The sequence below is a fragment of the Helicobacter pylori genome, assembly GCF_030062585.1.
Lineage (GTDB): Bacteria > Campylobacterota > Campylobacteria > Campylobacterales > Helicobacteraceae > Helicobacter > Helicobacter pylori_CN.
On sequence record NZ_CP071935.1, the window covers coordinates 1036837 to 1091441 of the forward strand.

At 39.6% G+C, this 54605-nt stretch carries 68 protein-coding genes and 3 pseudogenes (1 of these 71 running past the window's edge); 50 read left to right on the top strand and 21 right to left on the bottom strand.

The genetic code is table 11. The features are described 5' to 3' along the window. Positions 1-84 (top strand): annotated as a pseudogene (locus J5F42_RS04865) (DNA methyltransferase); the annotation flags it as partial. Positions 85-381: 297 nt separating this feature from the next. Here the strand turns inward: J5F42_RS04865 and J5F42_RS04870 are convergent. Continuing rightward, positions 382-1839 (bottom strand): glycosyltransferase family 9 protein, encoded by a 1458-nt coding sequence (locus J5F42_RS04870; RefSeq protein WP_283491166.1) that lies wholly within the window; start codon positions 1837-1839, stop codon positions 382-384. 98 nt (positions 1840-1937) lie between these two features. After that, complete coding sequence (locus J5F42_RS04875; protein WP_000081404.1) at positions 1938-2123, bottom strand: hypothetical protein; 186 nt, start codon at positions 2121-2123, stop codon at positions 1938-1940. 223 nt (positions 2124-2346) lie between these two features. Here J5F42_RS04875 and J5F42_RS04880 point away from each other — a divergent pair, with 223 nt between their 5' ends. Further along, positions 2347-3609 carry a glycosyltransferase family 9 protein gene (locus J5F42_RS04880; protein WP_283491610.1) on the top strand — a complete coding sequence of 421 codons (1263 nt, stop codon included), beginning with the start codon at positions 2347-2349 and terminating at the stop codon, positions 3607-3609. Positions 3610-3914: 305 nt separating this feature from the next. On the opposite strand, the gene J5F42_RS04885 is transcribed toward J5F42_RS04880, so the two are convergent. Both J5F42_RS04885 and J5F42_RS04890 read right to left on the bottom strand, forming a co-directional pair. Continuing rightward, on the bottom strand, positions 3915-4157 hold the full coding sequence (locus tag J5F42_RS04885; RefSeq protein WP_258865955.1) for a type II restriction endonuclease: 243 nt from the start codon (positions 4155-4157) through the stop codon (positions 3915-3917). Between the two features lie 112 nt (positions 4158-4269). Continuing rightward, a pseudogene (locus J5F42_RS04890) lies at positions 4270-4418 on the bottom strand (DNA methyltransferase); the annotation flags it as partial. 63 nt (positions 4419-4481) lie between these two features. Here J5F42_RS04890 and J5F42_RS04895 point away from each other — a divergent pair. From J5F42_RS04895 to J5F42_RS04935, 9 genes are all read left to right on the top strand, one after another. Beyond that, positions 4482-4706, top strand: coding sequence for a DNA methyltransferase (locus J5F42_RS04895; protein ID WP_283491167.1), 225 nt, complete (start codon positions 4482-4484; stop codon positions 4704-4706). Positions 4707-4815: 109 nt separating this feature from the next. Then, on the top strand, positions 4816-6180 hold the full coding sequence (locus J5F42_RS04900; protein WP_198973019.1) for a S41 family peptidase: 1365 nt from the start codon (positions 4816-4818) through the stop codon (positions 6178-6180). A 6-nt stretch (positions 6181-6186) separates the two neighbouring features. After that, positions 6187-7350 carry an SH3 domain-containing protein gene (locus tag J5F42_RS04905; RefSeq protein ID WP_283491168.1) on the top strand — a complete coding sequence of 388 codons (1164 nt, stop codon included), beginning with the start codon at positions 6187-6189 and terminating at the stop codon, positions 7348-7350. Further along, positions 7337-8050, top strand: a complete 714-nt coding sequence (locus tag J5F42_RS04910; RefSeq protein ID WP_078259303.1) for a 1-acyl-sn-glycerol-3-phosphate acyltransferase — start codon at positions 7337-7339, stop codon at positions 8048-8050. Before J5F42_RS04905 ends, J5F42_RS04910 begins: the two co-directional genes overlap by 14 nt. Next, positions 8047-8748: a uracil-DNA glycosylase gene (gene ung, locus J5F42_RS04915; RefSeq protein ID WP_283491169.1), complete on the top strand. Its 702-nt coding sequence runs from the start codon at positions 8047-8049 to the stop codon at positions 8746-8748. The genes J5F42_RS04910 and ung overlap by 4 nt, the downstream gene beginning before the upstream one ends. Positions 8749-8836: 88 nt before the next feature. Further along, entirely contained in the window at positions 8837-9829 is a 993-nt protein-coding gene (gene gap / locus J5F42_RS04920; protein WP_283491170.1) for a type I glyceraldehyde-3-phosphate dehydrogenase, read from the top strand. Between the two features lie 14 nt (positions 9830-9843). Next, positions 9844-11052, top strand: a complete 1209-nt coding sequence (locus tag J5F42_RS04925; protein ID WP_283491171.1) for a phosphoglycerate kinase — start codon at positions 9844-9846, stop codon at positions 11050-11052. 15 nt (positions 11053-11067) lie between these two features. Further along, a complete protein-coding gene (gene corA / locus J5F42_RS04930) occupies positions 11068-12024 on the top strand; it encodes a magnesium/cobalt transporter CorA (RefSeq protein WP_283491172.1) in 957 nt (318 codons plus the stop codon). Between the two features lie 6 nt (positions 12025-12030). Beyond that, positions 12031-12759 (top strand): TerC family protein, encoded by a 729-nt coding sequence (locus J5F42_RS04935; protein WP_078247924.1) that lies wholly within the window; start codon positions 12031-12033, stop codon positions 12757-12759. A 116-nt stretch (positions 12760-12875) separates the two neighbouring features. On the opposite strand, the gene sabA is transcribed toward J5F42_RS04935, so the two are convergent. From sabA to exbB, 4 genes are all read right to left on the bottom strand, one after another. Next, positions 12876-14963, bottom strand: a complete 2088-nt coding sequence (gene sabA / locus J5F42_RS04940; RefSeq protein WP_283491173.1) for a Hop family adhesin SabA/HopD — start codon at positions 14961-14963, stop codon at positions 12876-12878. Positions 14964-15147: 184 nt separating this feature from the next. Next, the gene (locus J5F42_RS04945; protein ID WP_283491174.1) at positions 15148-16008 is read right to left on the bottom strand and encodes an energy transducer TonB family protein; all 861 of its coding nucleotides are present in this window, start codon (positions 16006-16008) and stop codon (positions 15148-15150) included. After that, positions 15974-16363 (bottom strand): TonB system transport protein ExbD, encoded by a 390-nt coding sequence (gene exbD / locus J5F42_RS04950; protein WP_000836372.1) that lies wholly within the window; start codon positions 16361-16363, stop codon positions 15974-15976. The genes J5F42_RS04945 and exbD overlap by 35 nt, the downstream gene beginning before the upstream one ends. Then, positions 16360-16797, bottom strand: coding sequence for a TonB-system energizer ExbB (exbB, locus tag J5F42_RS04955; RefSeq protein ID WP_000508566.1), 438 nt, complete (start codon positions 16795-16797; stop codon positions 16360-16362). Before exbB ends, exbD begins: the two co-directional genes overlap by 4 nt. Positions 16798-17123: 326 nt before the next feature. On the opposite strand from exbB, the gene nikR reads away from it, so the two are divergent. Beyond that, complete coding sequence (gene nikR, locus J5F42_RS04960; RefSeq protein ID WP_283491175.1) at positions 17124-17570, top strand: nickel-responsive transcriptional regulator NikR; 447 nt, start codon at positions 17124-17126, stop codon at positions 17568-17570. Next, on the top strand, positions 17563-18078 hold the full coding sequence (gene nadD, locus J5F42_RS04965) for a nicotinate (nicotinamide) nucleotide adenylyltransferase (RefSeq protein WP_283491611.1): 516 nt from the start codon (positions 17563-17565) through the stop codon (positions 18076-18078). The genes nikR and nadD overlap by 8 nt, the downstream gene beginning before the upstream one ends. Here the strand turns inward: nadD and J5F42_RS04970 are convergent. Beyond that, entirely contained in the window at positions 18075-18836 is a 762-nt protein-coding gene (locus J5F42_RS04970; protein ID WP_283491176.1) for a J domain-containing protein, read from the bottom strand. The genes nadD and J5F42_RS04970 overlap by 4 nt on opposite strands. A gap of 139 nt (positions 18837-18975) precedes the next feature. Here J5F42_RS04970 and mnmA point away from each other — a divergent pair, with 139 nt between their 5' ends. Further along, positions 18976-20004, top strand: a complete 1029-nt coding sequence (gene mnmA, locus J5F42_RS04975) for a tRNA 2-thiouridine(34) synthase MnmA (RefSeq protein WP_283491177.1) — start codon at positions 18976-18978, stop codon at positions 20002-20004. Positions 20005-20047: 43 nt separating this feature from the next. Here the strand turns inward: mnmA and J5F42_RS04980 are convergent, their stop codons facing one another. Beyond that, complete coding sequence (locus J5F42_RS04980; protein WP_283491612.1) at positions 20048-21127, bottom strand: hypothetical protein; 1080 nt, start codon at positions 21125-21127, stop codon at positions 20048-20050. A gap of 181 nt (positions 21128-21308) precedes the next feature. Between J5F42_RS04980 and dnaJ the strand changes: the two genes are divergently transcribed. The 3 genes from dnaJ to J5F42_RS04995 are packed head-to-tail and all read left to right on the top strand — an operon-like array spanning position 21309 to position 23456. Continuing rightward, the gene (gene dnaJ / locus J5F42_RS04985; RefSeq protein ID WP_283491178.1) at positions 21309-22418 is read left to right on the top strand and encodes a molecular chaperone DnaJ; all 1110 of its coding nucleotides are present in this window, start codon (positions 21309-21311) and stop codon (positions 22416-22418) included. 10 nt (positions 22419-22428) lie between these two features. After that, complete coding sequence (azlC, locus tag J5F42_RS04990) at positions 22429-23115, top strand: azaleucine resistance protein AzlC (RefSeq protein ID WP_283491179.1); 687 nt, start codon at positions 22429-22431, stop codon at positions 23113-23115. Beyond that, a complete protein-coding gene (locus J5F42_RS04995; RefSeq protein WP_283491180.1) occupies positions 23109-23456 on the top strand; it encodes a branched-chain amino acid transporter permease in 348 nt (115 codons plus the stop codon). Before azlC ends, J5F42_RS04995 begins: the two co-directional genes overlap by 7 nt. Here the strand turns inward: J5F42_RS04995 and J5F42_RS05000 are convergent. Genes J5F42_RS05000 through crdA form a run of 4 tightly spaced genes read right to left on the bottom strand, consistent with a single transcriptional unit; the run spans position 23453 to position 29209 of the window. Continuing rightward, positions 23453-26566 (bottom strand): efflux RND transporter permease subunit, encoded by a 3114-nt coding sequence (locus tag J5F42_RS05000; RefSeq protein ID WP_283491181.1) that lies wholly within the window; start codon positions 26564-26566, stop codon positions 23453-23455. The genes J5F42_RS04995 and J5F42_RS05000 overlap by 4 nt on opposite strands. Next, entirely contained in the window at positions 26567-27592 is a 1026-nt protein-coding gene (locus J5F42_RS05005; RefSeq protein ID WP_283491182.1) for an efflux RND transporter periplasmic adaptor subunit, read from the bottom strand. Next, entirely contained in the window at positions 27589-28827 is a 1239-nt protein-coding gene (crdB, locus tag J5F42_RS05010; RefSeq protein ID WP_283491183.1) for a copper resistance outer membrane protein CrdB, read from the bottom strand. The genes J5F42_RS05005 and crdB overlap by 4 nt, the downstream gene beginning before the upstream one ends. Positions 28828-28831: 4 nt before the next feature. After that, positions 28832-29209 carry a copper resistance determinant CrdA gene (gene crdA / locus J5F42_RS05015; RefSeq protein WP_000731626.1) on the bottom strand — a complete coding sequence of 126 codons (378 nt, stop codon included), beginning with the start codon at positions 29207-29209 and terminating at the stop codon, positions 28832-28834. A 174-nt stretch (positions 29210-29383) separates the two neighbouring features. On the opposite strand from crdA, the gene fumC reads away from it, so the two are divergent. The 3 genes and pseudogenes from fumC (at position 29384) to J5F42_RS05030 (ending at position 34029) form a co-directional block, all read left to right on the top strand. Then, on the top strand, positions 29384-30775 hold the full coding sequence (fumC, locus tag J5F42_RS05020; RefSeq protein ID WP_283491184.1) for a class II fumarate hydratase: 1392 nt from the start codon (positions 29384-29386) through the stop codon (positions 30773-30775). A 3-nt stretch (positions 30776-30778) separates the two neighbouring features. Then, a pseudogene (locus tag J5F42_RS05025) lies at positions 30779-33418 on the top strand (P-loop NTPase). Next, positions 33415-34029, top strand: coding sequence for a ribonuclease HII (locus tag J5F42_RS05030; protein WP_283491185.1), 615 nt, complete (start codon positions 33415-33417; stop codon positions 34027-34029). The pseudogene J5F42_RS05025 and the gene J5F42_RS05030 overlap by 4 nt, the downstream one beginning before the upstream one ends. Here J5F42_RS05030 and J5F42_RS05035 read toward each other — a convergent pair. Further along, positions 34003-34581: a hypothetical protein gene (locus tag J5F42_RS05035; protein ID WP_283491186.1), complete on the bottom strand. Its 579-nt coding sequence runs from the start codon at positions 34579-34581 to the stop codon at positions 34003-34005. The two genes, J5F42_RS05030 and J5F42_RS05035, sit on opposite strands and share 27 nt — an antisense overlap. 222 nt (positions 34582-34803) lie before the next feature. Continuing rightward, positions 34804-35892, bottom strand: coding sequence for an ATP-binding protein (locus J5F42_RS05040; RefSeq protein WP_283491187.1), 1089 nt, complete (start codon positions 35890-35892; stop codon positions 34804-34806). A 210-nt stretch (positions 35893-36102) separates the two neighbouring features. On the opposite strand from J5F42_RS05040, the gene rpsJ reads away from it, so the two are divergent. The 29 genes from rpsJ (at position 36103) to rplQ (ending at position 49945) form a co-directional block, all read left to right on the top strand. Beyond that, positions 36103-36417 carry a 30S ribosomal protein S10 gene (gene rpsJ / locus J5F42_RS05045; RefSeq protein ID WP_000411561.1) on the top strand — a complete coding sequence of 105 codons (315 nt, stop codon included), beginning with the start codon at positions 36103-36105 and terminating at the stop codon, positions 36415-36417. Positions 36418-36453: 36 nt separating this feature from the next. Further along, entirely contained in the window at positions 36454-37029 is a 576-nt protein-coding gene (gene rplC / locus J5F42_RS05050) for a 50S ribosomal protein L3 (RefSeq protein WP_000395323.1), read from the top strand. Between the two features lie 34 nt (positions 37030-37063). Next, positions 37064-37711 carry a 50S ribosomal protein L4 gene (rplD, locus tag J5F42_RS05055; RefSeq protein WP_097719507.1) on the top strand — a complete coding sequence of 216 codons (648 nt, stop codon included), beginning with the start codon at positions 37064-37066 and terminating at the stop codon, positions 37709-37711. 3 nt (positions 37712-37714) lie between these two features. After that, a complete protein-coding gene (locus tag J5F42_RS05060; protein ID WP_000763611.1) occupies positions 37715-37996 on the top strand; it encodes a 50S ribosomal protein L23 in 282 nt (93 codons plus the stop codon). Between the two features lie 15 nt (positions 37997-38011). Continuing rightward, entirely contained in the window at positions 38012-38842 is an 831-nt protein-coding gene (gene rplB, locus J5F42_RS05065; RefSeq protein ID WP_000985807.1) for a 50S ribosomal protein L2, read from the top strand. A gap of 10 nt (positions 38843-38852) precedes the next feature. After that, positions 38853-39134: a 30S ribosomal protein S19 gene (gene rpsS / locus J5F42_RS05070; protein ID WP_000091385.1), complete on the top strand. Its 282-nt coding sequence runs from the start codon at positions 38853-38855 to the stop codon at positions 39132-39134. Positions 39135-39143: 9 nt separating this feature from the next. After that, positions 39144-39512: a 50S ribosomal protein L22 gene (rplV, locus tag J5F42_RS05075; RefSeq protein WP_000030375.1), complete on the top strand. Its 369-nt coding sequence runs from the start codon at positions 39144-39146 to the stop codon at positions 39510-39512. Positions 39513-39515: 3 nt separating this feature from the next. Further along, positions 39516-40220 carry a 30S ribosomal protein S3 gene (rpsC, locus tag J5F42_RS05080; RefSeq protein WP_000529972.1) on the top strand — a complete coding sequence of 235 codons (705 nt, stop codon included), beginning with the start codon at positions 39516-39518 and terminating at the stop codon, positions 40218-40220. Positions 40221-40222: 2 nt separating this feature from the next. Then, complete coding sequence (gene rplP / locus J5F42_RS05085; RefSeq protein WP_000928961.1) at positions 40223-40648, top strand: 50S ribosomal protein L16; 426 nt, start codon at positions 40223-40225, stop codon at positions 40646-40648. Beyond that, the gene (rpmC, locus tag J5F42_RS05090; RefSeq protein ID WP_000877885.1) at positions 40635-40835 is read left to right on the top strand and encodes a 50S ribosomal protein L29; all 201 of its coding nucleotides are present in this window, start codon (positions 40635-40637) and stop codon (positions 40833-40835) included. The genes rplP and rpmC overlap by 14 nt, the downstream gene beginning before the upstream one ends. A gap of 14 nt (positions 40836-40849) precedes the next feature. Then, positions 40850-41110 (top strand): 30S ribosomal protein S17, encoded by a 261-nt coding sequence (gene rpsQ, locus J5F42_RS05095; RefSeq protein ID WP_001092746.1) that lies wholly within the window; start codon positions 40850-40852, stop codon positions 41108-41110. 2 nt (positions 41111-41112) lie between these two features. After that, the gene (rplN, locus tag J5F42_RS05100; RefSeq protein ID WP_047418363.1) at positions 41113-41481 is read left to right on the top strand and encodes a 50S ribosomal protein L14; all 369 of its coding nucleotides are present in this window, start codon (positions 41113-41115) and stop codon (positions 41479-41481) included. Then, positions 41481-41702 (top strand): 50S ribosomal protein L24, encoded by a 222-nt coding sequence (gene rplX, locus J5F42_RS05105; RefSeq protein ID WP_000834238.1) that lies wholly within the window; start codon positions 41481-41483, stop codon positions 41700-41702. Before rplN ends, rplX begins: the two co-directional genes overlap by 1 nt. 12 nt (positions 41703-41714) lie before the next feature. Next, a complete protein-coding gene (rplE, locus tag J5F42_RS05110; protein ID WP_000467365.1) occupies positions 41715-42260 on the top strand; it encodes a 50S ribosomal protein L5 in 546 nt (181 codons plus the stop codon). A 9-nt stretch (positions 42261-42269) separates the two neighbouring features. Beyond that, positions 42270-42455, top strand: coding sequence for a type Z 30S ribosomal protein S14 (locus tag J5F42_RS05115; RefSeq protein WP_001085694.1), 186 nt, complete (start codon positions 42270-42272; stop codon positions 42453-42455). A 9-nt stretch (positions 42456-42464) separates the two neighbouring features. Next, complete coding sequence (rpsH, locus tag J5F42_RS05120) at positions 42465-42860, top strand: 30S ribosomal protein S8 (protein WP_000245805.1); 396 nt, start codon at positions 42465-42467, stop codon at positions 42858-42860. A gap of 10 nt (positions 42861-42870) precedes the next feature. After that, positions 42871-43407, top strand: coding sequence for a 50S ribosomal protein L6 (gene rplF, locus J5F42_RS05125; protein ID WP_283491188.1), 537 nt, complete (start codon positions 42871-42873; stop codon positions 43405-43407). A 13-nt stretch (positions 43408-43420) separates the two neighbouring features. Then, positions 43421-43777, top strand: a complete 357-nt coding sequence (gene rplR / locus J5F42_RS05130) for a 50S ribosomal protein L18 (RefSeq protein WP_001092629.1) — start codon at positions 43421-43423, stop codon at positions 43775-43777. A 14-nt stretch (positions 43778-43791) separates the two neighbouring features. Further along, positions 43792-44235: a 30S ribosomal protein S5 gene (gene rpsE / locus J5F42_RS05135; RefSeq protein WP_001860543.1), complete on the top strand. Its 444-nt coding sequence runs from the start codon at positions 43792-43794 to the stop codon at positions 44233-44235. Between the two features lie 19 nt (positions 44236-44254). Then, positions 44255-44656: a 50S ribosomal protein L15 gene (rplO, locus tag J5F42_RS05140; RefSeq protein WP_000522159.1), complete on the top strand. Its 402-nt coding sequence runs from the start codon at positions 44255-44257 to the stop codon at positions 44654-44656. Positions 44657-44695: 39 nt separating this feature from the next. Beyond that, positions 44696-45958, top strand: coding sequence for a preprotein translocase subunit SecY (secY, locus tag J5F42_RS05145; protein ID WP_001030183.1), 1263 nt, complete (start codon positions 44696-44698; stop codon positions 45956-45958). After that, positions 45958-46719, top strand: coding sequence for a type I methionyl aminopeptidase (gene map, locus J5F42_RS05150; RefSeq protein WP_001018114.1), 762 nt, complete (start codon positions 45958-45960; stop codon positions 46717-46719). The genes secY and map overlap by 1 nt, the downstream gene beginning before the upstream one ends. Next, on the top strand, positions 46719-46937 hold the full coding sequence (gene infA / locus J5F42_RS05155) for a translation initiation factor IF-1 (RefSeq protein ID WP_000090248.1): 219 nt from the start codon (positions 46719-46721) through the stop codon (positions 46935-46937). The genes map and infA overlap by 1 nt, the downstream gene beginning before the upstream one ends. 78 nt (positions 46938-47015) lie before the next feature. Next, entirely contained in the window at positions 47016-47129 is a 114-nt protein-coding gene (rpmJ, locus tag J5F42_RS05160; protein WP_000868339.1) for a 50S ribosomal protein L36, read from the top strand. 3 nt (positions 47130-47132) lie between these two features. Then, the gene (gene rpsM, locus J5F42_RS05165; protein WP_000090809.1) at positions 47133-47495 is read left to right on the top strand and encodes a 30S ribosomal protein S13; all 363 of its coding nucleotides are present in this window, start codon (positions 47133-47135) and stop codon (positions 47493-47495) included. 22 nt (positions 47496-47517) lie between these two features. Beyond that, the gene (gene rpsK, locus J5F42_RS05170) at positions 47518-47913 is read left to right on the top strand and encodes a 30S ribosomal protein S11 (RefSeq protein WP_001129296.1); all 396 of its coding nucleotides are present in this window, start codon (positions 47518-47520) and stop codon (positions 47911-47913) included. 9 nt (positions 47914-47922) lie between these two features. Next, positions 47923-48549: a 30S ribosomal protein S4 gene (rpsD, locus tag J5F42_RS05175; RefSeq protein WP_000135247.1), complete on the top strand. Its 627-nt coding sequence runs from the start codon at positions 47923-47925 to the stop codon at positions 48547-48549. An 11-nt stretch (positions 48550-48560) separates the two neighbouring features. Further along, positions 48561-49595 carry a DNA-directed RNA polymerase subunit alpha gene (locus tag J5F42_RS05180; RefSeq protein ID WP_000864525.1) on the top strand — a complete coding sequence of 345 codons (1035 nt, stop codon included), beginning with the start codon at positions 48561-48563 and terminating at the stop codon, positions 49593-49595. Further along, positions 49595-49945 (top strand): 50S ribosomal protein L17, encoded by a 351-nt coding sequence (rplQ, locus tag J5F42_RS05185; RefSeq protein WP_097639109.1) that lies wholly within the window; start codon positions 49595-49597, stop codon positions 49943-49945. Before J5F42_RS05180 ends, rplQ begins: the two co-directional genes overlap by 1 nt. An 823-nt stretch (positions 49946-50768) precedes the next feature. Here the strand turns inward: rplQ and J5F42_RS05190 are convergent. From J5F42_RS05190 to J5F42_RS05205, 4 genes are all read right to left on the bottom strand, one after another. Continuing rightward, positions 50769-51383 (bottom strand): thiamine diphosphokinase, encoded by a 615-nt coding sequence (locus tag J5F42_RS05190; RefSeq protein WP_077386059.1) that lies wholly within the window; start codon positions 51381-51383, stop codon positions 50769-50771. After that, complete coding sequence (gene pnuC / locus J5F42_RS05195) at positions 51371-52033, bottom strand: nicotinamide riboside transporter PnuC (RefSeq protein WP_097699702.1); 663 nt, start codon at positions 52031-52033, stop codon at positions 51371-51373. The genes J5F42_RS05190 and pnuC overlap by 13 nt, the downstream gene beginning before the upstream one ends. A 188-nt stretch (positions 52034-52221) precedes the next feature. Next, entirely contained in the window at positions 52222-52707 is a 486-nt protein-coding gene (locus J5F42_RS05200) for a hypothetical protein (protein ID WP_097699703.1), read from the bottom strand. 17 nt (positions 52708-52724) lie between these two features. Next, positions 52725-53078, bottom strand: a complete 354-nt coding sequence (locus J5F42_RS05205; RefSeq protein ID WP_183004696.1) for a pantothenate kinase — start codon at positions 53076-53078, stop codon at positions 52725-52727. A 695-nt stretch (positions 53079-53773) separates the two neighbouring features. On the opposite strand from J5F42_RS05205, the gene tenA reads away from it, so the two are divergent. Then, positions 53774-54427, top strand: a complete 654-nt coding sequence (tenA, locus tag J5F42_RS05210) for a thiaminase II (protein ID WP_001198291.1) — start codon at positions 53774-53776, stop codon at positions 54425-54427. 63 nt (positions 54428-54490) lie between these two features. Here the strand turns inward: tenA and J5F42_RS05215 are convergent, their stop codons facing one another. Then, a protein-coding gene (locus J5F42_RS05215; RefSeq protein ID WP_033588096.1) for a YceI family protein crosses the window boundary here: on the bottom strand, positions 54491-54605 show its final stretch. 434 nt of this gene lie beyond the right edge of the window; only the last 115 of its 549 coding nucleotides appear in the window; its start codon lies off the right edge, out of view; it ends in the stop codon at positions 54491-54493.

Here is a 54605-nt window from a genome sequence, read left to right on the forward strand (position 1 = left end):
AATGTTTTTGTAACGGGCATGCTTTGCGATTTGCATGTGAACGGATCGGGGAGTTATGCGTTTTTGTTGTATCGTTTAACATAGCAAAAATCACTCATAAATCAACCATTTACTCCATTTAAAAGAGTGTGAGTTTAGGTATAAGGAAAACTTGTATCAGGTTTATGGGAATGGGTATTAGAAAGTGGTAGGGTTATGATTGTCCATATTTACCTGATTTATCTATTAAAGTCAAAAGTCCAAGCGTCTTCGTTGGAAAATAAAGCCTTTTTTAAGAGCTTGAATTTGAAAAGAGTTTATATAATCGCTCAGTCAAAAGCAGATTTTTATGTCTTTTACAATCTAAAACTGAAAGTTATTCTCTAAAAACTTGTAACGCAATCAAACTCGTTCAAAATAGGTTGTTTCTTTGGTATTAGATGGCGCATCTTCTTTCAAGAGATGAGGTGCAAAATGTTTAATGGCGCTAATAATATCTTGTGGGTTCACAGAATCCACTGGCGGGTGCGGCATAGTCATGGCTTTGAACATCCAGTTGCTAGACCTAGAAATTATTTTTTGAAAATCCCTTGGATAGATCATGTGGATATTAGGGCCAACTTTCTTTGGGTAGGGGTGGAATCTTGGGCTTGAGCGACCTGAAGAGACTATGAACGCATGAGGGATCTTCAAACAAGCGCTCAAATGCGTGATGGAAGACTCATTGCCCATCGCAAAACTAGCGTTCTTTAAAAGATAAAGGTATTCTATCAAACCGGTTTGATTGACTAAAGAAATGGCATTTTTGTGGCGTTTTAGAATGGAATTGGCAAGCTTTTCATCTTTTTTAGAGTTCCCGCAAAGAATGAGTTGGTAGTCAGGATTTAAAAAATAGATCATCTCATCAAAGCGCTTATACGCTCTAAAATCATCGCTAGCTCCGAGATTCAACACGCCATAAGGTGGTTTTAGAATATTCTTAAACTTTTCATATTCAAAAGCGATGGGGAGTTTTAATTCAAGTTCAACAAACCCTATATCCACGCCTTTAAAATGCTTAAAAAAAGACTGAAAAAAATCTTGATTGGAATCATAGAGGAATTGCGGCACTTCTTTAGGGTAGAACAAATGCGTGTAAAAACTTTTTCTAATTTCCCCTCTCTTTCTATAATCAGTCCTAAAGGAAGATTCTATTGGGTGGGTGCAAAAAACCCCCACTTTATTTTCGGCAATCAAGTGCTTTATAATAGCGTCTTCTTTGGTTGAAAAATAAAACATAGAACTATTAATGCATATCTCATAGCTTTCTTTTCTTAAATTAGAAACATCTTCGTAGCGTTTTCTCATGAACTTTGGGAGAAAAAATAACAATTCTTTTAATTTTGAAAGGCGTGAGCCATTAGCGCCAATCCGCAAGTATTTTTCCCAATAAATGTTATCTAAAAAGATAAACTTATCTATATATTGGGAATCGCAATGGGTTGCCATATCCTTGATAGTAGCGTTTCCAATAAAGGTGGTTTCATAATTTTCAAAATATTTTTTAAAAAGAGGTAAAAAATTGCGATAGAGTATATAATCTCCAATAATGTCCAAGCGGATAAAACATAAGGTTTTTTTACGAATGGGTGGAGAGATAGGCTTTGTAAGGGTGAGCAATCTGTCTAGTTGGTTTTGGATGCGAATAAGGCTATCTTTTTGAAAAGTATAACGACTTTTAAAGAACCTTCTAACAATTGGAATCTTTTGAATAAGAGGAATTTTTGCAATGGTTGCAACCATCAAAACGAAAGCTATATAAGGGTAATAATAAAGATAAGATAATTTTGATTTTAAAAACAAAGAGAGTAAAAATTTCAAAAATAGCTCCTATTTTTTAGCGTTCAATCATGTAAAATCCACGCAAAGGATTAAGAATAAATAAAGGTGTGATTATAACAAAAAGTCTCTTATCAAAGCTACATCTTGCGGTAATTGATAAAACCCACAATCTTTTCACCCTCTTTTTCAATGTCAATCAAACCCATATCGTTTGAGCCATTAGGCGGGGTGATGCCTAAAAAACGCTCATTGAAAGGCCGCCATCTGGCAATGGAGGCGCTGAGTTCGTTAGGGTAAAACCCAATAGAGGGGTTTTGACTCACTTAATGAAGCCACAGATAATTTTTTAGCCTTAGCTCTGTGCCTAAATCTGTGGTGCTGGTGTATCAAAGTTTTAAATTTGTGTTACACTACAAGATAAAATTTTTGTTTGGGATTAATATTTTGAAACTACTATTACCTATTGCAATACTACTATTACCTATTGTGCTGTTATACGCTTATTTTAACCGAAAGACTTCTGATTGGTCTTTAAGGCTCTTTGAAATGACGCAACGCCTGATTGATAAGCTGCTTTCTATCACCCCCATTAAACGCCAAAACGCCACAGAAAAAGCCTTGTGTATTGTGAGACTAGATGTGGTGGGGGATTATATTTTAACGCGCAATTTTTTTGCCCCCTTCAAAGAGCATTACAAAGATTATAAGATTGTTTTTATTGGCAATTCAATCATTAAAGATTTGAGTGTGGTTGCCGATAGCCCTTACGTTGATGAATTTATTTTCTTAGATCATTCCATTTGGAATCAATATAATGGATACATTCACAGCAGGCAGCATGCTTTTAGATTTCTGCGTTATTTGCTCAAATTTTTCATCAAGCGCTACAATGAATTGTTGATGCTTAAAAAAACGCATTACGAGATTGCCATTAACCCCATTTTGCCTTGGGGCGATATTTTAAGAGATGATATAGTGATGAAACACTTAGACGCTTCTTTTAAGGTTAGCGTAAGGCATGAACCTTTTGTGGATAGGGGCCATCATAGTGTCTATGTTAGCGATGGGAAAATCAGCCATTTTTACACCCATCTTTTCAATATCCCTAAGGTGAGCAAATTCTTATTTGAATTCCATCAAGACTTATTTTCTGCTTTTTTCAAAACTTTTAAAGGAGTGGATTTAGCTCCTGTATCTTTTGGCATGGAATTGCCACCATCTTCGGTTCTTAAAGAAAGTTCGCAAAATTTACTCAATGGTTTGAGTTCTCGCTATGGCGTATTGAATTTGGGATCAAGCGATTTTTTTAGGTGTTATAGGTATTTTAATAGGATTGTGCGTTATTTGAATGCAGACATTCAGCTAGTGATTTGTGGGACGACGCCCACAGAAGCAAAAGAAGCTGCTAAATTGGTAAAAGCTCATAAAAATGCCATATCGTTAGTAGGAAAAACTAGCTTATTGGAATACGCCTATATCATTAAGGGTGCTGAATTTGCATTAGGGAATGAATCCAGTATCGCTCATTTTGCAGCGGCTCTTAAAGTGCCTTACATTTTTATTTTAAGCAATGGCAGTTCTTATGCAACCTTTCACCCTTATCCTAAAACGCTTTGCGCTACCCATCATGTGATTTATCCCACCGAATTTGCAAATCTTAGAGAATCAAAGAAAATTTGGGAACAACGAAATGTGAATATGATAAAACCTAGTGCTGTGATAGCAAGCATCAAAGAGCACGCCCCACATTTATTAAAAGAGAACACTCCTGACGATATTGATAAAGATTACTTCATAGAAGAAGTGTGAAGCAGTCCAAACAACGCCATCTATTATTATAACGCCGTTTTCCATCCTTGCTTTTAGGGTGTCTGACTAGATAAGGGGTGTAAATAGAGGTTGTAATTATGCAATTAGGTCTGTTCCAAATAAAATTGCGCTTCGTTCGTTTTCATTATAACGCTCCTTAAAAAACATGAGAAAGATTATAACGATGATTACCTTATTAGAAGTTTAGCATGCATGTTATAGAGCACTAATCTCTAATCTGTGCATCAAGCAAACTTTATGTTTGGATTTTTCTCGCACACAAAAGATAGATCAGGATACCAATTTTATTTTTCAGCAATAATGATTTTATAACCATTTTTCTTAGCAAATGTTTTAAACTTAGGGAAAAGTTGGATTTCAAGAATTTTTGAAATAATTTTAGTATCTGGTGAAATTGTATAAATATTTTTATCTATATTAATAAATCCTTTAATTTTCCAATCTCCCAACTGAGTTGTAACATGGCCAGTCAATTCTGTTGCAAAAACCTTAAGTTTTTCAATAAAATTTTGTTTGACTGACTCCATAACTACCTTCCAAACACTCAATTGCCACCAAATATATCTAACTGATTATAACACGAAAATTATCGCTTTTAGTGTTGTAAAAATTTGCTTCTCCTTACCAAATGAGCGCTTCTTTTAAGGCTTTTAAAATCTCTTCATAGCTTTCTAATACATAAACTTTTATTACCCCACCTCCATAAATTCTTTAAGTGCACCGCTTTTAAAACCGCCTATAACCTTTTTAAGACGAGACAAAATCACGCTCTCAAAATGCTCCCCCATTTAATGCCAATATCGCCCTTATCTTATCGCGCCAAGCCAAAGCCATCGGAGATTTTGACTTTGATGCCGCATTCATCAGCAAGGAAGCAAGCGATAACAATATCTATCGCAGAGGCGGAGGATCAGTTTTCACTTTATTCTGTATTATCTAATCTCGCTTTAGTTTGCGATAGAGGCTCTAAAGTAAGCCCCATTTCTAATGTTTTTGTAACGGGCATGCTTTGCGATTTGCATGTGAACGGATCGGGGAGTTATGCGTTTTTGTTGTATCGTTTAGGCTCAAAATGAGTGAATGAATGGGCATGTTATCTAAATTTTAGATAGAATAAACGCAAAAATTGAATAAAACCTTAAAGGTGATTCTTTCTAATCTCAAAAATGGGTGGTGCTATTAACAATGACAAAACGACTTTTTAAAGGGTTGTTAGCGATTTCTCTTGCGGTGAGTTTGCATGGTGGTGAAGTTAAGGAGAAAAAGCCGGTCAAGCCGGTTAAAGAAGATCCGCAAGAATTAGCGGCTAAAAGGGTGGAAGCGTTCAGTCGTTTCTCTAATGTGGTTACAGAAATTGAAAAAAAATATGTGGATAAAATCAGTATTTCTGAGATCATGACTAAAGCGATTGAAGGCTTGCTCTCTAATTTGGACGCGCATTCAGCGTATTTGAATGAAAAGAAGTTTAAGGAATTTCAAGCTCAAACCGAGGGTGAATTTGGGGGGCTTGGGATCACGGTGGGCATGCGCGATGGCGTTTTAACCGTTATTGCTCCCTTAGAAGGCACTCCCGCTTACAAGGCTGGGGTTAAATCAGGCGATAACATTCTAAAAATCAATAACGAAAGCACGCTGAGCATGAGCATTGATGATGCGATCAATCTCATGCGCGGCAAGCCAAAGACCCCTATTCAGATCACCATTGTGAGAAAAAACGAGCCAAAACCCTTGGTGTTTAACATCATTAGAGACATCATTAAACTCCCCTCTGTCTATGTGAAAAAGATTGAAAAAACCCCTTATCTGTATGTGAGAGTGAGTGGTTTTGACAAGAATGTTACCAAATCGGTTTTAGAAGGCTTGAAAGCCAACCCTAAGGCTAAGGGGATCGTGTTGGATTTAAGAGGCAATCCTGGAGGGCTATTAAACCAGGCGGTGGGCTTGTCTAACCTCTTCATTAAAGAGGGGGTTTTAGTCTCTCAAAAAGGCAAAAATAAAGAAGAAAATTTAGAATACAAGGCTAATGGCAGAGCCCCTTATACCAATTTGCCTATAGCGGTGTTAGTCAATGGCGGTTCAGCGAGCGCGAGCGAGATCGTAGCAGGAGCACTGCAAGATCACAAACGAGCCGTGATTATCGGTGAAAAAACCTTTGGTAAGGGAAGCGTGCAGATGCTGCTCCCTGTCAATAAAGACGAAGCCATTAAAATCACAACCGCACGCTACTATTTACCGAGCGGGCGCACCATTCAAGCTAAGGGGATCACGCCTGATATTGTGATTTATCCGGGTAAAGCGCCAGAAAATGAAAATAAATTCAGCTTGAAAGAAGCGGATCTAAAACACCATTTAGAGCAAGAGCTTAAAAAGATTGATGATAAAACCCCTAATTCCAAAGAGGCGGATAAAGACAAGAAAAACGAAGAGGAAAAAGAGGTTACTCCTAAAATGATCAATGATGATATCCAGCTAAAAACCGCTATTGACAGCTTGAAAACCTGGTCTATCGTTGATGAGAAAATGGATGAAAAAGCGCCTAAGAAGAAATAAAAACTCATGGGGTTTTTATTTGAAAAATCGTTAATGAGTTTTTGCACCCACTCAATCAAAATCCTTAAAATCATCAGTTTGATTTTAAGCTTTTGGGTAGGCTTTTTGGTTGCCGAGAACGCTAATGAGCCAGAAGAAATCAAGGCTAAAGTGGCTTATGTGAAAATCCCCCAATTAGAAGATTTAGAAAACAACCCGGTTTATATCGGTCAAATTATAGGCGTAACTTATGATTTATTGCTGTTTGACGCTGAGTTTTTGGAAGCCAAAATCAAAGACGGGTTGGATAAAACCCAAATTGAGCTTTTGAATAAGATGCCTAAATGGAAAAAGGTGGAAAAAGAGCTTTTCAGAGCGACTTATTATTACAAGATTAAGGGCGTAAAAGCGATTATTCCGTCCTTAGAAGTGAGCGCATTTTCCAATAAAGACAAATACATCGATCATTCCATAGCTCCCAAAGTTGCTTTGCAAGTAACGGATTTATCCAAAAACCCTCGTTACGCAAAAATCATGGCTAAAGATTTACAAGTTGTGCAATACAAAACCAAAGACTATGACGATAAAAACAATATTTTGGTGATGGAATTAGCGTTCAAAGAAGCCACTTGGGAAGATTTCCACATCAAAGAAGCGATCAAGCAAGGGTTTGATAACGCCTCTTTAAATCAGATCAAGGCTAAAGAAGGGAGCGTTTTTTATTATTGCGTGTTGCCTAAAACCCTTCAAAACCTTTCTTTTGATTATTTTTCGCTTTCTAATAGGCAGTTTAAAACCTTATCTTTTTCAGCCATTCCCACTCAAGACACTACCGGTATTCAAAGCGATCTCATCCCTAAAAACAATTTTTTAGTTTTTTCTAATGTGGCGCTGCTCGCTTTGTGCGTGTTTTTCTTGGCGCTGTTTTTCATTTTTGGGCGCAAACTCATTTTTTTAGGGCTTGGGGTTTTGTGCTTAGGGTTTGTTTTGTATCACCTTTTATTCACGCAAAAATCAGCCCTATTGCTCGCTCATAAAAAAATCCGCATTCTGCCCACGCAAAATTCCACCATTTTAGGGCTTTCTAAAAATGAAATGCCGATTAAAATCTTAGGCTCGCATGATGATTATTATAAAATCCTAACGCCGCATGAACAAATAGGATGGGTCAAAAAAGATGAAGTCAAATAAAAAGTCCAATCATTTAAGAGCGATTTATAGGGCTTTAGTGATCGCTATAGGCTTAGCCGTTATCATTGTTTTCAATTATTTTAACCGCAAAAACAATAACGCACGCTCTAGCCGTAAAACTTGTGCGTGTTTTTTCACGCTCACAGGGGTTAATTTAGAAAAAATAGGCGCTTTTGATACGGACGCTAAACTCATTGTCTTAAACCATCAAAGCTTACTGGACATTATTTATTTAGAAGCCTACCACCCTAGCAATATTTGCTGGATCGCTAAAAAAGAGCTGGGCGAAATCCCTTTTTATGGGCATGCCTTAACCGATACGGGAATGATTTTAATTGACAGAGAGGATAAAAAGGGGATCGTGAGCCTTTTGAAAGCGTGTAAAGAAAAGCTAGATCAAAACCGCCCTTTAGTGATTTTCCCTGAAGGCACTAGAGGCAAGGGAGGAGAAAAATTCCTCCCTTTCAAGCAAGGGGCTAAAATCATCGCCGAAAAATTCCAGCTCAAAATCCAGCCCATGGTGTTAATCAATTCCATTAAAATCTTTAATTCCAAGCCCCTAGAAGCCTATAAAGCACGCACCCGTTTAGTCATGCTAGAAAGCTATACGCCTGATTTTAACTCGCCCACCTGGTATGAAGAATTACAAGAACGCATGCAAAAAGAGTATTTAAAACACTACCACGAACTAAACGCATGAAGCTTTTTGACTACGCTCCTTTGAGTTTAGCTTGGCGGGAGTTTTTGCAAAGCGAATTTAAAAAACCTTATTTTTTAGAAATAGAAAAACGCTACTTAGAAGCCCTAAAAAGCCCTAAAACCATTTTCCCCAAAAGCTCTAATCTGTTTTATGCGTTCAATCTAACGCCCCCTTATGCGGTTAAAATCATCCTTTTAGGGCAAGACCCCTACCATTCCACCTACCTAGAAAATGAGCAAGAATTGCCGGTGGCGATGGGCTTAAGCTTTAGCGTGGAAAAAAATGCCCCCATCCCTCCAAGCTTAAAAAATATTTTTAAAGAATTGCATGCGAATTTGGGCGTGCCTGTGCCTTGTTGTGGGGATTTGAGTGCATGGGCTAAAAGGGGCATGCTGTTATTGAACGCCATTTTAAGCGTGGAAAAAAATAAGGCCGCTTCGCACAAGCATATTGGCTGGGAAGCTTTTAGCGATAGGATACTGATTCGCCTTTTTGAAACGATCTCCCCTTTAATCGTGGTGTTACTAGGGAAAGTCGCCCAAAAAAAGATCGCGCTAATTCCCAAAAACAAACACATCATCATCACAGCCCCTCACCCTAGCCCACTATCTAGGGGGTTTTTAGGGAGTGGGGTTTTTACAAGCGTTCAAAAAGCTTACCGAGAGGTTTATCATAAGGATTTTGATTTCAGTTTGTGATTGATGCTTAATGAAACAGAACCCCTTAAGAATGCCTTGATTTAAGAGCATTTGTGATAGAATGTTAATTTTTGAATAAAGGGAAAACATGCCAATTAAAATCGCTATCAATGGGACCGGGCGCATCGGTTTGTGCGCTATAAGGGTCGCTAGTCAAAGAAAAGATATAGAAATCGTCGCTATCAATTCTACCACTGAATTAGAAACTCTTTTGCATTTGATCCGTCATGACAGCGTGCATGGGCATTTTGAAGCCCAATTAAACGCCAATAGAACCCTAAATATCGGGCATAGTAAAAACATTTTAGTGTTGAGTGAGCGAGACATTAACAAGCTTGATTTTTCTGTCGCTAACGCAGAAATCATCATAGAATGCACCGGCAAATTCAATTCCTTAGAAGCTTCAAGCGCTCATCTTAAAAACAGCGTGAAAAAAGTCATCATCTCCGCTCCCGCGCAAAATACGCCCACCTTTGTCTATGGGGTGAATCATAAGAATTACCATAACGAAAGCGTGATTTCTAACGCTTCTTGTACGACTAATGCTAGCGCTCCTTTATTAAAAATCTTAGATGAAGCCTTTAAAGTAGAAAACGCGCTTTTAACCACCATCCACAGCTACACTAACGATCAAAACCTTTTAGACACCAAGCACAAAGACATCCGTCGCGCTAGAGCGGCCGGCCTTAACCTCATCCCCACAAGCACCGGCGTGAGCAAAGCCATTTCGCTGGTCTTACCGCATTTAGGCCCTAAAATTACAGGCCTTGCGATTAGAGTGCCTACCCCTAATGTGAGCTTGGTGGATTTGTCTTTAAGTTTTAAAAAATCCGTGAGTAAAGCAAGCGTTCAGCATGCGCTTAAAGACGCTTGTAAGCATGCCTTTAAAGGGATTGTGAGTGTTGATGAAGAAAGGCTTGTTTCAAGCGATTTTATTTCTTCGCCTTTTAGCGCGATCGTGATTGATGACCAAATCATGACAATAGGCGAAAAAAATGCTAAAGTATTGGCATGGTATGATAATGAGATGGGTTATAGCGAGCGCTTGATAGACATGGCGCAATATATAGCGCAAAATTAAAAGAAAGGATTTTCATGTTAGCTAAAATGTCGTTTATGCAAAACGTTAAAAACATTCAAGAGGTGGATGTCAATCATAAAAGGGTGCTTATTAGAGTGGATTTTAATGTGCCTTTAGATGAAAATTTGAATATCACTGATGACACGCGCATTAGAGAGAGCTTGCCCACCATCCAATATTGTATTGACAATAAGGCTAAAGATATTATTTTAGTGAGCCACTTGGGCCGCCCTAAAGGGGTTGAAGAAAAATTGAGTTTAAAACCCTTTTTAAAACGCCTTGAAAGACTTTTAAATCATGAAGTGGTTTTTTCTCAAAACATCGCACAACTCAAGCAAGCCTTAAACGAAAACGCGCCCACAAGGATTTTTCTTTTAGAAAACATCCGCTTTTTAAAAGGCGAAGAAGAAAATGATGAAAATCTGGCTAAGGATTTAGCGGGCTTGTGCGATGTGTTTGTGAATGACGCTTTTGGCACGAGCCACAGAAAGCATGCCAGCACTTATGGCACCGCCAAATTCGCCCCTATTAAAGTGAGCGGGTTCTTACTCAAAAAAGAAATTGATTCGTTTTATCAAGCGTTTAACCACCCTTTACGCCCTTTGTTGTTGATTGTAGGGGGGGCTAAGGTCAGCTCCAAACTCACCCTATTAAAAAACATTTTAGATCTCATTGACAAAATCATCATTGCCGGAGCGATGAGTAACACTTTCTTAAAAGCCTTAGGCTATGATGTGCAAGATTCTTCTGTAGAAGACGCTCTAATCAATGACGCCCTAGAGTTATTGCAAAGCGCCAAAGAAAAAAAAGTCAAAGTCTATTTACCCATAGACGCTGTTACCACTGATGACATTCTCAACCCCAAACACATCAAAATTTCACCCGTCCAAGACATTGAGCCTAAACACAAGATCGCTGATATAGGGCCTGCGAGCGTGAAATTATTTTCTGAAGTCATAGAGAGCGCGCCCACGATCATATGGAATGGCCCCTTAGGCGTGCATGAAAAACAAGAATTTGCCAGAGGCACAACCTTTTTAGCCCACAAAATCGCTGACACTTACGCTTTCTCGCTCATTGGTGGGGGCGATACCATTGATGCGATCAACCGCGCGGGCGAAAAGGATAACATGAGCTTTATTTCTACCGGTGGGGGAGCGAGTTTGGAATTATTAGAGGGCAAAATTTTACCTTGTTTTGAGGTTTTGGACAAACGCCATTAACTCTAAGGATCGCTTATGGTGAACGTGTTTTTCAAACAGCAAAAATTTGTCATTAAAAAACGCTTTAATGATTTTAATGGTTTTGATATAGAAGAAAATGAAGTTTTATGGTTTGAATTAGTCAACCCCACGCCCAATGAATTAGCCACTCTAAGCCAAGAATACGCCATCCACTACAACACAGACCATTCCCAACGAGTCTCATCAGTAACCAAATATTGGGAAGACAGCTCCAGCGTTACGATCAACGCTTTTTTCACCAACCAGGATGAAAATGAGACTTTCCACACGGAAATGGCGACCTTTATTTTGTCTAATAACATTCTTTTCACGATTTATTACGGGACTTTAGAAATCTTTGATTCTATCCAAAAAAAGGTTTTGGCTAGCCCTAAAAAATTTGAAGACGGGTTTGATATTCTAACCAAAATCTTTGAAGTGTATTTTGAAAAAGGCGTGGAATGTTTGGAGTGGATCAACAAACAAATGAGCCTGTTGCGCAAAAACATCATTTTCAAAGAAACTTCTACGCATGATGATATTTTAGTGCGCTTGTCCAATTTGCAAGAATTTAATGTGGCTTTAAGGGATTCTTTTTTTGACAAACGGCGCATTATCACCGCTTTATTAAGGAGCAATAAAGTGGATAGCGATACTAAAAATAATTTAAATATCATTTTAACCGATTTTAGCTCTTTGGTGGAGTCTACAACGGTCAATCTCAACTCGCTTGATAACATTCAAAACCTGTTCGCTTCTCAAGTCAATGTGGAGCAAAATAAAATCATCAAGCTCTTCACTGTGGCGACCATGGCGATGATGCCTCCCACATTGATTGGCACGATTTATGGCATGAATTTTAAATTCATGCCGGAGTTAGAATGGCAATATGGGTATCTTTTTGCACTGATTGCCATGGCGATTTCTACGATTTTGCCTGTGCTCTATTTTAAAAAGAAGGGTTGGTTGTAGCCTTTTATGGAATTTTTATCCTCACTCTTAGACGCTCTTTCTACACCGCATGGTATAGTCTCCTTGGCTACGCTCACGCTTTTAGAGATCGTTTTAGGGATTGATAACATCATTTTTATCACGGTGATGGTTTATAAACTCCCCAAACACCAGCAAAATAAGGCCATGATTTTAGGCTTGGGCTTAGCGATGATCGCTCGTATAGGGCTTTTAGGGAGTTTGTTTTTTATCAGCCATTTGCAAAAGCCTTTATTCGCTATAGCGGGCATGAGCTTTTCATGGCGTGATGTGGTGCTGCTTGTAGGGGGGGCGTTTTTGGCTTTTAAAGCGTTAGTGGAATTAAAAGAGCAGATCTACCCTAAAGAAAAACACCAAGAAAAAGCGTTTGGCTTTTTCATCACTTTAATAGAAATCATGTTTTTAGACATTGTCTTTTCTTTAGACTCCGTGATCACGGCTATTGGGATCGCTAAACACTTAGAAGTCATGGCGCTTGCTATTATTTTATCTGTAATCGTGATGATGTTTTTTTCCAAAATCGTTGGCGATTTTATTGAAAGGCATTATCGCATCAAAACTTTAGCCTTTGTTTTTTTGCTCGTTGTGGGCGTGTTTTTGTTTTTAGAAGGCTTGCATTTGCATGTTGATAAAAATTATTTGTATGCGGGTATTGGTTTTGCCTTACTCATAGAATGCTTGAATATTTTCATAGAAAAGAAAATGAAAAAAAGTTAAAAAGCGTTTTTTAAAAGGCTTTCATGCTTTTATGAACAACTAAATTTTAATCAAAATTCATAAGCGCATAGGGGCATTTCGTAATGAAGCCCCCTTAAAAAGAGGATTTGTGCCACCTAGTAAGCAAACACATAATTGAGATACACGCTATAGAGCCTTCTGTATTTGAGTTCAGCCCCCATGAAAGAGTAATAATCCGTGTTAATGGTAGGGATTTTCACGCCCAATTCCATGCCATGCTGAGCGGCATGATCGCTGTCTTTTTTCTTAGGCCTAGCGAGATTCATCCTCAAGCCTAAATTGAATAAAAATTGGAAATTAGCCACATTCATCTTAGCGCTATAGATACTACCCACCATGTTCAAATTCACGAATTCAGAATTAAGCCACGAAGTCCCAGCTAACGCAAAACCACCAAAAAGCCCCACAGAAAGCTTGTTATTTTTGCCTAAAAAGTTGGTGTTTTTATCGTTGATGAAGTTATAAAGCGCATCCATACCCACCCCATAAGTCCACACATCAGAAGCCGAGTTAAAAAAATTAGATTTGATATAAGCATGGTTGTAATCAAAAAAGCCGTAATACCTTAACCCGCACCTTCTTTTTTTACCAAAGAATTGTTTGTAGCCCACTTGCACGCCAATGCCATTCATCGCCCCGTTATTGGTTTGAGAGCTGATCATGCCAAAGCGCCTGAAAGGGTTTTTGCCTAATTCTTGCGCAGTGGTTTGGAGCTGGTTGTATTTGTCTGCATTTAAAGAATAAGTGAGCAAACCTTCTGGGGAATTAGGGTTTTGAGTGGCATGCGTCATGTTTTGAAGAGGCTTAGCGTTAGGCAAGTGAGAGATACCGCTATTGATCGCTTTTGAGTCTTTATTCAGGGTGTTAAGGGCTTCTTTAAAATTCAAAATGGTTTGAGCCAAGGCTTTTTCTTGATTGACCTGATTGCCATAATAAGCGGTGTGTTGCTCTAAAGAATTGAGAGTCTCTTTCACAAACGCGCAACCTGAACCATAAGTGTTATCGTTAATCACACCAGCCGATCCTGCCGTGCATTCTTCTAGATCTTGTTGGATAGGCCCTTGAATGCTGTGGAAATTGTCCGCTACTTGTTGGGCTAAATTTAAAATCTCTGCTTGAGCGTTAGCTCTATTGAGCATTTCTTGAGCGAACCCTTTGTCTTCAGAAGTGTAGGGGTTGAAATTGTCTGGTTGCGTGATTTGGGTGTTTTCATTAGCGTTAAGCTGTTTGGTTTTTGCTAGGGCTGTTTGAGCGTTTTTGATCATTTCGTTAATAGCATTAAAGCTATCGCCAAAAATATCCATCACATTCCCGGTCTTGCCGCTAAACCCCCATGCCCCACCGCCACCATTCACATGCGGGTTTTGAGTGGTAAGGACATTGATGATAGTAGCGGCTTGTTGCAAAAGGTTTTCGGCGTCATTGACGCTGCTAATCTTTAGCTGGATTGGGATTGATGAACCGCCTGAATAATAATTGCCATTCCCATTGGGGTAAGTGTATTCTGTGGTAGGGTTTCTTGTGAAAGTTTGATTGATATTGACTACCATATTTTTAGAGCTATTCAAGGCAGGCATCCCGCCTCCTTGACTTTGGTTTAAAGCGGTTTGGATAGTTTGATAAGCGGTATTGAGAACCTGGTATTCACTACTAGATAGGATACCATTTGGCCCTACATTACTGGCTCCATTGCAAGTGGTGGTGGTCGTTCCGCTACCGGTGTTGTAGCTGTAGTTGGGCGTGTTGTCAAACGATCGAACGCCCCCATTTTCTAAATGTTCTGGGCCAAGATTGGGGCCAGGACCACAGCTGATGCCAAAGGCTATGACTTGCCACATGCCCACAGCGGCATTGAGCGCTAAAGCCACAGCTTGATAGGCCGGAGAAGTGGTGGTAGCGCTAGTGAGATTAATGGCGCTTGAGCTTAAATTATCAATCGCACCGGTAATCGCGCTGGGCGTGCTGGCTAGATTGACTAAGGAATTTAAGTAATTGTATTGGTTTAAAAGGTTGCTTAAGTTATCGTATCTGTCCGCAAGATTTTGCAACGCTCCAGTGTTTTTCACTTTTTGAACCGCTTCACCGATCTGATAGCCCACGCTCATGTAAAAGCCGTCATCTTCAGCTCTTGATAATGAGAGCATGAGAGAAAGAGAGAGCAAGAGAGATTTTTTGATTTTCATGTTTTTCCTTTCATTAGATTTTTCTTCTTAAAAGAAGCTTATATTATAAACGATGAATGGAATTTTAACTAATTTTAGTGCTAAATTTTAGAGATTTTGTTTTTTTTTTTTTTGTAAAAATTGGGAAAAATGGGGATTTTGACCCGGCTTTTAAGGCTTGAATCGCCCCTAAAAGAAAGACTAGTTAGTCTTCTTTCAAGCTATAAGCGATAGGGATTTTTAGATGCACGGTTTCGTCTGGTTTAGGGAACAAATGCGCCGCGTTCTTAATGGCTTCTAAAGCCGCATGGTTTAAAATATCAGTCGTGTTGCTTTTGACCACTTTAATGTCTGTAACGCTCCCATCAGCATTGATCGTAAAGCTCACCAACACTTCGCCCTCAATGCCCCTAATCTGCGCCATTTTGGGATAGCGGTTCTTAGAAGAAATAGCGGTTTGGATCTTCATTAAAAATTCGTTGCTCACACCTGGGTTATAAGCTTGAGCTTCAGAAGTAGCGCCCTCAGAAGTCTTGTTAGACTCTTCTTGCTTGTCTTTTTCTTTGACTATATCTTTAGTCGTTACTTGTTTAGGAGTGCTTTTTTCTTTAGCTTCCTCTTTAGCTTCTTCTTTTTTGGGTTCTTCTTTAGGCTCTTCTTTCTTAGGTTTTTCAACTTTAGGCTCGGGTTTTGGCTCAGGCTTAGGTTTTGGCTTTGGTTCAGGTTTGAGTTTGGGTTCAGGCTTGGGCTTGGGCTTGGGTTTTGGCTTGGGTTTAGGCTTAGGCTTAGGCTTTGCTACTTCTTTTTTTGGCTCTTCTTTCTTGGGTTCTTCTTTAGGCTCTTCTTTGGGTTTAGCGGATTCGGCATTCGTCTTCACTTTAGAATTGGTGTTAATGCTGGCTAAACTCATGGTAACCTTAGTGGTCCCAGCTTGCGCTAAAGGCTCTGGGGTGTCTTCGCGCAGTAAAAAATAGCCAAACCCTATAGCGTATAGGGCAAAAGAGATTAAAAAGCTGACACTTGTTGAAACTTTACTGAGCTTGCGTGGAGATGGAGAAATTTTCATGATTATGCTCTTTTAAAATATCCATAATGCTGATAAAAGTTTCAAAACGAGAGCTTTTGTCGCTTTTTAAGTCTATAAGGGTTTTAGGGTCTGTTTGTTTGACTACAGCGCTCAAAGCTTCTAAATTCATCGGTTTGTCATCTACGAAAATATTGTCATGCTCATCCACAGAGATGACCACCACTTTTTGATCGTTTGGCTGGGATTTTTCCGCATTTTTAGCGTTAGGTAGACTGACTTTAATCTTACCTTGCGCAATAAAAGTAGAAACGCTTAACACAATCGCTAGCAAAACGAGCATAATATCAATGAAAGGGACAACATTCAGCCCATCGCCTCTTCTGATGCTTTTCATTTTTTCATGATCCTGAATTTTTCACTCAAAACATCAGATTTTCTCAACAAGCTATTATAAGCGATCAAAGTGGGAATCGCCACAGCAAGCCCTAGAGCGGTCGCTTTTAAAGCCAAAGACAAACCTACCATGATCGTTTTAGCGTCCATCCCGCCACTCACGCCCATGTCATAGAAAATCACCATGATCCCTAAAACCGTCCCTAATAAGCCCACATAAGGCGCGTTAGAATAAATCACATAGAGAATGGTTAGATTCTTGGTTAAATCCAAATTCAAGGCGTCTATATCATCATAAGCTTTCAAATTGACTTTAGAATAAAAAATAACCCTTTCAATCGCAAACCACAAAGCTAAAAAACTGGCCACGCCAAGCACCGCAAAAACAAATATGTCCACATAATCTTTCAACATTCCCACTGAAAAACCGCCCATAAAAACTCCTTGTCTATGATAAAACAATTCCCTTAAGATTAAAGCAATATGCGATACAGACATACTCTAAAGAGCATGCGCTCTCATAAGAAGCATTCGTTCGCATAAATGCTCCAAAATGATAAAAGAATGTTAGTTTGTTGATTATATTGTTTTAATAATAACAAGTCAATAATGATTAAGCTAATAATTACAATCAAATTCAAACGCTCTTATGACCAACCATTTAAATCCAGTTTGTATTATAATTGTTTATTTTAAATTAATTCAATCATACTAGCATGAGCGGTTTTTAACAGACTCATGCCAAAAAAGGATTTTTCTCAATGGATACACCCAATAAAGACGATTCAATCATCCGCTTTTCGGTTTCTTTGCAACAAAATTTATTAGATGAATTAGACAACCGCATCATTAAAAACGGCTATTCTTCTCGCTCAGAATTAGTGCGCGACATGATCAGAGAAAAATTAGTAGAAGACAATTGGGCAGAAGATAACCCTAATGATGAGGGTAAAATCGCCGTGCTTGTGGTGATTTATGATCACCACCAAAGGGAATTGAACCAACGCATGATAGACATCCAGCATGCCAGCGGGACGCATGTTTTATGCACCACGCACATTCACATGGATGCACACAATTGCTTGGAGACGATTATTTTACAAGGCAATTCGTTTGAAATCCAACGCTTGCAATTAGAAATCGGGGGGCTTAGGGGGGTTAAATTCGCTAAATTAACTAAGGCGTCTAGTTTTGAATGCAATGAGTAGCGTCTTAAGATACAAAGAATTGGCGCTCTATGGAGGGAGTTTTGATCCCTTGCACAAGGCTCATTTAGCCATTATTGAGCAAACTTTAGAATTACTGCCTTTCGCTCAGCTCATTGTCTTACCCGCTTATCAAAACCCTTTCAAAAAGCCATGTTTTTTGGACGCAAAAACCCGTTTTAAGGAATTGGAAAGAGCTTTAAAGGGAATGCCTAGGGTGTTGTTGAGCGATTTTGAAATCAAACAAGAAAGGGCTGTGCCTACGATAGAAAGCGTGATTCATTTTCAAAAACTCTATCGCCCTAAAACGCTTTATTTAGTCATAGGAGCGGATTGCTTGAGGCATCTTTCTTCTTGGACTAACGCTACAGAGCTTTTAAAAAGAGTGGAATTAGTGGTTTTTGAAAGGATTGGCTATGAAGAGATCCAGTTTAAGGGACACTATCACCCTTTAAAGGGCATTGACGCACCGATTTCTTCTAGCGCGATTAGGGCTAGTTTGGGGGTTTAAGCATGTTTTTTAATGTGGCGATACGCCTCTTGAATGATCGCAAAACGTTTGGCATAAAGAGCCTTTTTTTCTTTGAGATCGCACAAATCAGGGTGGTAGGTTTTAGCCAATTCTAAATAGCGCTTTTTGACTTCGCTGAAATTTTCATGCTTGATAAACCCTAGCGTTTTATAGCATTCTTTTAATTTGCGCTCAGCCATAGTGGTGTAGCTGTCTTTGCCAAAGCCATTAGGGTAGATGAAATCTAAGCATGCGTTATGGACGATTCTATTTTCATTGAGCGTTACAATGAGTTCCCAAAAACGCTCTGAATCGCCTCTTATATGCAATTCATCTTGGGTTTCTAAAAACACATAGCCGTTGAATTTTTGGCGTAAAAACCGCTTGGCGATAGGGTGCTTGGTGATAAAAAGCGCGTATTCTGCCCCAAAGGTTAAAACTTTCACTTCTATTTTTTCTAAAAGCGTGTTTTGATTGATGATTTTGATGCGTATGGGCAGGTGGCTTTTTTGTAAAACATCTTCTAAAGAATGCATGCTAATATCTTTCTCATGCGCGCATTCAAGGGCATGATAGACCCAATTGAGCAAGTAGTTTTTTTTAAAGCATTCCGTGTCGTTTAAGATGAGTAACGATGAAGAGAGCATGTGGCACTGGCTGAAATGCTTTTTGGCGTAGTGTAAAACTTTTTTCAACAAAGGGTGGCTGTTAGGGAGCGCGATTTGCGTGAATTTGGCTAACAATTCAATTTTGGCCATTGCCCTTATTTCTCCATGCGTTTTGATGCGATTTTTAAAAATCTTTAGGTATTTTAGCATGCCAATGGTTAAAAAAAGGTGGTTATGAATGGTTTTTGCGCTAGACTACGAGCCATAACTCATAATGAAAGATACAAAAATGAAAATAGCGGTATTACTCAGTGGGGGGGTGGATAGCTCTTATAGCGCTTATAGCTTAAAAGAGCAAGGGCATGAATTAGTGGGGATTTATTTAAAACTCCATGCGAGTGAAAAAAAGCATGATTTATACATTAAAAACGCTCAAAAAGCGTGCGAGTTTTTAGACATTCCTTTAGAGGTGTTGGATTTTCAAAAGGATTTCAAAAGCGCGGTTTATGATGAATTTATCAGCGCTTATGAAGAAGGGCAAACCCCTAACCCATGCGCGTTGTGCAACCCTTTAATGAAGTTTGGGTTAGCTTTGGATCACGCTTTAAAATTAGGGTGTGAAAAGATCGCTACCGGGCATTATGCGAGAGTTAAAGAAATTGACAAAATAAGTTATATTCAAGAGGCTTTGGATAAAACTAAAGATCAGAGCTATTTTTTATACGCTTTAGAGCATGAAGTGATCGCTAAATTGGTGTTCCCTTTAGGGGGTTTGTTAAAAAAAGATATTAAGCCTTTAGCCTTGAATGCGATGCCTTTTTTAGGCACTTTAGAGACTTATAAGGAATCTCAAGAAATTTGTTTTGTGGAAAAAAGCTACATTGACACTTTAAAAAAGCATGTTGAAGTGGAAAAAGAGGGCGTGGTGAAGAATTTAAAAGGCGAAATCATTGGCACGCATAAGGGCTATATGCAATACACGATTGGCAAACGCAAAGGCTTTAACATTAAAGGCGCGTTAGAACCGCATTTTGTGGTGGGGATTGACGCTAAAAAGAACGAGTTGATTGTGGGCAAAAAAGAAGATTTAGCCACGCATTCGCTTAAGGCTAAAAACAAATCTTTAACGAAAGATTTTAAAAATGGCGAATATTCTATCAAGGCCCGTTACAGGAGCGTGCCTGCTAAAGCGTTTGTGAGTTTAAAAGATGAGGTGATTGAAGTGGGGTTTAAAGAGCCTTTTTATGGCGTGGCTAAAGGGCAAGCATTGGTCGTTTATAAAGATGACATCTTGCTTGGCGGGGGCGTGATTGTTTAAGGCTTTTTGCACTCATAGCCTAGTTGATTGCTTTTTTAAAAACTCACTCTTGCTTAAAATTTTCAAAGCTAGGGAATCCATGCGGATCTAGGCGGATATTTTTAATGGAAGCCTTTTTATCGCTCAAATCACCGTTCAAATTGAAGGGTTTTGGCGTTTTGGCATGCTGTTTGGCTAAAAGGGCTAAAACTTGGGCGTTTAACGCCATGGTTTCATTCAAAAACGCCATTTGCTCACTCAATTCGCTTAGAAATTCTATATTCAAGGTTTTTAAAGTGTGCTCGTAATTGGCTAAGATTAGAGCATGCTTTTCTTTGTTGTTTTTAGCGTTTTTTAATTCCTTGTCTCGCTCTATTAAGGCGTTTTGATAGCGTTGGCGCAATTGATTAGCGCATGATTTGAGATTTTCTTTGTCGCATAAAAAGCGCGATTTTAAAGTTTCTAGGCGTTTTTCTAGAGGTAAAAAGGTTTTTAGGGCGTCTTCTTTAGCTTGGATTTGGCTTTGAAGCTTGTTTTTAAATTTTTTCAAACGCATGGCTTTATAGGCTTGAAAATCATGGTTTTTAAGAGCGTTGTATTCTAGGGTTTTGTTATGGGATTGTTGATCCTGTATTTCATTTTCTAAAACCTGATCGCATAAGGCGTTTAAAGCGCTCATCAAATCCAATCGTGAGAGCAATTGGGCGAGTTTAGGCTCTTTGAGCAAGAAAAGGGCGTTGTTTTTTTCTTGTACTTCTAAAGCGTTTGACGCCCCTTCTAAATTCTTAACGCCGCTCAAATAAGGGCAATGTTCTTGCAAAAAAAGCGTTTGAGATTCTTTGATTAAGCGTTCATGCTCCATGTTCTCTTTTAAGCGTTTTTCTAAAGCTTGTAATTTTTCTAATTCCAAAGCGCTTTGCTTCAATAACGCATCCGTGTCCATAAGGCGGATCTGGCTAGCGTTAAAAAAACGTCTCTGGCTAGTTAGGGTGCTGTTAGCCTTTTTGATTTCTTTAAGCTGATCTTGGTTATTGGAAAGCACGTTTTGATAGATTCTTAAACTTTCATTGAGTTTATAGAGCATGTCAGAAAGCTGTTCGTTAGAGCGCGAAAGTTTGGCGTTAGTTTGAGAATCAAAAGTCATCATTATCTGTGCGTTTGAAAAGGTTAGAAAAAATAAGAAGAAGCAAAAAAATCTCATAAGGTTATCTTTATTACTATAGTTTCATCGTGTTATTTTATCTAAGTTTTGGCATGCGCTAAAACACGCAAAATTATCGCTTTTAAGATAAAATAAGCGTTTTGATGCCATTTTTGGAGCGATCGTGGAATTGAGTTATTATGAAATTTTAGAAGTGGAAAAACACAGCAACCAAGAGACCATTAAAAAGTCTTACAGAAAGCTGGCTTTAAAATACCACCCGGACCGAAACGCCGGCGATAAAGAAGCCGAAGAAAAGTTCAAACTCATCAATGAAGCCTATGGGGTGCTAGGCGATGAAAAGAAGCGGGCCTTATACGACAGGTATGGTAAAAAAGGCTTAAACCAAGCCGGCACGAGCCAGAGCGATTTTTCTGATTTTTTTGAAGATTTAGGCTCGTTTTTTGAAGACGCTTTTGGGTTTGGCGCTAGGGGAGGTAAAAGGCAAAAAAGCTCTATCGCACCGGATTATTTGCAAACCATTGAATTGAGTTTTAAAGAGGCGGTTTTTGGCTGTAAAAAAACCATTAAAGCCCAATACCAAAGTGTCTGTGAAAGTTGCGATGGCACGGGCGCTAAAGACAAAGCCCTAGAGACTTGCAAGCAATGCAATGGGCAGGGGCAGGTGTTCATGCGTCAAGGTTTTATGAGTTTTGCGCAAACTTGTGGGGCGTGTCAAGGCAAGGGCAAGATCATTAAAACCCCATGCCAAGCGTGTAAGGGTAAAACCTACATTCTTAAAGATGAAGAAATTGATGCGATAATCCCTGAGGGCATTGATGATCAAAACCGCATGGTGCTTAAAAATAAGGGCAATGAATACGAGAAGGGGAAAAGAGGGGATTTGTATTTAGAAGCGCGAGTCAAAGAAGATGAGCATTTCAAGCGCGAAGGCTGTGATTTGTTCATTGAAGCGCCGGTGTTTTTCACCACTATCGCTTTAGGGCATACGATTAAAGTGCCATCTTTAAGAGGAGGCGAATTGGAATTAAAAATCCCTAGAAACGCCAAAGACAGGCAAACTTTTGCGTTTAGAAACGAGGGCGTGAAGCACCCCGAAAGCTCTTATAGGGGGAGTTTGATCGTGGTGTTGCAAGTGATTTATCCAAAAAGTTTGAATAAAGAGCAGCAAGGGTTATTGGAAAAATTGCATGCGAGTTTTGGCTATGAGGGCGAACCGCATAAAAGCGTTTTAGAAACTTGCGTTTCTAAAATTAAAGACTGGTTTAAATAAAAGGTTGTTGATGCATGATTTTCTAAAAGCCTTCAAAGACGCTTTCCCTCATACCATTTCTATCTTTTTAGGGTATTTGCTTATGGGAATGACTTTTGGAATGCTTTTAGTCCAGCATGGCTATGATTATAAAGTGGCCCTGTTCATGTCGTTATTCATCTATGCTGGGGCGGTGCAGTTTGTAGCGATCACGCTTTTAAGCGCGCAAGCGAGCTTGATGAATGTCGTTATTGTGAGCTTGTTGGTGAATGCGAGACAGACTTGTTATGCGCTTTCTATGCTAGACAGATTTAAAAACACTAAATGGCGTTTGCCCTATTTAGCGCATGCACTCACGGATGAAACCTTTGCTCTATTGAATTTATACGCTCCTAAAGAGGGGGTTAGTGAAAAAGACTTTATTTTTAGCATTTCCTTACTCAACCACTCTTATTGGATTTTTGGCTCGTTGGTGGGTTCGTTAGTGGGAACGCATTTTTCTTTTGACACTCAAGGCATGGAATTTGTGATGACAGCGATTTTTATCGTGCTGTTTATGGAGCAATACAAACGAAACGCAAACCACAAAAACGCATGGCTTGGGATTTTTATTGCAGTTGTTTGTTTAGCGCTCTTTGGGACTGAATACTTTTTGCTCATCGCTTTAGTTTTAATGGTGCTTGCTCTTATTTTGTTTAGAAAGCAGTTAGAATGTTAATGCATTCTATACTCATTATTTTATTCATCATATTAACGACTTATTTCACGCGCATCTGGCCTTTTATGGTGTTTAACGCTAAAAACCCGCCCAACGACTTTGTGCGTTATTTGGGCAGGGCTTTATCATGTTCAGTGATAGGCATGCTCGTGGTTTATTGTTTTAAAGACATTCAAATTTTAAAACCCCCTTATGGGATCAATGAAATCATCGCTTTTTTATCCGTTATCCTTTTGCACCGCATTTTTAAGGTGTTTGTTTTAAGCATCACGCTCCCTACCATTCTTTATATGGTTTTAGTCCAAAGCCATGCGTTAGAAAAGGCTTTTTTTAATCCCTAAAATGATGTTTGATTGCTTTTAACCCTAGCGTTTTTGATCACAAAATACGCCGTAGGGATAATAAAAAGCGTTAAAACAACGCTGCTTATCATGCCCCCTAGCATGGGTGCGGCAATGGATTTCATGATTTCACTTCCTGTGCCATGGCTATACATGATAGGAATGAGTGAAGCTAAAATGCTAAAAAAGGTCATCAGCTTGGGCCTTACCCTAAGCACCGCCCCATGCATGATAGCTTCTTTTAAAGCGGCGCTGTTTTGCTCTTTTAAGGGGGTTTTGATGAATTTTTGAAACGCATCCTCTAAATAAATAATCATCACAATAGCCGTTTCGCTCGCTACCCCTAAAAGGGCCAAAAAGCCCACTAGCGCCGCCACGCTCATGTTAAAGCCCATGAGATTCATAAAAATTAACCCCCCCAAAAACGCAAAAGGCAGAGTGAAAAAGCATAGTAAGGAATTGGTGAGATTCTTTAAAGCAAAGACAATTAAAATAAAAATGATAAACACGCTCACCGGCACGATGTATTGTAAGGTTTTAAACGCTTCTTCTAAATACTGGCTTTCGCCGCTAAATTCATAATAATACCCGTTAGGCAATTGGATTTTTTCTAGCGCTTTTATCGCTAGTTGCCTGTAAGTATCAGAGCTGATACCATTTTGCGGCACAATATAAATAAAATTCACGTTCAAGCCCTTTTCGCTTTTTAGCACCGCCGGCGAATTGTCGTAATACACATGGGCTAATTCCCTTAAGGGCATGTAATTGTAAGCGGTTTTAATATAGAGGTTTTTTAATTTTTCAATGGTATCTCTATCGGTGTCTTCTAAGCGTAAAGAAACAGGGTAACTTTCTACGCCTTTAATCATGGTCGTGAGCGTGGCTCCGCCCAGAGCGAATTTAATCGTGTCCAATACGGCGTTTTTATTGATGCCATAACGAGCCAGATTTTCATCGTTCAAATCCAGCGTGATGTAGTAACCATTATTAGATCGCTCGGCAAAGACGGATAAACTCTCTTTTAGGGTTTTGAGCTGTTGCTCCATAAGGATCGCTAATTCTTGTAATTTGTCCGTGTCATTACCATAGAGCTTGATGCCTAGGGGCGTTCTAATACCGGTTAAGAGCATGTCCGTTCTGCCACGAATGGGGTAAGTCCATGAATTAGTCAAGCCTTTTAATTGCAGGGTTTTTTCTAATTTGTCCCTAACTTCTTTATAACTGAGCTTTTCTTTCCATTCGTTTTGTGGCTTTAATTCAATGTAGGTTTCTATCATTCCTAAACCGGCGGCATCGGTGCTGGTGTTAGCGCGCCCCACTTTACCAAAAACCTGTTTGACAAAATCCAATCGCTTGATAGCGGCATTACTTTTTTTCAAGTATTCTAAAGCGGTATCAATGCCCACGCCATTGATGGTTACAGGCATATACATGATTACCCCTTCATTGATTTGGGGGATAAATTCCCAGTTGAGTTTTTTATACGCTAGATACAAGCCCCCTAAACCTAAGACGCTCGCTATCAAAAAAGCGTATCTGAACTTAAGCACAATATTCAAACTCACGCCATAAATTTTCATGAAAAAAGCGTTAATGGGGTTTTTAGACTCTTCTAAAATCCGCCCTTTAATGAGCCATACCATTAAAATAGGGACTATCGTAATAGAAAGCATTGCTCCCACTAGCATGGCAAAGGTTTTGGTGTAAGCTAAAGGGGCAAAAAGCTTTTCTTCTTGACCGGTGAGCGCAAAAATTGGCAAGAAAGAAACCACGATGATCATTAAAGCAAAAAATATCGCACCCCCCACATGCTTAACCCCTTGCATGATGGCATTAACCCTTTGAGCGTTGTCTTTCGTATCAATGCGTTGCAAATGCTTGTGAGCGTTCTCCACCATCACAATCGCCGCATCCACCATCGCCCCTATAGCGATCGCAATGCCCCCTAAACTCATAATACTCGCTTCAATGTTGAAATAACGCATGAGCAAGAAACTGATGCACACGCTTAAAGGCAGAGTGATAATCACCACTAAAGCGCTCCTGAAATGCAGTAAAAAAATCGCAATAATGACTAGCACAATGACGCTTTCTTCTATGAGCGTGTGGATCAAATTGTCAATGCCTTTTTCAATCAATTCGCTCCTGTCATACACGCTGGTGATTTTCACATCAGGATTACTCGCTTGTAGGGTGGCGATTTTTTCTTTAATGGCTTTAAGCACCTTATAAGTGTCAGCGTGATAGCGCACCATCACAATCCCCCCCACCACTTCCTTATCGCCATTGAGATTGGCCACTCCTCTGCGTGGTTTTGGCGCTAGCCTCACGCTGGCTATATCTTTAATCTTTAAAGGGATAGCCCCTTCTTTTTTAACCACAATTTCTTCTAAATCCTTCAAAGATTGGATATAGCCATGCGATCTTATAATTTTTTCAAACCCGTTTTCTAAAATAACCCCCCCACCGGTATCGTTATTGGAATTTTTAATCGCGTTAGCGACTTGCTCCAAACTCAAGTTATAGCGGATCAGAGAATTGTTTTGAAGCGTTACTTCATAATCCTTCACAAAGCCCCCCACGCTTGCGACCTCACTCACCCCATCAACCCCTAAAAGCGCATAGCGGTAATAAAAATCTTGCAAGACTTTCAAATCGCTTAAATTCTTGCTGCCGCTAGATAGAGCGTATTGATACGCCCAGCCAATAGAAGTGGAATCGCTCCCTATTTCCACTTTAGCGTCCTTAGGGAGGTTACTCACTCGGTTTAATTGCTCTAAAACCCTATCCCTAGCCCAATACAAATTGACGCCGTCTTTAAAAATGATGTAAATCAGAGCGCTTTCATAGCTAGAAATCCCCCTAACCGTGTCAATGTTAGCGATGCTCATGAAAGTAGAAACTAGCGGGTAAGTAACCTGCTCTTGCACGATTTTAGGGCTTTGATTGGGGTAAGTGATTTGCACGACCACTTGAGCGGGGCTTAAATCTGGCAAAGCGTCTAAACGGACGCTTTTTATCGCCCACAAAGAGGCTAAAAAAATGAGTAGAGTGACTAAAGTGGTAAGGAGTTTGTTTTTAACGCTTAAATCAATGATTTTTTCTATCATTCAATAATCCCCATTGTTTTGAGCGTCAGCGTCTAGCACGAATAAAGCGTTATTAGCGACTTCTTCACCCGCTTCTAAACCCTCTAAAATTTCATAACTCCCATCGCTCAAGCGGACGGCTTTAATTTCTAACGGGCTTAAGCCAAAATCGTCTTTTTTAAACACGATAGCTTTCCCCCCCTTAATCAAAACCGCTTCTTTAGGCAAGATCTTCATTTTTTGTGGTTTTTGAAAGATTTCTACTTGAGCGAACATGTTAGGGTAATAAAGCTGTTTAACGTTAGGCACATTGAAGCGCGCTTCTAGCATTTTATCTTGCGCATTTATGATGGGGTTGATGTTTTCAAGCGTGATTTCTTGCTTTCCCTTAATCCCTTCTACGAACAAAATCGCTTTATGCGTGTTTTTTAAAAACTCTAAATCCTCTTGATTGACTTTAACAAGCGCCCACAATTGGCTTAAATCTATGATCTGAAACAGCTCTTGCCCTTTTTTAATGAAACTCCCCTCATTGAGATTCGGGCTTTTTTTAAAAATAACACCGTTGAAACGAGAGTAAATAGTGATTTCATTTTGGACTTTATGGCTGCTGATGATTTTTTCAATGCTAAAGTTTTCTAGCCCCAATAGTTTTAATTTTTCTTTAATCGCTCCCACTTGCTGGTTGAATTTCAATGACGATAGCAATTCGCTTTGAACGCCCGCTAATTCAGGGGAATACACGCTCAATAACCTGTCGCCCTTTTTAATGGGGGTATAGGTTTTATTCGCATAAAGCTTTTCCACATAGCCATCAAAACGCAGGGTTTGAGAAAAAATCAGCGCTTCATTAGGCTCTAAAATCGCGTAATAGCGCCGGCTTTGGGCGAATTCTTTTTCTATGACCTTAGTGGTGGAAATATTAAAACGGGTTTGGCTTTTAGCTTCTTTAGTTTTTTTAGTCTCTTGAGTTTCTTTAATTTCTTGAGCGTTAGCGCATGAGAGGCTAAAAAATAAGGTCAGGGCTAACAATAAAAGCCGTTTCATTCTAATCCTTTGAGGTTTTGTAAGGACAAATAAGCGCTATTGAGAGCGCTCAAGGTTTCAAGCTGGGTGATTTGGATAGTGATTTTGTCATTAAAAGCGTTGTAATAAGCGTTGTAATCGCCATTAGATTTCAAATCAAGCGCATAAATTTGCGCGATTTTTTCATTCTGTTTGATGATTTTATTGATCGATTCTAGGTTTTTTTGCAAGGTTTCTAATTTTTTAAGGAGTTTTAGGGCCAGGTGGTGCGTTTTGTTTTTGGTGTTTTCCACTTCGCTTTTAAACACCAGGCTTTCTTTTTTCTTTTGCTCCACTAATTTAGCCTGCTTGCCATAAATGGGCAAAGGGATAGACAAAGCGACGCTAAACATGTCGTAGTTGTAGTATTGTTTGGAGCGGAAATAATACACCCCGGTAACATTCACGTCTTCTAAAAAGCTTTTTTTAGCCAAAGTGATGTCTTTTTGCGCTTTTTCTTCATCAAGCCTAGCGATCGCAATATCGTAATTAGTGGCGCTGATGTTATATAGCTCTTGCTCCTTATTGAATTCAAAATTTTTAGGGGCAATGCTTAAAATCTCATCTTCTTTAAAAGTCAATTCACCCATGGAATAATGGCTGCTAGACAAGGCTTCTTCTAAATTGTTTTTTTTGATTTCTAATTGCGATTTTAAAATTTCTAGCTTGGCGATCGCTATTAAATCGGGTGAACTAGAATGGTTGGCTTGATAAAGGGTGTTTTCTAAATTTTTAATCGCTGTGTTTAAAAGCTCTATTTCTTGTTGGTTTTTATAATTTTCAATGCCATTTATCATTAAATTAATCGCTAATTGCTGCTTGGTTTTTTTAAGCTCTAATATCTTTTTTTGTTTTTCTAAGTTGATCATTTGAGATTGCGTGAGTCTTTTACCATTTAAATCCACTTTTTGAGACAAACCCAAGCTCATGTTTTGCATTAAGGTGCTATCCAGCCTGAAAAAATCGCTCACGTTAGCGTTGTTGTAGCCTAAATACAAAATGGGGTTATCCCATTTGCTAACGACTTTTTCTTGAGAACTTAAAGCGTCAATTTGCTCCTGTAAGGCTTGTATTTTTTGATTTTTAGAAAGGTATTTAGCCACAAAAGTTTGGATCTCTAAATCTTTAGCCAAACCCAAACTAAAAAGCAGTAACAAGGCTGTTAAAAGGCGTATTGAAACACCCCTTTTATCAAACGCGCTTATAAAAAATAGCATGCGCTTATAAATCCAGGCTTGTTTTAGCGCGATAAACTTTGCCTTCTTTGGATTTAATATCCACCCTAACCTGCCATGTCCCGTTCATAGAAAGATTGGTTTTAGCTTCATAAAGGCCGTTTTTTTCACTCACTTGCGCCATTTCTTTCATCGCTGGCATGCCAGGCATTTCAGGCATCATAAACTGCACCCTAACGATAGCTTTTTCTAAAGCCTTACCTTTTAAAGTGGGGCTAAGCACAAAAGTGTTATCGCCTTTAATGGGGTTACCCACGGATTTGATTTTCACTTCCAAATCATTAGCTTTTAGGGTTTGCTCCCATGCGTTCAAACTCATAACCCCCAACACGCTTACTAAAAATAAAGCGGCTAACTTCTTCATCGTTTTGACCTTTACATTAAGATAACAAGGAAATCCTTGTTGCGGATTAATGATAACCCTCTTTTGTGTAAAAATTGTGGAAATGGTTTTTAAAAAAATGGGGTTTTTAAGTAGAAGGTATAAGAGTTTATGCTATTTTTTTAAGGTTTTAAAATCAAATTTCAAAGGATTAGTATGCAATTTAGAATTGAACATGACACGATGGGCGAAATCAAAGTAAATGATAGCCAATACTGGGGGGCTCAAACGCAACGCAGTCTTGAAAACTTTAAGATCGGCACTGAAAAAATGCCTAAAGAACTCATTGGCGCGTTTGCCAAACTTAAAAGGAGTTTGGCGGTAGTCAACCACAAGTTAGGGAAATTAAGCCTGGAAAAATCGCAAGCCATTATCAAGGCGTGCGATTGCATTTTAAAAGGCGAGTTGTGCGGCGAATTCCCGTTGGCGATATGGCAAACAGGGAGCGGGACTCAAACGAACATGAATCTCAATGAAGTTATTGCCAATAAGGCTACAGAAATTTTAGGGGGTAATTTTAGAGAGAAAAAACTCATCCACCCTAACGATGATGTGAACATGTCTCAAAGCTCCAACGACACTTTCCCTACCGCAATGCATATTGTGAGCGTGCTAGAAATCACGCGCAAACTACTGCCCAGTTTAGAGAATCTGTTAAAAACCTTTAAAGACAAAAGCCAGCAATTTAAAGAGATTGTCAAAATCGGGCGCACGCATTTACAAGACGCTACGCCTTTAACTTTGGGGCAAGAATTTAGCGGGTATGCGAGCATGCTAGAGCATTCTAAACAACAAATTTTAGAGAGTTTGGAGCATTTAAGGGAATTAGCCATAGGCGGGACGGCCGTAGGCACAGGGCTAAACGCTCATAAAGAATTGAGTGAAAAAGTGGCTGAAGAATTGAGCGAGTTTAGCGGCGTGAAATTCATTTCTGCGCCCAATAAATTCCATGCGCTCACTAGCCATGACGCTATCGCTTATGCGCATGGGGCTTTTAAGGCTTTAGCGGCGAATTTAATGAAAATCGCTAACGATATTAGATGGCTTGCGAGCGGGCCGCGCTGTGGTTTGGGCGAGCTTAATATCCCTGAAAACGAGCCGGGCAGTTCTATTATGCCCGGTAAAGTCAATCCCACGCAATGCGAAGCGATGACCATGGTGGCCGTGCAAGTGATGGGGAATGATACCGCTATTGGCATTGCGGCCAGTCAGGGTAATTTTGAGTTGAATGTGTTTAAACCGGTAATCATTTATAATTTCTTGCAAAGTTTGAGGCTACTAAGCGATAGCATGGAAAGTTTTAATACCCATTGTGCAAGCGGTATTGAGCCTAATAGAGAAAAGATTGGTTACTACTTGCACCATTCTTTGATGCTAGTAACCGCTCTAAACCCGCATGTAGGCTATGAAAACGCCGCTAAAATCGCTAAAAACGCCCACAAAAAAGGCATTTCTTTAAAAGAAAGCGCGTTGGAACTGAAGCTCTTGAGCGCTGAAGATTTTGACAAATTTGTGGTGCCTGAAAAGATGATCGGGCCTAAGGCTTGAAACATGGCTAAGGTCAAGGATCAAGATTATAAAAAGTGGGCAAGAGAAATTGCGAGTGGGGGTGCTGTAGTGTTTTTTGGGGCTGGCTTTTCAGCTGGCGCTACAGGGTTTGATGGCGAATTGCCCTTGGGCAATCAGCTAAGAGATAAATTAGGTGAATTTTGTGGATTTGAAAGGAAGTATTATGAGACAAAAGATTTGAAAGATGTGGCTGAACATTGCCTACTTGAGAAATCTCGTCAAGAAATTGTTGAAAAACTAAAGGATATTTTTGCAGTTAAGCAACCAAAGGATGAACAAAAAGTTGTTGTAGGATGGCCATGGAAGAGCATTTACACGACAAATTACGATGACTTGGTTTGTTATGCTGGCAAGCAGGTTAATAAAAATATTGATATTTTAACGCTTGAAAGCATGTTGCCAAGTAAATCTAGAAATTTTTGTTTGCATATTAATGGCTGTGTGGATAGATTAGAACCAGAACATTTAGATAACTCTTTCAAATTGAGTCGTTCTTCTTATGTTAATAGTGATGTTTTTGCAAACTCTTCAAAGTGGAAAGATAAATTTATGAATGATTTGCAATACTCTGCATTGGTGGTGTTTATGGGGTATTCTTTAGCGGATATGCCTATTGAGAGAATCTTACTTGCAAAAACTGAAAGTATGCGGAAGAAAACTATCTTTGTGGTTGCAGATCCTAAAAATTCCGATGATGATCCTATAGGCGATAACAAATTTGAAGGGTATGGGAAATTGCTTAAAATTGGTATGGAGTCTTTTGTAAATAAGATACAAGAATGTTGGCCACAGGATACTAATTTAGGTTTTAACTATTTAGAACAAATAATCATTTCTAATTCATTGGATGTCAATATTAGAGACAATGACTTAAAATTATTTTTTGAGCAAGGTAAGTTTGAAGATGGATGGTTACGAAATGAGGTTTTGCAGTATTTGAAAAATGGGCATCAGATTAGAAAAAGTTTTTCAGGTAAGGGATTCACTCTAGGAGATAAGATAACAGAAGGGATAAAGGATAAATATAGCTTGAAAAGTCCTATTCAGTCAGATTATGTTCCTAAACTAATTCCTAGAAAAGAAGAAATTGATGAAGCTAAACGCGAATTAGCACGAGATAGCGTAGGGATTTTAGGGGTGTTTGGCGAATTAGGGAGTGGGAAAACGATATTTTTAAGACAATTAGCAGTAACGCTTGTTGAAAGTGGTAAATCAGTATATTTTGTTAGGCATGGGGATTTTATTTCTCAAAAAGAAGAAATAGATACCCTACTAAAACAACTTAAAGATGGAAATGAGAAAGCTATAATCTTTATAGATTCTTACTTGAATCAATTAAAAATTTCTCAATACATTGCTAATAAAGTTAGAGAAACTCGCTGTGTCAAATTGATATTGGCAACAAGAGCTGTTGATGGACATGGCGATGAGAATTGTAAGTCTATTTCAGAAGACTCATCAGTAGAGATAGGGCAGTTAAGCGATTTAGATTTAGACATTTTTGTACAGATTATTAGTTATCTTGGTTTGTGGTCGAGAGATTTGAGTGGAGAATCTTTTAGAAGACAAAAAGGGTATCTTCAAAGAAAATGCAACGCTCAAATGTTGCTTATTTTGCTAGATATATTTAATTCTGAACATATTTATAACAAGCTAGTTAAGAGCTTAAATAATGTTTTAAACGACAAAAAAATAAAAAAGATATTATTTGTTATTTGTTTTTTGCATGTAGCGAATATCACTAGCAAAGACATTGCGCTTTTTTCATATTTATTAGGAGATGATGGATTAGGGAATCTTAAATCGCAACATATCAAATAGCTCAGAGCTTTAAACCTATGGATTGACGACGATTCTGGTTCCAGTATTCTAGCTTTATTTATTTTGCACCGCATGTTCTCGTATGATGAGATCACAAGGTATGCTTTTGAGATATTAAAAAGAGCAAGGAATACAAAGAAAAATTACCAATTCAATCAAGAACATAGAGTCTATCTTAAATTATTGAATTATCGCACTATGAGTCGTGTATTTGGTAAAGAAAAAGATAGCGATAAAGATAAGAAATTTAGATTTTTGCGTAGCTATTATGATGATGCTAAAAGAGAGATTTCAAGTCTTGCGGAGGATCCTCAGTTTTGGTTGCAATATGCAATGTGCCATATGCCAATAGGCAAGTTTAAAGAGGCACAAGACTATTTGAATCAAGCATATGGTAAGGCGAAGCAAAAAAATAGGCTCTATAATGTGGATTATATTGATAATCAGCAAGCTCGCTTATACATCTATCAAGGAACTAATGCTGAAGACAAAGAGGATGCGTTTAGGTTTTTCAAACAAGCTGTTGAGTTACTAGGAGAGCGTAGAAAAGAAGATGAATATAAATACAGCATTATTGAAAGTTTTTGGAATTTTTTAGAAGAACATTTCTTGCATTTTGAAAAAGATAAGCAAGAAGTTATTCAGAAAGTTTTGGCGGATCATCATGAAAAGTTTTGTAGTTTTTGTAGGCAAGGTTCATGGTATAAACAAAAAATTATTAGGGGGTGTGAGAAGGTGTTTGAAAAGTATTTGCCTAATCTTGAAAAACCTAATCTCTCAAAAAATTTATCAAGCAAATGACTCTAGGCATTGATGAAGCGGGTAGGGGGTGTTTGGCTGGTTCGCTTTTTGTGGCTGGGGTGGTGTGTAGTGACCAAACAGCCTTAGAATTTCTAGAAATGGGGCTTAAGGATAGCAAAAAGCTCAGCCCCAAAAAGCGCTTTTTCTTGGAAGATAAAATCAAAACGCATGATGAGGTGGGGTTTTTCGTGGTTAAAAAAAGCGCGAATGAAATTGATCATTTGGGCTTGGGGGCGTGTTTGAAGCTCGCTATTCAAGAAATTGTAGAAAATGGTTGCTCTTTAGCCAATGAAATAAAGATAGACGGCAACACGGCGTTTGGCTTGAATAAACGCTACCCTAACATACAACCCATCATCAAGGGCGATGAAACAATCGCTCAAATCGCTATGGCGTCTGTTTTGGCGAAAGCCTTTAAGGACAGAGAAATGCTAGAACTGCACGCTTTGTTTAAAGAATACGGCTGGGATAAGAATTGCGGGTATGGGACTAAGCAGCATATAGAAGCGATCATTAAGCTAGGGGCTACGCCTTTTCATCGGCGTAGCTTCACGCTTAAAAACCGCATCTTAAATCCCAAACCCTTAGAGGTGGAACAACGCCTTATTTAAAATGGCGCTGAGATGGGTAGCGCTCGTTAAAGAAAGGTCGATGCGTTTGGCTTTAAAGTAAGCGATTAAGTCTTCAGGCTGAATGAAAGGGAATTGCACCATGACATACACCCGATGGTTGGTGGTATCCACGAACCTTTTGGCCAAAATGGATTTAGAGGTTAAAAAATCAACAAGCCCGAATAAATGGCTGATAGAGTTATTTTTAACTTGAAGCGCTTTAACAATACGATGGTGCATTTTAACGATTAAAATGCTTTCTAACGAGCTGTAGGCGTTCATTCTGGCCCTTAAAAGAGCGATTAATTCAGCGTTCTTTTCAGGGGGCAATTTGTCATCATAGGGGATGTAATTGGCGTAAAAATCGTTCCTTTTACCAGAAATTGAAGCCGATCCGACATATTGATTGGGCGGGTTCTTTTCTTTAAAAAGATTGACTTTAAGCCAATCAGGGTAGTTAATCGTGTCCTTTAACTCTTTAGTATGCGCTGTTTGAGCGAAGAGGCCTAGGGATAACAAGGCGCAGAAACTTAATTTTTTCAATGCGTTCATTGTAGCTTCCTTTCTATAAAAGAATATTAAAAACGCCCTACGCTTTTAGGGTAGGTGGTATTTCTCAAAAAAACGAAATACTGAGACAGCTTATAGTGAGTTAGCTTAAGAAAAAATAAAAATATGCAATAATAATTTAAAAATGTTAGTAATAATATTTAATACATAAATACATAAATACATAAATACATAAATACATAAATACATAAATACAAGTAATTATTATACCAAAATAGATTGAATATCCAAAGAAAAATCAATGAAATTAAGGTGTTTGTAGGGGGGATTGGTTGCTGAAATAGGGGCGTTGATAGAAACCACCACGATATTTAAAAACCCATGTTTGTGGCACCAAGAAAGCTGTTTTTCTAAAAAATGGGGCGTGGGGAAAGCGTGGGCGATGAGGGCGAGCTTGTTGGTAGAATTTTTGCACAAAATAAAAATCCCATTATCATGGGAGTAAAGCTCGTAGTTTGGGAATTGCTTGTAAAGCTCTAAAAAAACCATGTTTTCAAAAATATTTAAAAGCGAGGGGCTGGGAGTTAGGCTATAAGGTAAAGCAAAATCGCACAGATACAATTTGGTTTTATGGTTTTCAAAACTGGGGGATAAAAAAATGATGCGCTGGTTTTCTAGCGCGTGTAACAATTTATAAAGGGTGTCTTTAGAGGTTTTAAGCTCTTTTTTGAGTTGCGTATAAAGATAAAAAGCGCTCACAAACTTAGATTGATGCGTGCAGATTTTAGCCATTAAGGGGGCGTAAGCTTGAAAGACTAGTTTGATATTTTCTTGTTTTTTTAGGATTTTTTCCTGTTCGTTTTCTATAAAAAGCGAATCTAAAGCGTTGCCGTCTCTTAAAAAGCGGTTAAACAGGGTGTTTTTAGGGGTGTTGGGCTTGAAAAAGCTGGTGTATTCTTTGAAATCCAACCCTAACGCATAGCGCAAGCTAAAGTCTGGCGCTGTTATGGGGCTTAAATAATTAGGGATAAGAATGATTTTGGGAAGCTTGGGCAGGCTGAAATCCAAGCGCTCTATATTGTCTAAAATGAGCAAGTCCATTTTCTTTTCCAAATGCCATTTTAAGAGCCATGAGCTTAGAATGTTTTTATTCAAACGCATGTCATTGTAATTGAGATAGACAGGGTTTTTAAAATCCTTCGCTAGTTTGAGGGCGAAAGTGGTTTTACCGGATTTCATCGGCCCTAAAAGACAGATTTTATCGCTTGAAGGCGGGCTTGAAAGCGGGTTGTTTAAAGCCGGCTCTTTAGGGGTTTCAAAAGGCCCAAAAGGGTGCAAGCAAGAAAGGGGCATGAACTTCCTTACAAATGGGATTGGATTAAGATAATCGTAGCGCATTTTCTTTATATTTCCTTATAAAAAGGAAGTAAAAATCCCTAAAAAGCCCTAAAAATAGCAAAAGTTATTGACTAAATGGCGCATTTTGAGTAGTATTTCAGTTTTTATTTTATTGTTTTATTCTGTTTTGAGTAACGAATGAAACGAGTTCTTTTAGGAGAGTTTATGGAAAAAATCAGGTTGAAGCTCAAAGCTTATGACCATAGAGTGCTGGATCGCTCTGTTGTGGCTATCGTGGAAGCCGTAAAGCGTTCAGGTTCTGAAATTAGAGGGCCTATCCCTTTACCGACTAAGAATAAGCGTTACACCGTTTTACGCTCCCCGCATGTCAATAAGGATTCAAGAGAGCAGTTTGAGATTAGGGTTTATAGCCGATTGATTGACATTATTTCGGCCACCCCAGAAACCGTGGATAGCTTGATGAAGTTGGATTTAGCTCCTGAAGTGGATGTAGAAGTAACTTCTATGGAAACGAAGTAGTCCTAACGCATTGAGATCATAAAATAAGGGTTAGATATGGAATTTTTAGTTCAAAAGATAGGCATGAGCCGCACCATTGATGCTAACAGCACGCCTGTAACCTTGCTTAAAGTCTTGCAAGCGAAGGTGTGCCAGCTAGAAAATGGGAAAGCTTTAGTCGCCTATGCGATGCATAAAAAACACAATAAGGCGATTGAAGGCCAGCAAAAGAAATACCAGCTCAGCAAAGAGTTCAACCATTTCGCTACCTTAAAAGCTTCCCAACAACAAGAGTTGGGCGATTTGGATTTGAGCGCTTTAGAAACGCTTAAAAGGGTTAAAGCGAGCTTTAAAACGAAGGGAAGAGGCTTTGCGGGGGTGATGAAGCGTTGGAATTTCCAAGGCGGGCCTGCAGCGCATGGGAGCCGTTTCCATCGCCGCCCTGGTTCTATTGGTAACAGAGAATGGCCAGGAAGAGTGCAAAAGGGTAGGAAAATGGCAGGGCATTATGGCAATGAGCTAGTTACTTGCCAAAACGAGGTGCTCTCTTTTGATAAAGAAAGTATGGTGTTAGTGCTAAAGGGTTCAGTGGCCGGCTTTTCTGGGGCTTATGGACGCATTAGAGCGGTATAAAACCATACATTGAATATAATATAAAGGGTTTGATATGAGTAAGGCCATCGTTTTAGACAGCCATTTGAAAGAAAAGGGTAGCGTGGAGTTACCTAAAAGATATGAGGGTATTAACAGCCATAACCTCTATCTTTATGTGAAACATTATTTATCTTCTGTGCGCGCTAATACCGCTAAAAGTAAAAACCGCGCTGAAGTGAGCGGGGGCGGTAGGAAGCCTTGGGCGCAAAAAGGGGGCGGAAGAGCCAGAGCAGGGAGCATCACTTCGCCTGTGTTTGTGGGTGGGGGTGTCTCTCATGGGGCTACGAACAACCGCAACTACAACCTTAAAATCAATAAAAAACAAAAACGCCTGGCTTTAGAATACGCTTTAGAAGAAAAAGCGCAAGCGAACAAGCTTTTTGTGGTGGAAAAAATCGCTATAAAAGGCGTGGCTGAAGACAATAAAAGAAAGCATTTGACTAAAGAAGCCAACCAAATGTTCCAGGCTTTGGAGCAACGAGACACTTTGTTTGTGTGCATGAACATGGACGAATACACCGAGTTAGCCTTTAGTAACCTTAAAAAATGCCTTGTTATTGATGTGAGCGAGTTAAACGCTTATCTTTTGGCGGCGTTTAGCTCTGTGGTGATGGAAGAAGCGGCGTTTCAGCATGTGGTGCAAGATAAGACAGAGGAGTAAAAAATGGCAGACATCATGGATATAAAGTCAATTCTTTACACTGAAAAGTCATTAGGATTGCAAGAAAAAGGCGTTTTAGTGGTCCAAACGGCTCAACATGTAACCAAAAACCAGCTCAAAGAAGTGTTTAAAACTTACTTTGGCTTTGAGCCTTTGAAAATCAATTCTTTGAAACAAGAGGGTAAGGTGAAACGCTTTAGAGGGAAGCTTGGACAAAGAAAGTCGTTTAAGAAATTTTATGTGAAAGTTCCAGAGGGCGCTAGCATTGCCGCCCTTGGCGCGTAGAAAGGAGAAAGCGTTATGGCGATTAAAACTTATAAGCCCTACACCCCAAGCAGACGCTTCATGTCGGTGTTGGACTCTAAAGACATTACCGCAAAAAGCAGTGTCAAAGGCTTACTCACTAAGCTTAAAGCGACAGCAGGGAGAAACAATAACGGGCGCATCACCAGCCGCCACAAAGAGAGAGGGGCTAAAAAACTCTATCGCATTATTGATTTCAAGCGCAACAAATACAACATTGAAGGGAAAGTGGCTGCGATTGAGTATGATCCTTACAGAAACGCGCGCATCGCTCTTGTGGTCTATCCTGATGGGGACAAACGCTATATTTTACAGCCAAGCGGTTTGAAAGTGGGCGATAGCGTTATCGCTGCTGAAGGCGGTTTGGATATTAAAGTGGGCTTTGCGATGAAGTTGAAAAATATCCCTATAGGAACGGTGGTGCATAATATTGAAATGCATCCAGGGGCTGGCGGGCAATTAGCCAGAAGCGCTGGGATGAGCGCTCAAATCATGGGTAGGGAAAATAAATACACCATTATTAGAATGCCAAGCTCTGAAATGCGCTACATTCTAAGCGAATGCATGGCGAGTGTTGGCGTGGTAGGGAACGAGGATTTTATCAATGTCTCTATCGGTAAGGCAGGGCGTAACCGCCACAGAGGGATTCGCCCACAAACTCGTGGGAGCGCGATGAACCCAGTGGATCACCCGCATGGTGGGGGTGAGGGTAAAACAGGGACAAGCGGTCATCCTGTATCGCCTTGGGGCACTCCAGCTAAGGGCTATAAAACTAGAAAGAAAAAAGCTAGCGACAAGCTCATCATTTCCAGAAAGAAACATAAATAAAGGGTTAAGAATGTCTAGGTCAATTAAAAAGGGTCCTTTTATAGACGACCACTTGATGAAAAAAACGCTCAAGGCAAAAGAGGGTAAGGATAACCGCCCGATTAAAACATGGTCTAGAAGAAGCACCATTTTGCCTGAAATGATTGGTTTTACTTATAATGTGCATAACGGAAGGGTTTTTGTCCCTGTGTATATCACAGAAAACCATGTGGGTTATAAGTTAGGGGAATTCGCTCCTACAAGAACTTTTAAAGGGCACAAAGGCAGTGTCCAAAAAAAGATTGGCAAGTAAGGGGGCAGAATGAGTAAAGCGTTATTAAGATTTGTGCGGTTATCTCCTACTAAAGCCAGATTGATTGCAAGACAGATCCAAGGCATGAACGCTGAATTAGCGATCGCTAGTTTGGAATTTACGCCCAATAAAGCGGCCAGAGTGCTTTCAAAAGTGGTGGCTTCTGCGGTCGCTAACGGCTCTTTAGACGCCAAGAGTGCTCTGATTGTTTCTTGCAGAGTGGATGCTGGCCCTGTGCTTAGGCGCTCCATTCCAAGGGCTAAAGGCAGAGCCACAGCCATTAGAAAGCCAACATCTCATGTATTCGTAGAAGTAGCAGAAGGGAAAGAAATGAAATCTTCTAAAAGCCATAAAAAAAATCAAGCAGAAGGTAAGTAGGGCATGGGACAAAAAGTTAATCCGGTAGGTTTAAGATTAGGTATTAATAGGAATTGGACTTCCAGATGGTTCCCTAGCGCTCGCACCGCTCCAAGCAATATTGATGAAGACAATAAGATTAGGAAATTTCTTAAAAAAGAGCTTTATTACGCTGGCGTGAGCGAGATTGTGATTGAAAGAGCGGCTAAAAAACTGCGCGTTACGGTTGTAGCGGCTCGCCCAGGGCTTATCATTGGTAAAAAAGGCGTGGATATTGAAAAGGTCAAAGAAGGCCTAAAAACGCTCATCAAAAAAGAAGTCTCCATTAATATTAAAGAAGTCAAACGCCCCCAAGCTGACGCCCAATTAGCCGCAGAAAATGTAGCCACCCAATTAGAAAAAAGGGTCGCTTTCCGCCGTGCGATGAAAAAGGTCATGCAAGCGGCGTTAAAATCCGGCGCTAAAGGGATCAAGGTACGCGTTTCTGGCCGTTTAGCAGGGGCTGAAATCGCTCGCACCGAATGGTATATGGAAGGGCGCGTGCCTTTACACACTTTAAGGGCTAAGATTGATTACGGCTTTGCTGAAGCGATGACGGTATATGGTATTATTGGCGTGAAAGTGTGGATTTTCAAAGGGGAAGTTTTGCAAAAAGGCATCCAATTTGAGAAAAAAGAAGAGGCTAAAGAAGAAAGAGAGCCTAGAAGAAGCAGAAGAGGGAGGCAATAATCATGTTAATGCCAAAAAGAACAAAATACAGAAAGCAAATGAAAGGGCGCAATCGTGGGAAAGCCCATCGTGGTAACTCTATTGCGTTTGGGGATATTGCGATTAAAGCCATAGAGCATGGGAGGATTGATTCACGCCAGATTGAATCCGCAAGGGTGGCCATGACAAGGCACATTAAAAGAGCGGGTAAGGTGTGGATTAGAGTATTTCCCGATAAGCCTTTGACCGCTAAGCCTTTAGAAACCAGGATGGGTAAAGGTAAAGGCTCTGTGGAAAAATGGGTGATGAATATCAAGCCGGGCAGAATCGTTTATGAAATGCTAGGCATTGAAGAAGGACTAGCGAGAGAAGCTTTAGCACTAGCTCAGAGCAAACTTCCTTTTAAAACCAAAATTGTAACTTGTGAGAGCGAAAATGAAATATACTGAATTGAAAGATAAGAGTATCAAGGAATTAGAAGAGTTGTTGCATGCTAAGAAAGCGGAGCTTTTTGAGTTGCGCGTTAAGTTAAAGGCTATGCAATTGAGTAATCCTAACGAGATTAAGAAAGCCAGAAGAAATATCGCTCGCATTAACACGGCTATTAACGCGTATTATTCTTCTAGCGTTGAGTAAAAAAAGGGTAAGCAATGAATACAAAAGAGCCGCATAAAAGGCTGGTGCAAGGCAAGGTTATCAGCAAGTTTGCTGAAAAAAGCGCTGTGATTCTTGTGGAAAGAAAAGTGGTGCATGAAAAATACCGCAAGATTGTTAAAAAGTTCAAAAAATACACCATCCATGATGAAAACAATCAGGTGAAAGTAGGGGATTTTGTGAGTGCGATTGAGTGCAGACCGCTTTCTAAAACCAAGTCTTTCACGCTTAAAGAAATTTTAGTAGTGGGAGTATAAGCATGATACAGAGTTTTACGAGATTGAATGTCGCTGACAATAGCGGTGCGAAAGAAATCATGTGCATTAAGGTGTTAGGAGGCAGCCACAAACGCTATGCGAGCGTGGGTAGCGTGATCGTGGCTTCCGTGAAAAAAGCTATCCCTAATGGTAAGGTGAAGCGCGGTCAAGTAATCAAAGCCGTTGTGGTGAGAACGAAAAAAGAAATCCAAAGGAAAAATGGTTCTTTGGTGCGTTTTGATGACAATGCAGCAGTGATTTTGGACGCTAAAAAAGATCCGGTTGGCACAAGGATTTTTGGGCCCGTGAGCCGAGAAGTGCGTTACGCTAATTTCATGAAAATTATTTCTCTAGCGCCGGAGGTTGTATAATGAAAAGCGAAATCAAAAAAAATGACATGGTGAAAGTCATTGCAGGAGACGATAAGGGTAAGGTCGCTAAGGTTTTAGCGGTGTTGCCTAAGACTTCTCAAGTGGTTGTTGAAGGGTGTAAAGTGGTGAAAAAAGCGATTAAACCTACTGATGATAACCCTAAAGGGGGCTTTATCCATAAAGAAAAGCCCATGCACATTTCCAATGTGAAGAAAGCCTAAGGAGTTGGATACATGTTTGGTTTGAAACAATTTTATCAAAATGAAGTGAGGGCAAAACTCGCTCAAGAATTAGACATCAAAAACCCCATGCTTTTGCCCAAGCTAGAAAAAATCGTTATCAGCGTGGGCGCTGGGGCTCATGCAAAAGACATGAAAATCATGCAAAATATTGCGCAAACGATTTCTTTGATTGCAGGGCAAAAAGCCGTGATCACTAAAGCGAAGAAATCCGTTGCAGGCTTTAAGATCAGAGAAGGCATGGCGGTAGGGGCGAAAGTTACCTTAAGGAATAAACGCATGTATAATTTCTTAGAAAAGCTGATTGTGATTTCGTTACCCAGAGTGAAAGACTTTAGAGGGATTTCACGGAATGGGTTTGATGGGCGCGGGAATTACACCTTTGGGATCAATGAGCAATTGATTTTCCCGGAAGTGGTTTATGATGATATTATGGTCAGTCATGGCATGAACATCACTATGGTAACTTCTACGGACAACGATAAAGAAGCGTTCAAGTTGTTAGAATTGCTTGGATTGCCTTTTGCAAAAGTGAGATAAGGGGTTAATATGGCTAAAAAATCAATGATCGCAAAGGCTCAAAGGAAACCAAAATTTCAAGTAAGGGCTTATACCAGATGCCGCATTTGTGGGAGACCTCATTCGGTTTATAGGGATTTTGGACTTTGTAGGGTGTGCCTAAGAAAAATGGGCAGTGAGGGACTCATCCCAGGCTTGAGAAAAGCCAGTTGGTAAGGATAAGATATGGTAAATGATATAATTGCAGATTCATTAACTCGTTTGAGAAACGCTTCTATGCGCCGCTTAGAATTCACACAGCTTTATTACGCAAAGATCGTGGTTTCTATTTTAGAGATTTTTAAAGAAAAAGGTTTCATTAAAGATTTCAATGTCAAAGATAAAGACAAGAAACAATCGGTTTATGTGCAATTGGCTTATGATGAAAAAGGGCATTCAAAAATCAGCGAAGTGAAGCGCTTAAGCAAGCCTGGTCGTCGTGTGTATAAGCAAAAAAACGAGTTGAAGCGCTTTAAAAATGGCTATGGCGTGATTGTGGTAAGCACTTCTAAAGGGGTGATCACCAACGAAGAAGCTTACAGACAAAATGTCGGTGGCGAAGTGCTTTGCAGCATTTGGTAAAGGATTGAAAATGTCAAGAATTGGGAAAAGAATCATTGAAGTTCCAAGCTCTGTGCAAGCGAGCGTGGAAGGGAGCAAGCTTCTTTTTAAAAACAGCAAAGAAAAGCATGAGTTAGAAACTCACAACCGCGTGAAAATCACGCTTGAAAACAACCAATTGAGCTTCCAGCCTGTGGGCGAAGACGCGCAGTCTAGGGCTTATTGGGGGACTTATGGGGCTTTAGCGAATAACATTGTAATAGGCTTAAGCGCCGGTTTCAGTAAGACTTTAGAAGTCAATGGCGTGGGCTATAAGGTGGCTTTGGGCAATAAAACTTTGGATTTGAGCTTGGGTTTTAGCCACCCGGTGAAATACCCCATTCCAGCAGGGATTGAAATGGTGGTGGAAAAAAACACGATCACAATCAAAGGGAGCGATAAGCAACAAGTAGGGCAAGTCGCTGCTGAAATCAGGAGCTTCAGACCCCCAGAGCCATACAAAGGCAAGGGTGTGAAATACAGCAATGAAGTCATTATTAGAAAAGCTGGTAAAACGGCTAAAAAATAAATAAGGTGGAGTGATGAACACAAAAGCATTGTATAAAAAGAAAGCCTTAAGGGATCGCAGGAAATTAAGAATCAAAAGCAAGCTCTTGGGCGATGCATTAAGACCTAGGGTGAGCGTTTTTCGTTCCAATCGCTATTTTTATGCGCAAGCGATTGATGATACTAAACAAAGCACTATAACGCATATTGATGGCAGGAAAATGGGCTTTAAAAATACGCAAGAAGACGCTAAAAAATTAGGTGCTCTCTTTGCTGAAGAATTGAAAAAAGCAGGGATTGAGCGAGCGGTTTATGACAGGAATGGTTACCTCTATCATGGCGTGGTGGCAGCGTTTGCTGAAAGCTTGAGAGAGAACGGGATCGCTCTATGACAGAAAGGAAAGGTATGGAAGAGATTAACAGAGAAGAGTTTCAAGAAGTCGTTGTGAATATTGGCCGTGTAACCAAAGTGGTTAAGGGCGGTAGGCGGTTTCGTTTTAACGCTTTAGTGGTTGTGGGCAATAAAAATGGGCTTGTGGGCTTTGGTTTGGGCAAGGCTAAAGAAGTCCCTGATGCGATTAAAAAGGCGGTAGACGATGCGTTTAAAAACCTAATCCATGTAACGATTAAAGGCACGACTATCGCTCATGACATTGAGCATAAATACAACGCAAGCCGTATTTTACTCAAACCGGCAAGTGAGGGAACGGGGGTGATTGCTGGGGGTTCAACGCGCCCTATCGTGGAATTAGCAGGCATTAAGGATATTCTAACCAAATCTTTAGGCTCTAATAACCCCTATAATGTGGTGCGCGCGACTTTTGACGCTTTAGCGAAAATCAAGGCGTAGTTAAAAAGGAGATATGATAATGGGATTAGAAAATTTAAAACCGGCTAAAGGTAGCGTTAAGAAAATCAAACGAGTGGGCCGTGGTCAAGGAAGCGGCATGGGAAAAACCGCTACAAGAGGCGGTAAAGGCCAAACCGCAAGGACAGGCTATAAGGCTAAAAGAGGCTTTGAAGGAGGGCAACAACCCTTACAACGCCGTTTGCCTAAAATAGGTTTTAGGACTAAAGATTCTCATATCTATTCTATCAATGTGGAAAAGAATGAAGCGATTAAGGATTTAGAAGAAATCACTTTTTTAAGCTTGCGCGCTTTACACCATTTCCCTCTTTATATTGAAGGCGTGAAATTGATCGGTAAAGACGCTAAAAACTTGGCTTCTAAAATTAAAGATGAGAGAATCAAAACAAGCGGGCAGAAATAATGCCCCTATTGTATCAGCTTGATTTAAGAGGAATAAGTTATGAATAAAGCCATTGCTAGTAAGATACTCATCACTTTGGGTTTTTTATTTCTCTACAGAGTCTTAGCTTATATCCCCATTCCTGGCGTAGATTTAGCAGCGATCAAGGCTTTTTTTGACAGCAATTCCAACAACGCTTTGGGGTTGTTTAACATGTTTAGCGGGAATGCGGTTTCTCGCTTGAGCATCATCTCTTTGGGTATCATGCCCTATATCACTTCTTCAATCATCATGGAGCTTTTGAGCGCGACTTTCCCTAACCTGGCTAAAATGAAAAAAGAGCGAGACGGCATGCAAAAATACATGCAAATCGTGCGCTATTTGACCATTTTAATCACCCTAATCCAAGCGGTGAGCGTTTCAGTAGGCTTAAGGAGCATTAGTGGAGGAGCCAATGGGGCGATCATGATTGATATGCAAGTCTTTATGATCGTTTCGGCGTTTTCAATGCTTACAGGGACGATGCTGCTCATGTGGATAGGGGAGCAAATCACACAAAGGGGCGTGGGGAATGGGATTAGCCTTATTATTTTTGCCGGGATTGTTTCAGGGATCCCATCAGCTATTTCAGGCACATTCAATTTGGTCAATACGGGCGTTATTAATATCTTAATGCTCATTGGTATTGTGCTGATTGTTTTAGCGACTATTTTTGCGATTATCTATGTGGAATTAGCCGAGCGCAGGATCCCTATTTCTTATGCGCGTAAAGTGGTGATGCAAAACCAAAACAAGCGCATCATGAATTACATTCCCATCAAGTTGAATTTAAGCGGGGTGATCCCCCCTATTTTCGCTTCAGCTCTGCTCGTGTTCCCTTCTACGATTTTGCAGCAAGCCACAAGCAACAAAACCTTGCAAGCGATTGCGGATTTTTTAAGTCCGCAAGGGTATGCGTATAATATTTTGATGTTCCTACTCATTATCTTTTTTGCTTACTTTTATTCTTCTATTGTGTTCAATTCTAAGGATATTGCGGATAATTTGAGGCGTAATGGTGGGTATATTCCAGGGCTTAGGCCTGGAGAGGGGACTTCATCGTTTTTAAATTCTGTAGCGAGTAAGCTCACTTTGTGGGGTTCATTGTATTTAGCGCTCATTTCTACCGTGCCTTGGATTTTGGTTAAGGCTATGGGCGTGCCTTTTTACTTTGGAGGCACAGCGGTGCTGATTGTGGTTCAGGTCGCTATTGATACCATGAAAAAGATTGAAGCGCAAATTTATATGAGCAAGTATAAAACTTTAAGCGCGGTAGGCTTTTAATGGCAATCTCTATTAAAAGCCCAAAAGAAATCAAAGCCCTAAGAAAAGCCGGGGAATTAACCGCACAAGCGTTAGCCCTTTTAGAGCGAGAAGTAAGGCCTGGGGTTTCACTTTTAGAGCTGGATAAAATGGCTGAAGATTTTATCAAATCCTCTCATGCTAGGCCTGCTTTTAAGGGGCTCTATGGATTCCCTAACTCTGTGTGCATGTCCTTAAATGAGGTGGTCATTCATGGCATTCCTACGGATTATGTTTTACAAGAAGGGGATATTATAGGCTTGGATTTGGGGGTGGAGGTGGATGGCTATTATGGCGATTCGGCAATCACTCTCCCCATAGGCGCGATAAGCCAGCAAGATGAAAAATTGCTCGCTTGCTCTAAAGAGAGCTTGATGCATGCCATTAGTTCAATTAGAGTGGGCATGCATTTTAAAGAATTGAGTCAGATTTTAGAGGGCGCTATTACAGAAAGAGGCTTTGTGCCTTTGAAGGGATTTTGCGGGCATGGCATTGGTAAAAAACCCCATGAAGAGCCAGAAATCCCCAACTACCTAGAAAAAGGCGTCAAAGCTAATAGCGGCCCTAAAATCAAGGAGGGCATGGTATTTTGCTTAGAGCCTATGGTGTGTCAAAAACAGGGCGAGCCTAAAATACTAGCGGATAAGTGGAGCGTGGTTTCAGTGGATGGGCTTAACACAAGCCACCATGAGCATACTATCGCCATAGTTGGCAATAAAGCAGTGATTCTTACGGAGCGTTAATGGCAAGAGATGATGTTATAGAAGTGGATGGGAAAGTGATTGAGGCGTTGCCTAACGCCACTTTTAAGGTGGAGTTAGACAATAAGCATGTGGTGTTGTGCCGTATTTCTGGAAAGATGCGCATGCACTATATTAGGATTGCTTTAGGCGATAGGGTCAAGCTAGAGCTTACGCCCTATAGTTTAGACAAGGGTCGGATAACTTTTAGATATAAATGAATTTAAGGGTTATTTCAATGAAAATATGTTAGCATAAAAGTTTTTAATAGTGCCTAATTTTTTCAAAGGAGAAAAATCATGAAAGTCAGGCCATCAGTGAAAAAGATGTGCGATAAGTGCAAAATTATTAAAAGAAGGGGCGTTATTAGAGTGATCTGCGCTACCCCTAAACACAAACAAAGACAAGGATAAAGCATGGCAAGGATTGCTGGTGTGGATTTACCAAAAAAGAAGAGAGTAGAGTATGCCCTTACCTATATTTATGGGATTGGGCTTAAGAGTTCTAGAGAGATTTTAGAAGCGGTGGGCATTTCTTTTGACAAGCGTGTGCATGAATTGAGCGAAGATGAAGTGTCTAGCATCGCTAAAAAAATCCAACAAAGCTACCTAGTAGAGGGCGATTTGCGTAAAAAAGTTCAAATGGATATTAAATCTTTAATGGACTTAGGGAATTATCGTGGGATCAGGCATCGTAAGGGTCTTCCTGTAAGAGGCCAAACCACTAAAAATAACGCTAGGACTCGTAAGGGTAAGAAAAAAACCGTGGGTAGCAAGTAGCGGATAAGGAGATGATGATTTAATGGCTAAGAGAAATGTAGTGGCTAAAAAGAAAGTAGTCAAAAAGAATATTGCTAGAGGGGTTGTTTATATTTCAGCGACCTTTAACAACACCAACATCACTATCACTGATGAAATGGGTAATGTGATTTGCTGGAGCACGGCGGGCGGTTTAGGGTTTAAAGGCTCTAAAAAATCCACCCCTTATGCGGCCCAACAAGCTGTAGAAAGCGCTCTAAGCAAGGCTAAAGAGCATGGCGTTAAAGAAGTGGGCATTAAGGTTCAAGGGCCAGGTAGTGGGCGTGAGACCGCCATTAAGAGCGTGGGCGCGACAGATGGCGTTAAAGTGCTTTGGATTAAAGACATCACCCCGCTCCCTCATAATGGTTGCAGACCCCCTAAAAGAAGAAGAGTGTAAGGAGGCTTTATGGCAAGATATAGAGGTGCAGTAGAAAGACTAGAAAGGCGTTTTGGGGTTTCTTTAGCTTTAAAAGGTGAAAGGCGATTGAGCGGGAAGAGCGCGCTAGATAAGAGGGCTTATGGGCCAGGTCAGCATGGGCAAAGGCGTGCTAAGACTTCTGATTACGGGTTGCAGTTGAAAGAAAAGCAAAAAGCTAAAATGATGTATGGCATTTCTGAAAAGCAATTCAGGAGTATTTTTGTGGAAGCCAATCGCTTGGACGGCAATACGGGTGAAAACCTTATCCGCTTGATTGAAAGAAGATTGGATAATGTCGTTTATCGCATGGGGTTTGCGACCACTAGAAGCTCTGCTAGGCAATTGGTAACGCATGGGCATGTGCTTGTGGATGGTAAGCGTTTGGATATTCCCTCTTATTTCGTGCGTTCAGGGCAAAAAATTGAGATCAAAGAAAAAACCAAGAGCAACCCTCAAGTGGTGCGCGCGATGGAATTGACAGCTCAAACAGGGATTGTGCCATGGATTGATGTGGAAAAAGATAAAAAATACGGCATCTTCACCCGCTACCCCGAAAGAGAAGAAGTGGTTGTCCCTATTGAAGAAAGACTCATTGTAGAATTGTATTCTAAGTAAGGGGTTAGAGCATGAAAGTTATCAAAACAGCACCTTTGATCCCATCAGAAATTAAGGTGCTAGAGAAAGAGGGCAATCGGGTTAAGATTTCTCTGGCTCCATTTGAGTTTGGTTACGCTGTTACGCTCGCTCATCCTATTAGAAGACTCTTGCTTTTAAGCTCTGTGGGGTATGCTCCTGTAGGTTTAAAGATTGAAGGTGTGCATCATGAGTTTGACTCATTAAGGGGGGTTACTGAAGATGTGTCGCTTTTTATCATGAATTTAAAGAATATCCGCTTTATAGCCAAGGCGTTGGTGGGGCAGGATAGCTCTTTAGAAAACCAATCGGTTGTGGTGGATTATTCTTTTAAAGGGCCTATGGAGCTTAGGGCTAGGGATTTGAATTCTGAGCATATAGAAATCGTCAATCCGGAAATGCCTCTAGCCACAATCAACGAAGACGCTCAATTGAATTTTTCGCTCATTATCTATAAAGGAATGGGGTATGTCCCAAGCGAAAACACAAGGGAATTGATGCCTGAGGGCTACATGCCACTAGACGGCTCTTTCACGCCGATTAAAAAGGTCGTTTATGAGATTGAAAATGTTTTGGTTGAGGGCGATCCCAACTATGAAAAAATCATTTTTGATATTGAAACAGACGGGCAGATTGACCCTTATAAAGCGTTTTTATCAGCGGTGAAAGTGATGAGCAAGCAACTAGGCGTTTTTGGTGAAAGACCCATTGCTAACACGGAGTATTCAGGCGATTACGCTCAAAGAGATGACGCTAAAGACTTGAGCGCTAAAATTGAAAGCATGAATTTGAGCGCTAGGTGTTTTAATTGCTTGGATAAAATCGGCATCAAGTATGTGGGTGAATTGGTTTTGATGAGCGAAGAAGAGCTTAAGGGCGTGAAAAACATGGGTAAAAAATCCTATGATGAAATCGCTGAAAAATTGAATGATTTGGGCTATCCGGTAGGCACAGAATTAAGCCATGAACAAAGAGAGAGTTTAAAGAAAAGATTAGAAAAATTAGAAGATAAAGGAGGTAACGACTGATGAGACACAAACACGGATACCGCAAGCTTGGGAGAACCAGCTCGCACAGAAAGGCGTTATTAAAGAATTTAGCGGTCGCTTTGATTGAGCATAACAAAATTGAAACAGGGATTTATAAGGCTAAGGAATTGCGCAGTTACATTGAGAAATTAACGACAGCGGCTCGTGTGGGCGATTTTAATGCACACCGCCATGTTTTTGCATATTTGCAAAACAAAGAAGCCACCCACAAGCTTGTAACTGAAATCGCGCCCAAATACGCGCAAAGGAATGGCGGATACACCAGAATCCAACGCACCACTTTTAGAAGAGGGGACGCTTCCACTCTAGCCACCATTGAATTTGTATGAAATTTGATGAACTGCTAGCCAAGATTTAGTCTTGGTTGGTGGTTATCGCTTTGATTTTATCCTTTTAAAAGAAGCACTCAAAAGCTTTGACTTTGTTTTATTGATCATGAAATTTAAAAAATCTAAAAAGCATTTTCTGTAATCAAAATATAAAAGAGCTTAGTTAAGCGATAATCTCAAAACGGCAAAAATAAAGTAACTAAAACCCCAATTTTAATTTTTAAATTTGGAGAAAAAAATGGAATTTGGTAAAGAATTGTTCACAGAACTTGCTTCAAAAGTGGAAGCTTTTTGTGTGAAAAAATATGGTCAGAATTTGTGTAATTGTTTAAAAAATCAAAATAAACTCAAAACTCACACTGGCTTTTATCCCACCCTTTAATGACCCTGTTGTATTCTTGAATCGCCTAAACTTCATCGTTCAAATAGATTTTTCTGTCTTTACTTGAGCGGTATTTCTTGCATTTTTATTAAGGCTTCTAATTTGGTTTGATGATTTTAAGAAATCCAACTGCTGGAGATTGAGCCAGATGGATTCAAGCGTATTTTGAGACACGCTAGATATTGGCTATTCGTTTATGCTAAACTGCTTTGGATTTTAGCCGATATGAGTGATGGGTTGATTTGTTCGCTTTGTAGTGGTTTTGTTGAAAAAATATGAACTCCTATTATTGTGTCCGCCACACAATGCATAATGGAAACGCAAAATCCGACCGCCTTTTCCACACAAAGCGAAACTAAATCAATCTTTCTATACTTGCTAACTCAAACGCTTCTTAACTTGACACAATATACAGACAAAAACTTGCCTAACAAAACCCGCTTATAAGAATTTTTGATACACCAACACTACCGATTTAGGTGTAGAGCTAAGGCTAAAAAAACTATCTGTAGCTTCATTGAGCGAGCCAGAAAAGAGCGTTTTTAAACGCAAGTTTTTTAAGGGGTATTTGAGGTTTTTAGAAGTGAATTGGGCTTTAAAATCCAAGCTAAAAAGTGAGATTTGTTCCCCTTTAAAACTAGGTAAAGTGAAAGGGGTTTCTAACACCCTAAAAAGACCATAATCGCTTATGGCTTGGATTTTTTGGCAAAATTTAAAATACTCCAACAATAAAAAAGTGTTCGCTAAAGCGTGATCTTCTCGCTTGCCATTCAACCCTAAAAAAATAAAATCATCAAAGCCTTTATTCAAGGCATAAAAAAAGGCTTTGGATAAATCGTTGCTGTTTTGTTCGCTCACGCGTATAGGGTTATACAAAGCTTTCAAATGCGAATCAATGCTATCTAGATCGCCTATAACAACGCTGGGTTTGAATTGAAGCGCATGTAATGAGGTAACAGCCCCATCGCATGCGATTAAAAAGGGAGCGTTTTTTAAAAGGTCTAAGCATTTTTTAGATTTAGGAAACTCCCCATTCGCTAAAATCACTGCTTGCATGACTGGTTCCACCGGTTAAAATAATACAAGCCAATAAAAAGGTATAGGATCGTTGTGAAGAATTGCACCAAGCTCTCTGTAGAAATTTGGAAAATACAAAACCACACGATAATGGACACGATATTCCCCAAAGTCATTAAAACATAACTCTCCATATAACGCAAAACCTGCAAAATAAAAGCAATAATAAAGATGACGAAATTAAAACTCTCTGCCCATAAAAAATTCGTTTTAATCTCTTTAAAAAACAAAGCGCTCACATAAGTTAAAACCCCTATGCCTAAAACGAGCGCAAAACGCCAATTTTTGGGAAGTTTTTGAGCCTTAATAACGCCCTCATGCTGCTCTGTCTTTTTCCATGCGAACAGCCCATAAATCGTTACTGGCATATACAAAAAAAGGCATAAAATCACATCAGCGTTTAATTTCCACTGATAAGCGACATAAGCGTAACTCAAATTATAAACAAGACCAAACACAAAGCAAATCGTTTGCCTTTCTCCGGCAAAAAACGCATACAAAACCCCGCTAAGCCCTGCTAAAAGATTGATAAACGAGCCTTTGACAAGGATATTAGTGATGGTTAAAAACACGCAAGAAAGAATGAGTGTGGCGTAAAATCGTTTGGGTAGTTGGGTGGTTATTAACATGCTATTTCCTTACGCAAGAATTACCTTGACAAGTTCTACGGGTTTGATCTCAGCCTTTTAAAAACTTGAGCGTTTTTAAAAAGCACCCCTTAAATGCTCCTTATTGTAACACAAATCAGTGAGAACGCGCTTTAAAGTTTCTTTAATTTTTTACTCCCCCCCTCCATATTAATGCCATTTGGGTTAAATCACCACCCTAATTTAGTGCAAAGCCTAGAACAAATCCCAAAACACACAAGAAAGCCAAGCATAACCAAACCCTCTATAAGGAAGTTGCTAGGATGCCCACAATACGCCGAGATCTCATGGATAGCAGCAATAAAGGGCATCGTTAAAAGCATCACATAAAAATCCCTTAGTCTTGATCCTAACACAGCGTTATAAAACGCGCCAAAAAACCTAGCCTTAAAAATGGCTTTGAGAAACCTAGGGTATCTTACTTGGAAAGATTTATAACAATCCCTACCTCGTGGGTCAAACAAAAGGTTAGACAACAAAGCCGCTATTAGACCCACTAGCCACATATAATAGCTATTTTTAGGGTCAAAAATCGAATCGCTAGCTGAACCATCTATGTCATAAAAAATCCTAGCGTTTATGGAGATACATATCGTATAGACTAGAGCCACTGCCCATTGATATTCCCAATCGCTCAAACGATTTTTGATATTCATGCTCTTCTCCCCCAAAACTACCTATCATACACGAAATGACGATCATAGGTGGGTTCTCTTGGGGCTTGTGGCTCTCTATCAACGCCACGGATGTAATCTTCTACCCTATCGCCTATTTCTCTGCCAAACTCTCTCCCCACAGAACCACCAACTAATCTGCCAGCCCAACCAACCGCAGGACCACCAACAGCTCCCCCCACTGCACCACCAACACCACCCCCAATTGCACCACCAACAGCTCCCCCCCAAAATCTGCCTAATTCACCCCTTGCCTCTATTTTAGGACTAGCTATAGCTACATTAGCCATTGCACCGCATAAAACCACTACACAACTAAATGTTCTTAATCCACTCATAACAAATCCTTTCATCAATTGAGATTCAAAGCATGTTTGACACACCTTGATAAGAATATTTATACCACAACCCTATTAAAAGCATTGTTACAGATCAGCAAAAGATCACAAAAAGCTCAATAAGTGTTTTGTTTATTCACAAATTACAGGATTAAAGTAAATCATTGGTTTTTAGCATTTTTAAGCGCTTTGGAATGCCAAGTTTCAAGCATTAAAGCCTTTAATTGCGTTTTTACACCAACCGCTTAAAAATTGAACGCCTATTTTGAATATATTAGACGCTTTTTTATTTTTATGCTAAACTATTTTGAGTTTTGGCCGATGTGACTTCATACAGAGATTAAACCAATCATAAATAGTAAGGCTAATTCCATCTCGCTCTGTAATAGGTTTGAAACCATGCATCTAAGATTGACTCCTATCTTGTAAGTGCCATACTACAAGTTCCCATAATAAAAACTTCTAAAAATCAAAACCTACAGAGCGAGATGGAATTAACCTTTTGTGATTGCAAAGGATAGCCAATCTTAAACAACCAATACAAGCCTTATAATATCATTAATCGCTATTCAAAATCACAGATATTTTAATACAGCGTTCAATTTTTGAAAGCAAGAGTCCACTCACAAATCTTTTAACAACAAATTTTTATACCATGTTACGGGCTTTCGTGTTAGAATGCGTATTGAATTGATTTTAGGAGTGTAAAAATGCAAGTTTCACAATATCTGTATCAAAACGCGCAATCTATTTGGGGGGATTGCATTTCCCATCCGTTCGTTCAAGGCATAGGGCGTGGGACTTTAGAAAGGGATAAATTTCGTTTTTATATCATTCAAGATTATTTGTTTCTTTTAGAATACGCTAAGGTGTTTGCTCTAGGCGTAATTAAGGCTTATGATGAAGCGGTGATGAGGGAGTTTTCTAACGCTATACAAGACATTTTGAATAATGAAATGAGTATCCATAACCATTATATTAGAGAACTTCAAATCACTCCAAAAGAATTGCAAAACGCGCGCCCCACTCTAGCGAATAAATCCTATACAAGCTACATGCTCGCTGAAGGGTTTAAGGGCTCTATTAAAGAAGTTACGGTGGCTGTTCTATCCTGTGGTTGGAGCTATTTAGTGATCGCGCAAAATTTAAGCCAAATCCCCAACGCTTTAGAACATGCCTTTTATGGGCATTGGATTAAGGGCTATAGTTCCAAAGAATTTCAAGCGTGCGTAAATTGGAATATTAATTTGCTTGATTCCCTCACTCTCGCTTCTTCAAAACAAGAAATTGAAAAATTAAAGGAGATTTTTATCGCTACAAGCGAATACGAATACCAGTTTTGGGATATGGCGTATCAAAGTTGAATAAAAGTTTTTGTCCTGTTAGAAAAACGCAAGAGAAGAAAATATCTATCTCTTGCAAAACGATTATTGAGCGTAAGCTTCTAGTTTGAGCTCAATCTTTACCTCATCTCCAACGACAGCATCGCTAAAGGTTTTACCGATACCAAAATCCTTGCGGTTGATTTTACCTTCAGCTTGT

Coding starts and splice junctions, on each gene's coding strand:
- J5F42_RS05030 (WP_283491185.1), top strand. CDS start 33,415: ATGACTCTAGGCATTGATGAAGCGGGTAGGGGGTGTTTGGCTGGTTCG.
- fumC (WP_283491184.1), top strand. CDS start 29,384: ATGCAATTTAGAATTGAACATGACACGATGGGCGAAATCAAAGTAAAT.
- rplV (WP_000030375.1), top strand. CDS start 39,144: ATGAGTAAAGCGTTATTAAGATTTGTGCGGTTATCTCCTACTAAAGCC.
- nadD (WP_283491611.1), top strand. CDS start 17,563: ATGAGTAGCGTCTTAAGATACAAAGAATTGGCGCTCTATGGAGGGAGT.
- map (WP_001018114.1), top strand. CDS start 45,958: ATGGCAATCTCTATTAAAAGCCCAAAAGAAATCAAAGCCCTAAGAAAA.
- rplR (WP_001092629.1), top strand. CDS start 43,421: ATGAACACAAAAGCATTGTATAAAAAGAAAGCCTTAAGGGATCGCAGG.
- J5F42_RS05115 (WP_001085694.1), top strand. CDS start 42,270: ATGGCTAAAAAATCAATGATCGCAAAGGCTCAAAGGAAACCAAAATTT.
- azlC (WP_283491179.1), top strand. CDS start 22,429: ATGCATGATTTTCTAAAAGCCTTCAAAGACGCTTTCCCTCATACCATT.
- rpsJ (WP_000411561.1), top strand. CDS start 36,103: ATGGAAAAAATCAGGTTGAAGCTCAAAGCTTATGACCATAGAGTGCTG.
- J5F42_RS05205 (WP_183004696.1), bottom strand. CDS start 53,078: ATGAAAGGATTTGTTATGAGTGGATTAAGAACATTTAGTTGTGTAGTG.
- corA (WP_283491172.1), top strand. CDS start 11,068: ATGGTGAACGTGTTTTTCAAACAGCAAAAATTTGTCATTAAAAAACGC.
- rplO (WP_000522159.1), top strand. CDS start 44,255: ATGGGATTAGAAAATTTAAAACCGGCTAAAGGTAGCGTTAAGAAAATC.
- rpmJ (WP_000868339.1), top strand. CDS start 47,016: ATGAAAGTCAGGCCATCAGTGAAAAAGATGTGCGATAAGTGCAAAATT.
- rpsS (WP_000091385.1), top strand. CDS start 38,853: ATGTCTAGGTCAATTAAAAAGGGTCCTTTTATAGACGACCACTTGATG.
- J5F42_RS04895 (WP_283491167.1), top strand. CDS start 4,482: ATGCCGCATTCATCAGCAAGGAAGCAAGCGATAACAATATCTATCGCA.
- J5F42_RS04935 (WP_078247924.1), top strand. CDS start 12,031: ATGGAATTTTTATCCTCACTCTTAGACGCTCTTTCTACACCGCATGGT.
- J5F42_RS05200 (WP_097699703.1), bottom strand. CDS start 52,707: ATGAATATCAAAAATCGTTTGAGCGATTGGGAATATCAATGGGCAGTG.
- J5F42_RS04910 (WP_078259303.1), top strand. CDS start 7,337: ATGAAGTCAAATAAAAAGTCCAATCATTTAAGAGCGATTTATAGGGCT.
- rpsQ (WP_001092746.1), top strand. CDS start 40,850: ATGAATACAAAAGAGCCGCATAAAAGGCTGGTGCAAGGCAAGGTTATC.
- J5F42_RS04880 (WP_283491610.1), top strand. CDS start 2,347: ATGACGCAACGCCTGATTGATAAGCTGCTTTCTATCACCCCCATTAAA.
- J5F42_RS04900 (WP_198973019.1), top strand. CDS start 4,816: ATGACAAAACGACTTTTTAAAGGGTTGTTAGCGATTTCTCTTGCGGTG.
- rplB (WP_000985807.1), top strand. CDS start 38,012: ATGGCGATTAAAACTTATAAGCCCTACACCCCAAGCAGACGCTTCATG.
- J5F42_RS04980 (WP_283491612.1), bottom strand. CDS start 21,127: ATGACTTTTGATTCTCAAACTAACGCCAAACTTTCGCGCTCTAACGAA.
- J5F42_RS05000 (WP_283491181.1), bottom strand. CDS start 26,566: ATGATAGAAAAAATCATTGATTTAAGCGTTAAAAACAAACTCCTTACC.
- J5F42_RS05180 (WP_000864525.1), top strand. CDS start 48,561: ATGAAAGTTATCAAAACAGCACCTTTGATCCCATCAGAAATTAAGGTG.
- crdB (WP_283491183.1), bottom strand. CDS start 28,827: ATGCTATTTTTTATAAGCGCGTTTGATAAAAGGGGTGTTTCAATACGC.
- rplQ (WP_097639109.1), top strand. CDS start 49,595: ATGAGACACAAACACGGATACCGCAAGCTTGGGAGAACCAGCTCGCAC.
- rplE (WP_000467365.1), top strand. CDS start 41,715: ATGTTTGGTTTGAAACAATTTTATCAAAATGAAGTGAGGGCAAAACTC.
- mnmA (WP_283491177.1), top strand. CDS start 18,976: ATGAAAATAGCGGTATTACTCAGTGGGGGGGTGGATAGCTCTTATAGC.
- nikR (WP_283491175.1), top strand. CDS start 17,124: ATGGATACACCCAATAAAGACGATTCAATCATCCGCTTTTCGGTTTCT.
- ung (WP_283491169.1), top strand. CDS start 8,047: ATGAAGCTTTTTGACTACGCTCCTTTGAGTTTAGCTTGGCGGGAGTTT.
- rpsD (WP_000135247.1), top strand. CDS start 47,923: ATGGCAAGATATAGAGGTGCAGTAGAAAGACTAGAAAGGCGTTTTGGG.
- J5F42_RS04970 (WP_283491176.1), bottom strand. CDS start 18,836: ATGGCCAAAATTGAATTGTTAGCCAAATTCACGCAAATCGCGCTCCCT.
- rplX (WP_000834238.1), top strand. CDS start 41,481: ATGAAAAGCGAAATCAAAAAAAATGACATGGTGAAAGTCATTGCAGGA.
- J5F42_RS05060 (WP_000763611.1), top strand. CDS start 37,715: ATGGCAGACATCATGGATATAAAGTCAATTCTTTACACTGAAAAGTCA.
- J5F42_RS04885 (WP_258865955.1), bottom strand. CDS start 4,157: ATGGAGTCAGTCAAACAAAATTTTATTGAAAAACTTAAGGTTTTTGCA.
- crdA (WP_000731626.1), bottom strand. CDS start 29,209: ATGAAGAAGTTAGCCGCTTTATTTTTAGTAAGCGTGTTGGGGGTTATG.
- rpsH (WP_000245805.1), top strand. CDS start 42,465: ATGGTAAATGATATAATTGCAGATTCATTAACTCGTTTGAGAAACGCT.
- J5F42_RS05005 (WP_283491182.1), bottom strand. CDS start 27,592: ATGAAACGGCTTTTATTGTTAGCCCTGACCTTATTTTTTAGCCTCTCA.
- rpsE (WP_001860543.1), top strand. CDS start 43,792: ATGGAAGAGATTAACAGAGAAGAGTTTCAAGAAGTCGTTGTGAATATT.
- J5F42_RS04925 (WP_283491171.1), top strand. CDS start 9,844: ATGTTAGCTAAAATGTCGTTTATGCAAAACGTTAAAAACATTCAAGAG.
- J5F42_RS04995 (WP_283491180.1), top strand. CDS start 23,109: ATGTTAATGCATTCTATACTCATTATTTTATTCATCATATTAACGACT.
- exbB (WP_000508566.1), bottom strand. CDS start 16,797: ATGGGCGGTTTTTCAGTGGGAATGTTGAAAGATTATGTGGACATATTT.
- gap (WP_283491170.1), top strand. CDS start 8,837: ATGCCAATTAAAATCGCTATCAATGGGACCGGGCGCATCGGTTTGTGC.
- exbD (WP_000836372.1), bottom strand. CDS start 16,363: ATGAAAAGCATCAGAAGAGGCGATGGGCTGAATGTTGTCCCTTTCATT.
- J5F42_RS04945 (WP_283491174.1), bottom strand. CDS start 16,008: ATGAAAATTTCTCCATCTCCACGCAAGCTCAGTAAAGTTTCAACAAGT.
- rpmC (WP_000877885.1), top strand. CDS start 40,635: ATGAAATATACTGAATTGAAAGATAAGAGTATCAAGGAATTAGAAGAG.
- tenA (WP_001198291.1), top strand. CDS start 53,774: ATGCAAGTTTCACAATATCTGTATCAAAACGCGCAATCTATTTGGGGG.
- J5F42_RS04905 (WP_283491168.1), top strand. CDS start 6,187: ATGGGGTTTTTATTTGAAAAATCGTTAATGAGTTTTTGCACCCACTCA.
- infA (WP_000090248.1), top strand. CDS start 46,719: ATGGCAAGAGATGATGTTATAGAAGTGGATGGGAAAGTGATTGAGGCG.
- rpsC (WP_000529972.1), top strand. CDS start 39,516: ATGGGACAAAAAGTTAATCCGGTAGGTTTAAGATTAGGTATTAATAGG.
- rplF (WP_283491188.1), top strand. CDS start 42,871: ATGTCAAGAATTGGGAAAAGAATCATTGAAGTTCCAAGCTCTGTGCAA.
- sabA (WP_283491173.1), bottom strand. CDS start 14,963: ATGAAAATCAAAAAATCTCTCTTGCTCTCTCTTTCTCTCATGCTCTCA.
- J5F42_RS05190 (WP_077386059.1), bottom strand. CDS start 51,383: ATGCAAGCAGTGATTTTAGCGAATGGGGAGTTTCCTAAATCTAAAAAA.
- rpsM (WP_000090809.1), top strand. CDS start 47,133: ATGGCAAGGATTGCTGGTGTGGATTTACCAAAAAAGAAGAGAGTAGAG.
- rplP (WP_000928961.1), top strand. CDS start 40,223: ATGTTAATGCCAAAAAGAACAAAATACAGAAAGCAAATGAAAGGGCGC.
- J5F42_RS05040 (WP_283491187.1), bottom strand. CDS start 35,892: ATGCCCCTTTCTTGCTTGCACCCTTTTGGGCCTTTTGAAACCCCTAAA.
- rpsK (WP_001129296.1), top strand. CDS start 47,518: ATGGCTAAGAGAAATGTAGTGGCTAAAAAGAAAGTAGTCAAAAAGAAT.
- J5F42_RS05035 (WP_283491186.1), bottom strand. CDS start 34,581: ATGAACGCATTGAAAAAATTAAGTTTCTGCGCCTTGTTATCCCTAGGC.
- rplC (WP_000395323.1), top strand. CDS start 36,454: ATGGAATTTTTAGTTCAAAAGATAGGCATGAGCCGCACCATTGATGCT.
- rplN (WP_047418363.1), top strand. CDS start 41,113: ATGATACAGAGTTTTACGAGATTGAATGTCGCTGACAATAGCGGTGCG.
- secY (WP_001030183.1), top strand. CDS start 44,696: ATGAATAAAGCCATTGCTAGTAAGATACTCATCACTTTGGGTTTTTTA.
- pnuC (WP_097699702.1), bottom strand. CDS start 52,033: ATGTTAATAACCACCCAACTACCCAAACGATTTTACGCCACACTCATT.
- rplD (WP_097719507.1), top strand. CDS start 37,064: ATGAGTAAGGCCATCGTTTTAGACAGCCATTTGAAAGAAAAGGGTAGC.